The following is a 57,008-nucleotide window of genomic DNA, read 5'->3' as shown; positions in this document are numbered from 1 at the left end:
TTCTCCATGCGGCAGCCGAAGGAGCCGAGGAGCTTCAGCTGCTGCTGGAACAGCATCATCAGGTTCATTTCCGTCGAGACGCCCGAGGTGGAGCCGCAGGTGACAAGACGGCCGCCGCGCTTCAGGCAGAGCATCGACCCTGCCCAGGTGTCCTTGCCGACGTGTTCGAAGACGACGTCCACGCCCTTCTTCTTGCTGAGCTTGCGCACCACGCCCTCGAAGCGGTCGGTGCGGTAGTTGATGACATGGTCGGCACCGAGCGCCCTGGCCTTCTCGATCTTGTCGTCCGAGCCGACGGTCGTGATCACGGTGCAGCCTATCTTCTTGGCGAGCTGGATCGCCGCCGTGCCGATGCCTGAACCGCCGGCATGAACCAGAATGGTCTCGCCGGGTTCGAGCTTGGCATTGTCGAACAGCATGTGCTCGACGGTACCGAAGGTGACCGGAGCAACGGCCGCCGCCACGGCATCGACACCGGGCGGTGCGGGCACGAGCAGGCGCGCCGGCAGGTTCACCTTCTCCTGCGCGAAGCCGTCAAGATGGAAGCCGTGCACGCCGGAAACGTGTTCGCAGAGGTTGTCGCGGCCCTCTCGGCAGGGGCGGCAGAGACCGCAGGTTCGCGCGCCATAGATGGAGACCAGCTGGCCCGGAAGGACGTTTGCAACCCCAGGCCCGATCGCTTCCACCACTCCCGAGGCTTCGGCGCCGATGACGAGCGGCATCTTGCGCTTGGCGAATGCCATGCCACGCCAGCCCCACACGTCGATATGGTTGAGGGCAACCGCCTTGACACGCAACGTCACCTCGCCGGCGCCGGGTGCATCCGGTTCGGGGAGATCGGTGATCTCAAGCTTGCGGTCGTCAATCAGTTGCAAAGCGCGCATGGGAAAGTCCTTCGGAAGCGCAGCGGGCCCCCGCCCGGTGCGTAGCTGCAGGACCCGTCACGACCCTCACACATCCTGTAGGATGCGGGCGCGGCGGTACGTCCCTGTCTCGTTCAAATTTTTGTCGGGAACCGATTAAGCCGGTTCGAGCGACATGACAAGGCTGGCATTCTGGCCGCCGAAACCGAAGGAGTTCGAAAGCACGGCATTGACCTGCTTTTCCCGCTTCTTGTTCGGCACGACGTCGAGTGCGATCGACGGATCCGGATTGTTATAGTTGATCGTCGGCGGCAGTATCCCGGTCAGCATCGTCTGCAGCGAAAACACCGCCTCAACAGCACCCGCCGCCGTCAGCGTATGACCGATCATCGACTTGTTCGACGAAACCGGGATGCTCGCGAGCCCCTCGCCGAATACGGCAAACATCGAGCCATATTCCATCTTGTCATTCTCTGGCGTCGACGTGCCATGCGCGTTGATGTAGCCGATTGCGCCCTCGTCGATACCGGCATCGGCAAGAGCCGCGCGGATCGTCGCGATTGCCGGGGCTCCGTCGGGGGAAGACCGCGTGCGGTGGAAGGAGTCGGCCTTGTCGCCGGCACCGCGCATGATGCCCAGGATCTTTGCGCCGCGGGCGACAGCCGTCTCGAGCGATTCGAGCACCAGGGTCGCCGCACCTTCGGCGATGACGAAGCCGTCGCGATCCTTGCTGAAGGGCTTTGACGCCTTGGTCGGCGGGTCGTTCTGGGTCGAAAGGGCTGACAGGAGCGAGAAGCGGATCAGCGCTTCGGCGCTGAGCGAGCCGTCGGTCGCAACCGTCAGCGCCCGTGTGGTCCGGCCCTGGCGGATCGCCTCAACACCGAGCTGGATCGCCGTTACGCCGGAAGCGCATGCCGTCGAAAGCGTCACGGGCAGGCCTCGCGTGCCGAAGCGATCGGCAAGGCGCTCTGAGATGGCGCCAAAAAGAGAGGCCTCGTGAAATGCCGGATCCGGCCGCTGACGCATGGCCGCCAGGAAGCGCTCATAAGCGTCACCCGGGTGATCGGACGGCGGGGAGCGGTCGGCAAGGTCGAAGCGGGCGCTCCATTCAGGTTCGATCGGCGGGGCTGCGAGGAAGAGCGGCCCGTTGAAATCGCCGGACAGTCCCGCCTGGGCAAGTGCCTCGATCGTCGTCTCGCGTGCGAAGGCATAGGAGCGCTCGACGGCGTTCGGGACCGGGATGTCGATGAAATCGACCGTGCCGGCAATGCGGGTGGAAAGGCCGTCGGTGGGAAACCGGCTGATATTGTGAATGCCGGAGGTACCGGACGAAAGGGCGTTCCAATTGTCCTTGAGCCCCTGGCCTAGCGAAGTGATGATGCCCATGCCGGTGACGGCGACGATCGGGCGGCCGAGATGATCCTTGTAGGCGGATGTCGTCATCGAGTTTACTCCCTACGCTTCGGCGGAAAGAACGGCTACGCCCTCGCCGCGGACATGGCCGACCGTGGTGACGATCGCCTTGCTTGCCGCGGCCTTCATGGGCCTCTCGTGTGTCGGATCGAAAGCAGGCACCTTCGCCTCGCTCGCCAGGGCGAGTGCGGCGAAAGCAATGCCCAGGGGAAACTGGCTTTCGAGGCCATGGCCCGCGATGCCGCCGTAGCCGCGAATCGCGGCCGACGGAAACTTCTCATCGAGCAGTGCCTTCTCTCGTGACGCGAGCTCGAGGAAGCCGGTACTGCCGGAGAAGATAACGGTGCCTTCGGCCGGCGCATCGCCGGCAAGATCGAGAAGGCGCTCGAGACGCTTTTCAAGCCCGCCCTCTTCTCGCGAGCCGCGATCGCCCTCGACAGCATCAATGGCCGCATAGATGTGCGCGCCGCGCGCTTCTGCATGGGCGCGCGATTCGAGGACGAGAAATGCGCCAAGCGAGCCGCTGATCATGCCGCCGCCGTCTTCTGGCTTGCGCGACCAGAACGGGTGCCAATCACCAAGGGAATGGCCGTTGAGCGATTCGAACAAGAGGATCATGTCCGGCCGCTCGGCCGAGAAGGCGCCGCCGACCAGCGCATGGGTGGATTCGCCTGACTTGATGCGATGGAACGCCGTTTCGATGGCGGAGATGCCCGAGGCTTCTTCCCCCATGAAGGTGCGCGATGACCCGGTGACCTTGTGGACGATGGAGATATTACCGGCCAGCAGGTTCGAAAGCTGCGCCAGGAACAGCGTCGGCCGCAGTTCCGTCGTCAGCTTCTCGTTGAGGAGCAGCTCGCGATCGTTGCGCTTCAGCGCCTCGTCGACGATCAGTGTGTCGACGTTGATGTCGCGCTCGCCGCCGCCGGCGGCCACGATCATGTCCATGGTACCGCAGGCTTCCAGGTCGTCCTTGAAGCCCGCATCGTCAAGCGCGAGACCGGCGGTGAACACCCCGATGCGCTGCCAGTTTTCCATCTGCCGCTGATCGCCCCGCTTGGGAATCTGCTGCGACCAGTCGATCTCGGGCAGCGGGTGCACCGGGTAAGGCTTGAATTTTTCGGTCTCGATGATGGTTGCCGGTGCCTTGTCCGCCGTCAGCACGGCGACATGCGCCTCCTTGCCGACACCCTGACAGGTGACGATTCCAACACCGGTTATCACCACGTCGTTCTGAGACTTGCTCATCTGTCATCCTCTGAACTGTGCGACGCGCAAACTTAGGACGCACGGCGGCACAGCAACATTTCGCATGGGACGCACTGCCGTCCGGCAAACCCCTGCCGATCCTTCCCGGTTAGGCGCCGGCGGCGATTGCGTCAAGAAGCCCGACCTCTTCCGCCCTCTTCCTGACGATATCGGCGAGCGGTACCTCGTTGAAAGGCATCGTGCGCAGCTTGAGCTGCGCGTCGCACACCTTTTTGCCCGCAACGGCGATTCTTGCCTTCGTCACCGCAAATCCAGAGCCGTCGTGCTCCAGATGTGCCTCGATGTCGAGTACAGCTTCCGGCTCCACGAAGGTGCGCATTTTTGCGCCATCGACCGACATCAGGAACGGCATCGCGGCGAAATTCGTAACGGCAAGTACCAGCATGCCAGATGCCTGCGCCATCGTCTCGATGAGGAGCACGCCGGGCACCAGCGGCATTCCGGGAAAATGCCCCTCGAAAACCGGGCTCTTCGCAGGAACGATCGACTGCGCCTTGAGCACGCCGGCCCCGAGGTCCAGCGTCTCCACCCTGTCAATCATCTGGAAATATTCCAGCAGCATCGCTTTCTCCGGCGCGACCGGCCGCATTTCAACGTTGTTCCGGTCAGATAGGCCTATGCGGGAACGAAACCGCCCGGCCGCCATATTCCAGCGCGGCAGGGCGTTCGAAGAGAAACGGTATGGCTCAGCCCTTTGCGGCGCGCAACTCGTCGATCTTGGCACAGAGGTTTTTCAGCACGAAGTATTCTTCGGTCGAAACCTTGCCTTCGTTGACTTCCTGCGTCCATTGCTCGAGCGGGATCTTGATGCCGAATTCCTTGTCGATGGCGAAAACGATGTCAAGGAAGTCGAGGCTGTCGATGCCGAGATCGTCGATCGTGTGGCTTTCCGGCGTAATCGTCTCGCGATCGATTTCGCTCGTCTCAGCGATGATGTCGGCAACTTTGTCGAATGTAGCAGTCACGCCCATACCTCTTGAAATGATTATTCAATGCCCCTCATAGGCAAATCCATTCCAAAAGCCAATGGTTTCGGCCACGACGGCCGGCAATTTGCCGGACGACTGTTGCGCAAACAGCAATGGAACACAACCTCCGCGCCTTGGCGGCGGCCGGCTGCGCCATGCGATATATCAATACACTGTTGGCAATGCCTGCTATTGGCCGATCAGAGAAGGCAGAGGAAGAGAAGCAGCGCCGCAAGCGCAAGTGCCGTGCAGGCGGCGCGGAAGATCGAAATGGCGGACTCGATATCGCTCGCCATTGCAGTGTCACGGCCGGCGCCGTTGATCATCGGCTCGCTGACGAGAACGCCGGAATAGATCCGCGGTCCCGCGAGTTGGATGTCGAGCGCCCCGGCTATCGCCGCCTCAGGCCGCCCTGAGTTCGGCGAGCGATGCAATCCGCCATCGCGCAGGGCGACATCGATGGCGCGGATGGCCGCCGAAAGGCTGCTTCGAAGCAGTGCACCCACCGAAATCAGCAGGATGGAGAGGCGCGCCGCCGGCCAATTGGCGAGGTCGTCCAGCCGTGCGGATGCCCAGCCGAAGTCGACATAGGCCTCGGACTTGTGGCCGATCATGGAATCAGCGGTATTCAGCATCTTGTAGAGCAGAATCCCGGGAAGCCCGAAGACGGCATACCATAGCGCCGGTGCCACGACGCCGTCGGAGAAGTTCTCGGCAAGGCTCTCGATTGCGGCGCGGCAGACCCCTGGCTCGTCGAGCGTTTCCGGGTCGCGGCCGACGATCCTCGACACCGCCTCTCGTCCACCCGCGAGCCCATCCGTTCGCAAAGCGGCAGCGACCGTCCCGACATGATCGGCAAGGCTCTTCTGCGCCAGCAATACGGCAACACAGACGATTTCCGCAAGAATGCCGAGCGGTCCGAACAGGCCGAAGATGTATTCAAGGATCCAGCCCGCGGCGACGCTGAGGGAAAGGAGGGCCACGATGGAAAGCACGCCGTTTCGCCGCCGCACATGTCCCGGCAGGCCGCGACCGTTGAATCTCCTGTCGAACAGGGCGATCGCCTTGCCGAAGGCGACCACAGGATGTGGCAGGCGCGCCCATAGCCAGTCCGGATCGCCGACGATGCGGTCCAGCAAAAGCGCAAGGACGAGAATGAGCAGGTGTTCGTCAGCCATCATCTGCCAGGAGCTGCTAGTGCGTCGGCCAGTCGTCGGTCCGATTCGCCGCCCGGCGCAAGGCCAAAGCGCAGCCAATTCGGCGCATAGTCGAACTTGCGGACGAGGATGTGGTGCCGGCACAGATGTTCATGAATCGCTCCCGCCCGTCGGTCTTCGACGAGAGCAAAAAGTGCCGTGCCGCCTGCAACTCTGAGCCCTGCTCTCTCTAGGACAGCGGCAAGAGCGGCGCGGCGCTGAAGAATGCGTTCGCGCAGTTCGACCGTATCCCCAGCGAGCAACGAAGCCGCAAGCGAAAGCGCGGGACCGGAAACCGCCCAGGGACCAAGCCACTCCTCGAGGCGCTGGAGAATGTCCGGCCTTGCGATGACGAAGCCGAGCCGCAAACCGGCAAGGCCGAAGAACTTGCCGAAGGAGCGGAAGATGACCAGATTCGGCATCCGCGAAGCGAAAGGCGCAAGGCTGCGATCCGGCTCGGCATCGGCAAACGCCTCGTCAACAAGCAGCAGTCCGTTGCGCGCGACAAGCTCGGCATGCAGGTGCTCAAGCCTCTCTCTGGAAAGGATGCGGCCATCGGGATTGTTGGGGTTGACGGCGACGACGAGCCCGTGGCTCGGCCCCACGGCAGAGAGGTCGTCAACATGATCGACGGTAAAGCCCGCGGCCTGGAAGGCTCGTGAATATTCACCATAGGTCGGCGAAAGGATCGCGACGCGCCTGTCGGGCTCGACAAGCCGCGGTAGGAGCTGAATGACGGACTGGGTTCCCGGAACCGGCAGTGGCTGACGCTCGACGCTTCGATAGTAGGTGCGTGCCGCCTCGCGTGCGGCCTCCGCAAGGTAGGCGTCCGGCAGCCTGTGCCATGCCGACATGGCTATCTCAGGCAACGCGACGGGGTTCGGATTGATGCCTGTCGAAAGGTCGAGCCATTCGCCCGGCGTTCCGCCGTAGAGACGCGCCGCGGCAGTGATTCCGCCGCCATGCACGATCGCCGGACTCATGCTGCCTCCGAGGAGATATCGATGAGGTGCATGTAGGAGCCAGCCACCTTCCCTCGCCGCAAGCCCGCCTCTCCAAGATCGTTGCCGAGCGCATCCGTGACCTGGAACAGCCGCTCCACACCGGCTTCAGAGACGACGGTCGAATAGTGAAATTCATGCGCCGTCATCGGCTGGTCGAAGAAGGAGGCGTCAAGTGGAGTGATACGGCGATAACCGAGGTGGCGCTTGCGCCGTTCATAGCTCGTGACCACCGGCAGGAGCCCAAGCATCCTGTGTCGCTCGCCATCGGCATCCACCAACCCCTCGCCCAGAACCATATAGCCGCCGCATTCGCCATAAATGCGCGCTCCGCGTTCGACTGCGGCAGCCATGGCGCGCCGGAAGTTGCCTGCGTCGGCAATCCTGCCCGCATGGAGCTCCGGATATCCGCCGGGCAGATAGACGGCGTCCGCGCTTGCAGCGGGACCTTCGTCGCTCAGCGGCGAAAAGAAGGATATCTCGGCGCCGCGGCGACGCCAGCCGAGGAGCATGTGGTCGTAACAGAAGGCAAAGGCGATATCGCGAGCGACCGCGATGTGGCCGCCAAGCGGGGGCAGCCGGCCGATATTGGCGTCAGACGGCCTGTTCAGACCCTGCTGCGCCGCTCGCTGCAGGATGTCTAGATTCCACTCTCGCGAGACGGCGGACGCGGCGCGGTTGATGAAATCCTCGAGCGCCGCGTGCTCGCCGGCCTGCACCAGGCCAAGATGCCGCTCCGGCACCTCCAGGCTCTCGTCGGCACGCAGGACGGCGACGACGGGCATGCGGATGCGCTCGAGTGCCCCGCGCAACATGGTCTCGTGGCGCGCACTGCCCACCTTGTTGAGGATGACGCCGGCGATACGGACGTCCGCGCGGAAATTGGCATAGCCGCTGACAAGCGCGGCGATCGAATGCGACATGCGCGAGGCGTCGACGACAAACACCACCGAGAGCCCCAGCATGGCGGCAAGATCCGCCGGTGACCCGGTGCCGTCGGCGGCACCGTCGTAAAGGCCCATCATGGCCTCGACGACAAGCATCCGGTCTCCCATCCGGTGAAGGGCGGCGTTTGCGGAAATGAGCTCCGGACGCATCCCCCAGGCATCGAAATTCAGGCACGGAACGCCACTTGCGGCAGCATGAAAGGCCGGATCGATGTAATCAGGGCCAGCCTTGCCGGGAGCGACGGCAATATCCCGGTCGCGCAGTGCCCTGAGCAGTCCGAGCGTCACGGTCGTCTTGCCCGACCCGGAGGACGGTGCAGCTATCAGCAGGCCGCTCATGCCGTTACCTTGTTTGCCTTCCGGGCGAACGGGTCCGGCTGCAGTCTCCGCCCGGCCAATGCACCCAGCCAGTCGAGAGACGGCCGCAGCCTGATGACCTCGCCCACGACGACGATCGCCGGGGGCTCGAAGCGCGATTCCGCGACGGCGGCGGCCGCCTCGCCGAGGGTCGTTTCGAGCACCTTCTGCCCGTCGGTCGCCGCGTTGGAGACGAAAGCGACAGGCTCGTGAGGCGAACGTCCGGAAGCAATCAGCTTCGTGCTGATCTGCGCGATATGCTTCATTGCCATATACATGACGATGACAGGTGAGCCCTTCCCGATCGCCTCCCAGTTGATCGCATCCGGCACGACGCCCGAGGAATCGTGGCCCGTCAGAAACGTCACGGCATGGTTGATGTCCCGATGGGTGACGGGGATGCCGGCATAGGCAAGACCGCCGATGCCGGCCGTAATGCCGGGCACGATGCGGAACGGAATGTTGTATTCGACAAGCGTCAGCGCCTCTTCTCCGCCCCGTCCGAAGACGAAGGGATCGCCACCCTTCAGCCGCAGTACGCGCTGCCCTGCCCGAGCAAGCTCGACAAGGCGAAGGGAGATGTCGCGCTGCTTCGCCGACGGCTTGCCGCCACGCTTTCCGGCATATTCGAGCGCGGCGTCCTGTCGGGCGAGCTTGAGGCAGTCCTCGTTGACCAATGCGTCATAGACGACGATGTCCGCCTCGGCGAGGCCCTTGGCGGCGAGCAGCGTCAACAGGCCCGGATCACCCGGACCGGCCCCGACGAGCCAGACATTGCCCGGCTCCAGCACCGGCAGGTTCGAGAATGCAGTAGTGTTCATCCCTCTTGTCCTATGCCCGGGCGGGGTAAATTGCAATCTTGGAAGCCTCCTTGATGATAGTGGCGCTCGCGGGCCGAAACCCGCATATCCGCGAAGGATCGTTTCTTGCACGCGACAGTGCCGGAGGTTGTCAATCAAAGGCAAAGCAACATGTCGAGAGAGTGAGTTTATTTATTTAAGTATTTTACATAATAAATTGTTTTTATTCGAACATACAGCCATGAACGGGGCGACGCGGCAGCAACGGCCGCGTCGTGGATCCATCCATCAGGCCGAAAGCAGCGTCGAGCGAATGAGATCCAGCACCTTGACCGACTGTATCCCCGTGCAGACGATCTGGCTCGGATAGCCGTCCCAATCGCCGGGCGGAAATCGGCGGCCGTCCGGCTTCAGGATGGTCTGGCCGTCGGCGATGCCGCCGCAGACCACGCGCACTGCGCCCGACCGCGTCTCGAAGAGCTCCGGCGCCACTAGGTATACGCAGGCGCAGCTGTCGTGGACCATCATGGCCTCGTCGATGATATGGCCATAGAAGTCGATATAGGACTGCGAAAGCCGATCGAGCAGCTTGACCGGCGCATCGCCCGCAGCGGCCATTTCGGCAAGATAGCTGCGGGTCATGACCGTGACCGCCGTGACATCGAGCCCGACCACCACGACCTTCCAGGGTGCTGTTAGTACGATGTCGGCCGCTTCGGGGTCGCCATGGATGTTCGCCTCCGCCACCGGCGAAACATTGCCCGGCACATAGAAATTGCCGCCCATGATGATGACGCCCTTCACGAGGGAGGCGATCTCGGGATCATGGCGAAGGGCCAACGCCAGATTGGTCATTCGACCGACGGCTACAAGCGTCACCTCGCCCGGGTTCGCGCGTACCGTGTCGATGATGAACTGATGCGCCGGCCGCGAATCGAGCGGCAGGTCGATTGTTTCGGGGACATCGATGTCTCCCAGGCCATTGTGGCCGTGAACGACGGTGGGCCAAGGGCGATCCGGACGCGAAGGGTCGATGGTGACGCCTGCACCCTTTGCAACCGGTGCCGCTATGTCCCATTCGCGCTTGAGAAACAGTGCATTGCGCGTTGTTGTCTCGACAGAGGCGTTTCCGAACACGGTGGTGATGCCGAGGAGGTCGATCTCCGAATGCCGGTGCAGGAAGAGAAGCGCCATGGCATCGTCGACGCCGGGATCCGTGTCGTAAATGACTTTATGCATGATAATTCCTTGATGATCCTATCGACCGATTGACCCCAGGCGGGGCCGGTGCCGAAGCGGCCCACCATAAACTTCGGCTATTTTTCTGCAACATCCGGCGAGCCAATCCTGGCAATGGCCACCGTTGCCGATGCAGACTTGATCTTGCCGAGCACGAGTTCGCCAACCGGCCCGGCGACGGCAAGAGCGGCCGCTTCGGCGACACCATGACAGCCCACCCGGGCAAAGACACGCTCCGAGGGATTCAGGAGCCGCGGTGTCTCCTGCTCCAGCCTTGCCGCGTCGAATGTGGCGAGGGAAACGCCGAAGAGATCCGCGATCGCACGCACTGCCGGCTCGTTCAATCGACTGTCGATCGAAGCCAAAGCCGCAATGTCATGCGCGTCGATGCTTGCCAGTCTCATGGCCTGCCGGACGAGGAGGAGTGCCTCGTCGGGCTGCGTGCCGCGCTCGCAGCCCATGCCGAGCACAAACCTGCCCGGGCGGCTCTTCTGGGTGGCCACACTTGCAGACGCTAATTCCTTCATCGTGTGCAATTCGGGCTTTCTTTGATCGTAAGCGGTTCCATCAATGTGCTTGCGGCTATCAAATTTGCCGCACATGCAGCGGAGACGATTGCCTTGGCGAAGCCGGAATGCAAGAAGGCTCGCGATATATCAAGTCCCATCTCTCGAGTTCCTCCCTTGCCAGACCTCGCATTCCACTTGCTACTCCTGCTTTTCGCCGCCGCTTTCTTCGCTGGCTTCGTCGATTCCATCGCCGGCGGCGGCGGCCTCATCACGGTTCCGTCGATGCTTATCGTAGGCATTCCACCGCTGCAGACGCTCGGCACGAACAAGGTTCAGTCTGTCTTCGGGTCAGCCTCGGCGACGATCGCCTACGCGCGCAAGGGCCATGTCCGGTTGAAGGAGCAACTGCCCATGGCGCTGATGGCGGCGGTCGGCGGCTGCCTCGGGGCGGCGCTCGCGACGATCGTGCCGGGCGAACTGCTCCGCATCGTCATGCCCGTCCTGCTGATCGTCATCGCGCTCTACTTCGCCTTCAAGCCGAACCTCGATGATCTTGACCGGCATCGCCGCATGTCGCCCTTCCTCTTCGGGCTGACTGTGGTACCCCTGATCGGCTTCTACGATGGCGTCTTCGGTCCCGGGACCGGCTCTTTCCTCATGCTGTCCTTTGTCACGCTGGCGGGCTTCGGATTGCTCAAGGCCACCGCGCATACCAAGCTTCTGAATCTCGGCTCGAACATCGGAGCTCTGATCGTCTTCACATCCTATGGAGCGACGCTCTGGAAGATTGGTCTCCTCATGGGTGTTGGCCAATTCCTGGGTGCGCAGGCCGGCTCGCGTCTTGCGATGCGCAGCGGCGCGAAGATCATCAAACCGCTGCTGGTCGTCGTCTGCATCGCCTTTGCCATAAAGCTGCTCGCCGATCCGGCAAATCCCATCCATGTCTATATCTCGACATTGGTCGCGGGCATTCTATTACCTCAGGCGTAATTGATCGGACATTCCGCCTCCCGCAAGATCGCGCTGCCTGGAACGACCGGGCGATCGCAAGGAGATGACCCCGATGACCGACGCCAACATGAATGCAAAGCGCTACCTCGCCATCTGGAACGAGACCGATGCCGAGCACCGCCGCGGCCTTATCGCCGAATGCTGGACGGAAAACGCGACCTACATCGACCCGCTGATGCGTGGCGAGGGTCACGAGCAGATCAACGGCCTGGTGCAGGCCGTGCAGAACCGCTTTCCGGACTTTCGCTTCTCGCTGATCGGCGGGGCCGACGGCTTCGGCGACAATCTGCGCTTTTCCTGGGGGCTCGGCCCGGACGGCGGCGAGGCGGTGATCAAAGGCACGGATTTCGCCCTACTCGAAGGCGGGAGGCTGAAAGCCGTCCACGGCTTCATCGACCAGTTACCGGATGCTGCATGACGGCGCCCGCCCGCTCTCTCGGAGATCACCTGCGCATCTGGCGCCAGCGTCGGCACATGAGCCAGCTCGATCTGGCGCTGGAGGCCGAGATTTCGCAGCGCCATTTGAGCTTCATCGAGAGCGGGCGGTCGACCCCGAGCCGGGAGATGCTGCTGCACCTTGCCGAGCGGCTCGACGTGCCCCTGCGTGAACGCAATGGCCTTCTGCTTGCCGCCGGCTTCGCGCCGGTCTTCTCCGAACGACCGCTTTCCGACCCGGCGCTGGGGCCGGCCCGCAAAGCGATCGACATGGTGCTGAAGGGGCACGAACCTTTCCCGGCGCTTGCGATCGACCGGCACTGGACGCTCATTGCAGCAAACGCGGCACTACCACCGCTGCTTGAACTGGTCGAGGATGCTGTACTGCTTTCTCCACCCGTCAACGTATTGCGGCTCAGCCTTCATCCGAACGGGCTTGCAGGAAGCATCGCTAACCTGGCGGAATGGCGCGCTCATCTGCTCGACAGATTGCGCCACCAGATCGGGATTTCCGGTGACGACACGCTGGCAGGATTGCTGAACGAACTGCAGGCATATCCCTCGCCCGCCCCGGCTGTTCATGCGGTACAGGACTACGGCGGCATTGCCGTGCCGCTCAGGCTGCACACGAAGATCGGGATCTTGTCCTTCATATCTACGACGACCGTCTTCGGAACACCGATCGATGTCACGCTCTCCGAACTTGCCGTCGAATCCTTCTTTCCGGCGGACGATGAAACGGCCCGCATCCTGAGAGATATCGCGCGGTAACCGTCAGAACTCCAGGCTCGCCCTGATGCGGGAGCGGGTGGGGCTATTGATCAGTTGTGGCGCGATCAAAGGCTCCGCAAACTGTCCCAAAGTCTTAGACGCCGGTCGCGAATCTACGCTTTCTGGATGTGCCGTTATCCGTCGCTACCGATTTCGGTACCACCGAACCCAGCCTCTAGGCAATTCGTCCATATTATGCGCCGCATATGCCCATGTTACGGATTCCTTGCGTGCGACAAGAGGCTGTCTTCCTTCGAGGGACGCCGTCGCGGATGGCGGTGAAGCCGGCGTTGCGCGTACGGGTCATGGTTTGCGTTTTGGGGCAGGTCTATGGAGCATCGTCGCGAGATTGATGGACTGCGAGCGATTGCTGTCGTGCCTGTCGTCCTATCGCATGCAGGCTTCCCCATCTTCACAGGGGGCTTCGTCGGCGTCGACATCTTCTTTGTCATCTCGGGATTCCTCATAACGGGAATCATCATCGCGGAGCTCGACAAGGGCCGGTTCTCGCTGGCCCGTTTCTATGAACGCCGGGCGCGGCGTATCCTTCCTGCGCTTTTCGTCGTGATCCTCGCCTGCATCCCCTTCGCATGGCTGTGGATGCTGCCCGACATGATGGAGAACTTCGGGCAAAGCGTTGTTGCGACCATACTTTTCGCAAACAATCTCCTGCTTGCAAAAACGAGTGGCTATTGGGACCTCGAGGCGGAGTTCAAGCCCCTGCTGCATACGTGGAGCCTCGGGGTCGAGGAGCAGTACTACGTGCTCTTTCCGCTGCTCCTGGTCGGTCTTTGGCGTTGGGGGCGCAAGCCCACTCTCGTCGCCATCGGCGTGATCCTGGTTGCCAGCCTGATCATGTGCGAGATCGGCGGGCGCCTCTTTCCGCAGGCGAATTTCTATCTCACGACTTCGCGCGCCTGGGAGCTCCTCGTCGGGTCGATGTGCGCATTTGCAAGCTTCCGTCTAGAGCGGAAATACAACGAAGTGCTTGCGACGATCGGCATGCTCCTGATCGGCTTCTCAATATTCGTCTATGACAGCCACGTCCCCTTTCCATCACTCTATACGCTGGCGCCCGTCTTCGGCACGGCGTTGGTACTGCTTTTTGCAAGGGAGGGTACTGTCACCTGCCGTATCCTTTCGCTGTCACCGCTCGTCGGCATTGGGCTCATCAGCTACAGCGTCTATCTCTGGCACCAGCCGCTCTTCGCCTTTGCGCGAACCTACAGCCTGGATCCGCTTGGTCCGCTCGACATGCTTGGCCTTGTCGCGGCAACTTTCCTGCTCTCCTGGCTTACATGGAAATATGTCGAGACGCCTTTCCGCGATCGCTCCATCACGCCAATGCGCTTCCTCTCGACCGGGCTTGCCACGGCTGCAGCCCTCATGTTCGCGGTCGGTCTCGGCGCGCACCTGACACACGGCTTCCCGAGTCGCGTGTTCAATGGAGTAGACGAGCGCGAGATGTTCATTGCCTACAATTCCGGCGTCTTCCGCTTCAAGACAGACGATTTCCCCAAGAACGGAAAGAAGAACGTGCTCGTCATGGGCGACAGCACAGGGCGCGATTTCGTCAATGTCATCGAGGAGGCCGGACGGCAGCGCGACTACAACCTTATCTACCGCGACGACTATGTGTGCCCGGCACAATCTCCAGTCTCGCCCACGCTATCAAAGCTCTTCAGCGAAACGGACGTCTTTGTCCTGGTCTATATTGGCTCCAATTGTGCGGGCCAGTTGACGGCGGATATCGGCGCGGAGAACGCGAAGAAGCTGATCGTGATCGGGCCGAAACATTTCGGCTACAATCTCAACCCCTTCCTTCGAACGCCGCCCGATGAACGCGCGAGCGTGCGATCGAAAATCCTCCAGCCGATCCTCGACGAGAACAACCTCCAGCGCGCAACGCTTCCGCCTGGCGGCAAGTTTGTGGACCTGCTGCACCTGATCGGCAGGGACGGCACGACCATGCCGGTGTTCGACGAGAACGGCCTCTTCCTGTCGCAGGATCGGGTGCATCTGACGAAGCCGGGCGCTATCTATTTCGCAGAACGCATCTTCACCGACCCGGCTCTATCGGTCCTGCATTAGGAGCGGGACAGCAAGGTCGGGACGAGCCCTGCTCCATCAGAACTCGACGCCGGCCTGTCCCTTGATGCCTGATCGGAACGGATGCTTTATCAACTCCATCTCGGTCACGAGGTCTGCGATCTCGATCAATTCATCCTTGGCATTGCGGCCCGTCAGCACGACATGCGTCATAACCGGCTTTTCGGCCTTGAGGAACTCGATCACCTCGTTGACGTCGATATAGTCGTAGCGCAGCGCGATGTTGATCTCGTCGAGCAGGACCATCGAATTGCGCTCGTCGCGGATCAGCGCCTTCGCCGTCTCCCAGGCGGCGGTCGCCGCCGCTATGTCGCGGGCCCGGTCCTGCGTCTCCCAGGTGAAGCCTTCGCCCATCGTGTGGAACTGGCAGACATCCGAGAAATGCTTCTCGATGAGGTCACGCTCGCCCGTCCACATCGCGCCCTTGATGAACTGCACGACCGCGCAAGGCTTGCCATGGGCGATGTGGCGGAAAATCATGCCGAAGGCGGCCGAGGACTTGCCCTTGCCCTTTCCGGTATGGACGATGATCAGGCCCTTCTCACCCGTCTTCGTTGCCATGATCTTGTCGCGGGCGACTTTCTTCTTCGCCATCTTTTCGGAGTGGCGGGTTTCGTCGTCCCTGACCGGGTCGGTCGCCGCCTCTGTGGTTTCCTCGATCATCGTTTCTCCCCATGCATGATCTTGATGTTTGCGCCTTCGCCCTCGTGGGTCGACAGGTCGAAGCGCGCCGAGTTGCTCCGAGGCGACCAAAGCCGCCGGTCTATCGATTCCAAAAGCCGTTCCTTCATCTCGGCGAGCACTGCCGGATTTTTCTCGGCCATGAAATCCCGGACCTTGGGATCCGCCACAAAAGCCTGATACACCGCCTCGAAGTGATGACTGCGCACCGCCCCGGTCGTTGCGGCGAAGGCGAAGAGGTAGTCGACCGTCGCAGCGATCTCGACGGCACCCTTGTAACCGTGACGCATGACGCCCGCGATCCACTTCGGATTGACGACCCGGCCCCGCACCACGCGACCGATTTCCTCTTCGAGCGAGCGAATGATTGGCTTCTCCGGGCGCGAATGGTCGTTGTGGTAGATCGAAGGGCGGCTATTGCCGATATATTCGGCCGCGGCCGCCATGCCCCCTTCGAACTGGTAATATTCGTCGCTGTCGAGCAGGTCGTGCTCGCGATTGTCCTGGTTCTGGATCACCGCCTGGAGCGAACGGAGACGCTCCTCGAAGACGCTGCGTTCTGCGCGACCCTCCTCGCCCGCGCCATAGGCATAGCTGCCCCAGACGAGATAGGCCTCTGCGAGATCGGCGCGGCTTTCCCAGCCCTTCTCGTCGATCAGAGCCTGCAATCCGGCGCCGTAGGCACCCGGTTTCGAGCCGAAGATGCGATAGCCGGCTCGGCGCGTTGCCGTGGAAGCGTCAAGGCCAGCCGTCTCGAGCCGCCTCGCCTCGCCGCACATGCGCGCAGCGATCGGGTTGTCGTCCGCGTCCTCGTCGAGAGCGCCGACGGCACGGACTGCCCTGTCGAAAAGCGCAATCTGCTCGGGAAACGCATCGCGGAAAAAGCCGGAGATGCGCAGCGTGACATCGACGCGGGGTCGTCTGAGCAGTGCCGCCGGAACGATCTCGTAACCGGTCACGCGGCGCGAGGCCATATCCCAGAGCGGCTTGACGCCGATCAGGGCAAGGGCCTGCGCAATATCGTCACCGCCGGTGCGCATGTTGGACGTGCCCCACGCGGTGAGGCCGAACGAGACAGGCCATTCACCATGGTCCTGGACGTAGCGGCGGATCAGCAATTCGGCGGACTTCCGGCCGAGCTCGTAGGCCGCCGGTGTCGGCACGGCACGGCTATCGACGGAGTAGAAGTTGCGCCCGGTCGGCAGCACGTCGGGGCGGCCGCGGGTCGGCGCGCCGGACGGTCCCGGCTGCACGAACCTGCCGTCGAGACCCTTCATCAAGGCGTCGATCTCCGCGTCGCCGCATTGCAGGATCGAAGGCTTGAGCCGGGCCTCGATCTCGTCCAGTACCGAGAGCACGTTTGCCCAGGAGGCGGGGCACCGAACCGCGCCGGACACAAGGTTCGTCGCCAGCAGCTCGACCCGCTCGACCGAATCGCCCTGCGTGCGCCACGGATCAGGCGAGAGTTCCGCCAGGATCGTCGGCCGAGGCCCCGTCCACAGGGCAGCCATGTCGCAATCCAGGGGATCGAAGACGAGCTCCGCATCCTTTGCGATTGCCCGCTGCAGGCTCTGGTCTGCGCCCTCGCCCATGCCGCGCGGCACACGCGCCAGCGCAACGGTCAGGTCGGTCAGAAGTCGGCCCTCGGGCGACACACCGAAAATGTGCAGCCCGTCGCGGATCTGCATTTCCTTGAGGTCGCAAAGATAGGCGTCGAGCTTCTTCAGCGCCTCGTCCTCGCTCTCGTTCTTGGCGATGCCGGCGTCGGCATCGAGACCGATATCGACGACGAGATCGAGGATCTGCTTGCGCAGGAGCCGGATGCGGCGCGGATCCCCGCCGGAGGCCTCGTAGTACTCGTCGACCAGCGCTTCGAGATCCTTGAGCGGGCCGTAGCTTTCGGCCCTGGTCAGAGGCGGGGTCAGATGGTCGATGATGACGGCGCTCGCGCGCCGCTTTGCCTGCGTGCCCTCGCCCGGATCGTTGACTATGAAGGGATAGAGATGCGGAACCGGCCCGAGGATCGCTTCGGGATAGCACTCCTCCGAAAGAGCCAGCGCCTTGCCGGGCAGCCATTCCAGATTGCCATGCTTGCCCATGTGGATGACCGCATGGGCGCCGAATTCCGTCCGAAGGAAGGCATAGAAAGCCAGGTAGCCGTGTGGCGGCACAAGGTCCGGCGAGTGATAGCTGTCCTTCGGATCGACGTTGTAGCCGCGTGCCGGCTGGACGCCGACGAGCGTCTCGCCGAAACGGACGAGAGACAAGGCAAAGGCGCCCCCGCTGAAGCCGCGGTCGTCCTCCGGTGCGCCCCAGCGTGTCTTGATCTCGTCTTGAACCCTCTTGGGAAGCGATGCGAAGAAGGCATTGTAGGAATTGAGAGAAAGGGTCTCGCGGGTGACCCTGCCGAAAGAGCGGGCATTGGTAGGGCCCTCCACCAGATGCCGCATCAAAGCATCGCCATCAGCCGGAATGTCGGAGACGGCGTAACCCGCCGATTTCATCGCCCTGAGCACCTCGATCGTGCCGGCCGGCGTGTCGAGGCCGACGCCGTTGCCGAGCCGGCCATCACGATTCGGATAGTTGGCAAGCACCAGCGCGATGCGACGCGCATCAGCTGAGGTCTGCCGGAGCCGCGCCCAGTTGGCGGCGAGTTGCGCAGTAAAGCGCATGCGGCCCTCGTCGGGCTCGCTGCCGACGATGTTGGCTTCGACCCGGTCGTCATAGCGTGCCGCGGTCTTGAATGAGACGGCGCGTGCAAGCACACGTCCATCGACCTCCGGCAACGCGACGTTCATGCCGAGATCCCGTGCCGACAGACCTTGAGCCGATATCGACCACGCTTCCTTCGAAGAGGCCGACAGGATGGCTTGCAAGACCACAGGCTCTCCGGTTTCAAGCACTGTCGGCTCGCGGTCGGCGCCCGGCGCCGAAACGGCAAAGCCGGTCGTGTTGATCACGACCTCCGGCTTCAATTCGGTAAAGACGCTTTCAAGGATGGCTTTCGAAACCGGGTCCTTGAGGCTGTAGGCAAAGACCGGCAGCGCCCGCATGCCTTCGGCCGCAAGCGCCTCGATCACCGCTTCCACCGGCTTTGTCTCGCCGCTTTGCACGAGCGCGCGATAGAAGGCGATGGCGGCGACAGGCGCTTCAGGCTGTTGGGAGGCGAGGCCTCGCCACTCCTCCACGCCGATTGCACCGCGCCCCGGCCACCAGATCCCGGCTTTCATGAGAGGGACCGCCGGTGCAGGTTTCTCCGTACCCGCAAGCATGGCGGAGGCATAGGAGAGGAACGCCGCCGAATTCACGTCTCCCCCCTCGATCAGGTAGGACCACAGCGCATTGAGATCCTCCAGAGAGACATTGGAGAAGGGTGTCAGGCCTGGATCCGGCTTCGCGTCACCCGGAAGAACGGCGATCATCGCTCCTTGGCGGGCGGCACAGGCATGCAGCGCTTCCAGCGCATACTGGAAATAGCCGGCGCCGCCGAGGGCGCGCACGATGATGAGCTTAGCATGCCGAGCGGTCCGTTCGACATAGGTGTCTACGGACATCGGATGTCGGAGACTCATCAAGCTCGCAAGTCTCAGCGAATGCTTGCCCTCTCCGCGCCCGTGGGCCGAGGCGATCGCGGCGAGCTCCGTATCGGCCGCCGAAAGGAACAGGATATCGCCAGGCGACTGGCCGAGATCGACCGCCTCCTCGCCATCGCTTATCGTTCCCTTCTGGGCCAGGAGGAGGTGCATGATATCGCCTTAGACCAGTGCCTCGATGGCTTGGCGCACCTGCGCTTCGTCCATCTCGTGCAATCCGATGACCACAAGCCGCGTCTGCCGCGGCTCGCCCTGCGTCCAGGCCCGGTCGAAATACTGGTCGATGCGGGTTCCGACCGCCTGGATCTGCAGGCGCATTGGTTTGCCGGGAACATCCACGAAGCCCTTCAGCCGCAGAACGTCATGGGCGGCGATCACCTGCTTCAGGCCGTCGACAAAAGCCGAAGGGTCCGCAATGGGCCCAAGCTCTACGACAAAGCTGTCGAATTCGTCGTGATCGTGCGGCGTGCCGTCCTCGTGCTCCAGTTCGTGATGCGACTTGCGATTGGCTACCTCCGCTTCTGTTCCGACGCCGAGACCGAGCAGGATGGCGGTCGAAACCTCGCCGTTTCTTGCCTCGATCATCGTCGGCTTGCGGGCGATGCGGGAGGCCACCTCGTCGCGAACTCTCGCAAGCCCGTCCTCGTCGATCAGGTCTGTCTTGTTGAGAACGATCAGGTCGGCGCAGGTAAGCTGATCCTCGAAGAGTTCCTCGATCGGGCTCTCGTGATCGAGGGTTTCATCCTGCACGCGACGCGCATCGACCGCGTCATGGTCGTCCGCGAAACGGCCCGCGGCAACGGCTGCGCTGTCAACCACCGTTATCACGCCGTCAACCGTCACCTGGGTGCGAATGTCCGGCCAGTTGAAGGCGGCGACGAGCGGCTGCGGCAGCGCAAGGCCCGAAGTCTCGATGACGATGTGGTCGGGCCGCTGTTCGCGGTCCAGCAGCCGGGTCATGGTCGGGATGAAGTCGTCGGCGACGGTGCAGCAGATGCAGCCGTTGGTGAGCTCGATGATATCGTCCTCGGTGCAGTTCTCCGCGCCGCAGCCCTTCAGCACCTCGCCATCGACGCCGAGATCGCCGAACTCGTTGATGATGAGGGCGATCTTCTTCCCGCCGGCATTGGTGAGGAGGTTGCGGATCATCGTCGTCTTGCCCGCTCCCAGGAAGCCGGTGATGACAGTAGCGGGAATCTTCTGCTGGTTCATGCGATCAACCCTTCATTTTCAGCGGCAGTCCGGCCGCGACGAAATAGACTTCTGCCGCCGCAGCGGCGATCAATTGGTGGAGCCGGCCGGCATGGTCGCGGAAATCTCGCGCCATGCGGTTTTCCGGTACGATGCCGAGACCGACCTCGTTCGAGACGATAATTATCCGCGCCTTCGTGCGTGGCAGAAGCTCGGCAAGTGCGGCGAATTCCGCCGCCATGTCGCGTTCCGCCATCATCAGATTGGTAACCCAAAGCGTGAGGCAGTCGACGAGAATGCAGCGATCGGCTTGATCGGTCGCCCGAAGGCAACCCACGAGATCAAGCGGCACTTCATGGGTCGTCCAGGCGCCTCCGCGGTCCTCCCGGTGGCGGGCGATGCGATCGCGCATCTCCTCGTCCCAGGCACGGCCTGTCGCGACATAATGCCGTTCGAGGCCGGTCGCCGCGGCAAGCTCTTCTGAAAAGCGGGATTTGCCGGAACGCGCGCCACCCAGCACGAAGACGACGCCCGAATTGTTGTGCTCAGTCATGCACGGAACTCACGCGCCGAGACGCGAAGCGCGCGCTGATGCGAGCATTGCCGCACAATCCTGTGGCGGCAGGTAACCGAAAAATTTCACAGCCATGACAACCTCCGTGCTGGCAGCGGGATCACATCCCTAGTTGGTGGGCTTTTGCCCGGCACGCATGGCAGGTCTCCTGGCTCGCGGGTGCGGCGACACGATCAGGCTCCGCCCGAGGGCGGCGTACCTGATCGTGCGCCATCGGTTCTTCCTCGCCTTCCCGGACTCACCGGCATCGCGAAAGGGTGGACGATTCGTAGAAATGGAGGCGTCCGGCCCCGGCTGATCACGATGCCAATCCAGTGGCTTTTCCCCGCCCGTCTGCTGCTTGCCCGCCTGCACCATGCGGACTATCGGCAAGCATCATCCGAGCCAGGACGGAAGACCCTGACCGCTATACAGTCGCGGGGTCGGCTGCGATGAGGGCGCCCGACTTGGGTCCACCCCTTCACATTCCCTTTTCATCCCGGCCAGCGCATCGCTGTCCCGGAACCATCCGTTGCGACGATGATTAGGCCGATGCATCTGGCAAGTCAATCAACGGTCGGGAAAGCGCACAGCTGTGGCCCCGGGCCGTAAAATGCGCACCCATGCGGCTCTCCTGCTGCAAAGCTTTGACGATAGCGCCCCGGGGACTATAGATAGCCTTCACCACAACAAGCGCCGAACCCTCATTCTCCATGCTGCAGAAACTAGAATTCCGCCGCCTCGGTGCCCTTGCCGCCTTCCTTGACATCGGCAGGCTGAGGGCGCTTGCGAGACGAAGCGAGCTGGGGATGGCTTTCGCGGGCGCTGCGGTGGGCGTCTCGTCGGGCCTCGCGGTAACCGCGATGAGCGTGATATCGCGCAAGATGCACAGCCTGATCTTCGGAATCAGCGAGGCAGACCGGCTCAGCGGCGCCGAGATCGAGAGCAAGCTCCTCCTGCTTGCCGCGCCAGTCGCCGGCGGGATACTCCTCGGCATCATGCTCTTCTTCCTGGCTAGGACGCGCAAGAAGCCGATGGTCGACCCGATCGAGGCCAATGCCCTCCACGGCGGCCGGCTGTCGCTGACCGACAGCATCATCGTAGCGGTGCAGAACCTCGTCTCGAACGGCTTTGGCGCCTCGGTCGGCCTCGAGGCCGGATATACCCAAATCGCTGCGGGCATAGCCTCGAAATTCGGATACACGCTGAAGCTTCGCCGCTCCGACCTGCGCACGCTCGTTGGCTGTGGCGCCGCAGGAGCGATCGCCGCGGCCTTCAACGCGCCGTTGACCGGCTCTTTCTACGCTTTCGAGCTGATCATCGGCACCTACACGATCATGTCGCTGACGCCGGTCGTGGTCTCCGCCCTTGTCGCGACGATCGTTGCCCGCATGTTGGCCGGCAACGACATCATGATCGACGTAGGCACCGTCGGAAATGTCGCGCCGACGGACTACTTCCCTGCCCTTGTGCTCGGCGCGATCTGTGCCGGCGTCGGCATTCTCATCATGCAGGGCGTGACCTGGGTGGAGGAACTCGCCCGCAGGAGCTCGATTTCCCAGCCTTTCCGTCCTGCGCTCGGCGGCATCGTCGTTGGTCTCCTGGCGATGATATCGCCCCAGGTGCTCTCCGCCGGGCATGGCGCGCTGCACCTGAACCTTTCCCATGAGGTTGCGATTCCCGCTCTCATCGGCCTCTTCCTGATGAAGTCGTTCGCCTCCGCCGTCTCGATCGGCTCGGGCTTCAGGGGCGGCCTTTTCTTCGCTTCTCTTTTCATGGGTGTGCTCCTCGGCAAGCTCTTTGCCTATTGCACGCCCTATGTCTTCTCGGACGCGACGCTGACGCCTGTCATCTATGCCGTCGTCGGCATGAGTTCACTTGCGGTCGCGATCATCGGCGGGCCTCTGACGATGACGTTCCTTGCGCTGGAGATCACCGGCGACTTCCCGATCACGGCGCTGGTGCTCGCCGCCGTCATTACCTCCTCGCTCGTCGTCAGGACCACCTTCGGCTATTCCTTCGCCACGTGGCGCTTCCATTTGCGCGGGGAAAGCATTCGCAGCGCCCTCGACGTCGGCTGGATACGCAATCTCACGGTCGGCAGGCTCATGCGCTCCGACGTTCGCACGGCAAATGTCGGGATGGACATTGCAGAGTTCAGGAAGGATTTTCCCCTCGGCTCGACGCAGCGGGTCATCATCGTCGACGGGTCGGAAAAATATGTCGGCCTCGTCCTCGTCCCGGACGTCCATTCCGGCCTCGTGCACGAGAGCGGTGAGAGCGACAGCCTCGAAATCTACATTAGGCACAGGAACGACTTCCTGCAGGCACAGATGAACGCCAAGCAGGCGGCCGCCATCTTCGACAAGACCGAGAGCGAAGCGCTCGCGGTGGTCAACAACCTGATCGAACGCCGTGTCATCGGGTTGCTGACCGAGAGCCATACGCTGAGGCGCTATTCGGAAGAGCTCGACAGGCGGCGGCGCGAGATCTCGGGCGAGCTATGAGCGGCTAGCCTATCCGAGCAACCGGTTAAGCCAGTCGCGATCGAGCACGGTCTCGAGTTCGCCGGCAATCTCGTCGAGGGCCGTATCGACGCTTTGCCGGTAGCTCGTTCCTTCAGCCGAAATCCCAAAGCTGGCGAGAAGCTTGGAGCGATAGGCGTCGCTGGTGAAGAGGCCGTGGAGATAGGTTCCTATCACCATGCCGTCTGCCGAGATCGCTCCGTCGGGACGGCCGTCGATGATCGCTGATGGACGAGCGGTGTCGGGACCGGTCGTCACGCCCAGATGGATCTCGTAGCCGGAAAGCGCGACGTCGTGCTCGGTCGAGAGGGCGGTGCTGTTGCGCACGGTCTTTTCCGGTGCCATTTCCGTTTCGATGTCCAGGAGACCAAGACCCCGCTCCTGCAGCACGTTGCCTTCGATCCCTTGTGGATCCCGCACCGTCCGGCCGAGCATCTGATAACCGCCGCATATGCCGATGACGCGGCCGCCGCGGCGCGCGTGGGCGAGAACCTCCTGATCCCATCCTTGGGCTTTCAGATCCTGAAGATCGCCGATAGTCGATTTTGATCCCGGCAGGATGACGAGTGCCGCATCCGCCGGCAGCCTCTCGCCGGGGCGCACGAAGACCAGGTCCACATCCGGCTCCGCCCTGAGCGGATCAAGGTCGTCGAAATTGGCGATACGGGGAAGAACCGGCACCGCGATCCTGAGCGCGCCGGCCTTGCCGCGTGCCAAACGCTCCAGCACCACGGAATCTTCCGGCGGGAGGCGCCCGGCGGACTTCAGCCAAGGCACGACACCGAAGCACGGCCAGCCCGTGAAGCCTTGCACCGCCTTGATCCCGTCGTCGAAGAGGGTGACGTCGCCGCGGAACTTGTTGATCATGTAGCCGGCAATCATGGCGCGATCGGCTTCCGGCAGGATCGCGTGCGTACCGACCAGCGAGGCAATCACGCCGCCGCGGTCGATGTCGCCGATGAGGACGACGGGAACGCCCGCGCGTGTCGCAAAGCCCATATTGGCGATGTCGCCGGCTCGCAGGTTGATCTCGGCCGGCGAACCTGCGCCTTCGACGATGACGAGGTCGCTGTCCTTGCCGACCGCTGCGTAGCTCTCCATGACGAAGTCGAGAAGTTGCGGCTTCAGCCGCTGATAGTCTCGCCCCTTTGCCTGACCCCACACCCTGCCCTGCACGATGATCTGGCTTCCCGTCTCCGTCTGCGGCTTGAGGAGGACGGGATTCATGTGCACCGACGATGGAACGCGGGCGGCGAGCGACTGCAGCCATTGCGCGCGCCCGATCTCGCCGCCGTCGTCGGCGACCGCGGCGTTGTTCGACATGTTCTGCGGCTTGAATGGCCGAACGGAAAGGCCCTTGTTGGCAGCAAGGCGGCAAAGGCCGGCGACCAGTACCGTCTTTCCGACATCGGAGCCGGTGCCCTGGAGCATGATCGCCTTGTTCATTGCGCTGGTTCCTCCTCGTGAAAGGCCCGCTCGCATCGCCAGAGACCCTTGTTTTCCGGCCGATTGCCCAGGTTTTTCGTGACCTGAGCTGATGCTAAAATGCACCAAAAGAAGCGGTGGTCTGTTTGCGACATCTGATGGCGACTTCCTTCGTTGCGGACCCCGAGAAAGAGGATTATCTCCGCCGCAAAATCAAGGACGATAAGCCGCTTGGCCGGCGACGAGGAAACACCCATGCTCTATATCTTCAACAACAGGAATTCCATCCAGATCCTCTGGGGCTCGAAGGTCAGCAAGAACAAGGTGCAAAGCCGCGCCCAGCAACTCGATACCCGCTTCGGTCTGCTCGGATTCATCCGCACGTCAAACGTCGGCTGACAGTCCAGCGCAGGGTTCCCGCCGCCTGTTCGTCGAATGGGCGGCCTTTTCATGAAAGCGGATGGACGTCGGCTAGTTGGAAGCGCTGCCGCCATTCCTTAAACGCGAAAACCGCGCACGGCCAAAAATGACCGGCACGGTTTGCCGAAATACGCTGGCGCCTCTGCGGATACAACGCAGAACTCGCTTTCTCCGGGACGCAGAACCTGATCCGGAGAAGCAGCGGTTGTCCCCCGCCACGGCTCAACTGATAGCCGGACATTCTTACCGGAGTGTTATTGGGAAGGCTTGCGAGAACAAATTTTCCATTTTTCTTGAATTTTTTCGATATTTCCGGCATGGCCGCCCATCGCCGCGAACGGAACAGCCAACGTCTCTTTCAGGCGTGACTTTTCAACGCTTGTCGTTCCGCACTGCCGTGCAAGCGGCGCCTACGGCCATCGCTGCCCAAAATGCAGCCAGAAATGGCAGAAATTAGGCTAATTCAAGCAGTTATATAAGTGCCCGGAAACCGCTGCGTGGACAGGCTGCGGCGACAAGAGGTTGATTTCTCCGCCCGAATCCTTACGCTGAATTGACTGGCACCGCAAAAGGCGAGACTGCAACAGGGTTCTGCAGGACTCCACAAGAATTACGGGTACTGGGTATGGGGTGTCGGACAAGCGCGGGGAACGCAATTGACCGACAGAAAATTCACTGGGCTGAGAGGCTGGACGGACAGTTTGCCGTTCATCCGGATCTTTAACTGCAAGGATACTGGGAGATAAAGGACATGCAGAAGCTCATCGCTTCACTCTTCATCGCAGGGGGCATCTATGCCCTAGCCGGCGCGGCGCAAGCCGCGGAATGCGGTGACATCTCAATCGCCGAAATGAACTGGGCGTCGGCCGGTGTCGCCGCCCATGTCGACAAGATCATTCTGGAAAGCGGCTATGGCTGCACGGTGACGCTCGTCACGGGCGACACGCAGCCGACCTTCACCTCCATGGACGAAAAGGGTGAGCCGGACCTTGCACCCGAATTCTGGACCAACGCCGTTCGCACCGCCCTCGACAAGGCAGTTGCGAAAGGCCGCCTGATCGAAGCGGCGCCGCTGCTCAGCGACGGTGCGGTACAGGGCTGGTGGATTCCGAAGTTCCTGGCAGATGCCCATCCCGACATCAAGACGGTACAGGATGCGCTGAAGCATCCGGAACTGTTCCCCGCTCCGGAGGACCCGTCCAAGGGCGCCGTCTATAATTGCCCGTCGGGTTGGAATTGCCAGATTTCGACTGCCAACCTCTATAAGGCGCTCGGCGGCGAAAAGGCAGGATTCGATCTGGTTGACACCGGTTCGGGTGCAGGCCTTGATGGCTCGATTGCCAACGCCTTCGAAAAGAAGATCGGCTGGCTCGGCTACTATTGGGCTCCGACGGCTATTCTCGGCAAATACGAGATGTCGAAGCTTTCCTTCGGCGTACCGCTCGACAAGGCCGAATGGGACGCATGCACGGCAATCCCGGATTGCGCCAGCCCCAAGGTAAACGACTATCCGGAGACGGCCGTTTTCACGATCGTTACCAAGGGCTTTGCCGAAAAGGCTCCGGTTGCCATGGACTATGTCAAGACGCGCAAGTGGGACAATGCCACGGTCAACAAGGTGCTTGCCTGGATGACCGAGAACCAGGGCACGAACGAGGACGCAGCGAAGTATTTCCTGAAAACCTATCCGGACCTGTGGACCAAGTGGGTTGCACCTGACGTTGCGGAAAAGGTCAAGGGAACACTCTGACGGAATGCCTGGCGGCGGATCAATTTCCGCCGCCATTTAGTCCCGCCGCTGATGGCGGGCAGCCCGACGACGTGCCACGATGTCTTGGCGACATGGCACAAGGGCTATGGCGTCGCAAACGGCACGATGCGCGGCCGGCGATCGTCGTAAATGAATCCAGTGCGCCGGAACCCGTCCGGCCGCGCGCTCTCGGTCCCCGCCAGCAGGCCATCTGGGTTGACCGAAACCGTACAAAAAAGGGGAAAGCAGATGGCTCTGCAATGCACTTTTCTGCCGGATATACTGTGCAACTTTCCGGCAATCGACGATCAGATGATCCGCAATGCCCGCAAGACCATCGATGACGGCTTCAGGGCGCTCGTACGCAGCTATGTCGACCTGATCGATGCGATGGTCCAGCCGCTGCAGTGGTTTCTGAATTTCCTCGAGCGCCTTTTCGTGACCACACCATGGGTGATCGTGCTCCTGGTCATGCTCGCCGTCGTCTATCTTGCGAGCCGCAATCTCAAGATCGTCTTGGGCACCGCCATCTCGATGCTTCTCATCGGCTATGTCGGTCTTTGGAACGACACGATGATCACGCTTGCCATGGTCACGGTCTGTACCCTGATAGCGATCGTCATCGGCTTGCCAATCGGCATTCTCATGGCCCGTTCCGAGCGCCTCCAGTCGATCGTCAATCCGATTCTGGACGTGATGCAGACCATGCCGAGCTTCGTCTATCTCATTCCCGTCGTCGTCATCTTCGGGATCGGCAAGGTGCCGGGGTTGATCGCGGTCGTTATCTATGCGGTTCCGCCGATGATCCGTCTTACCAACCTCGGCATCCGCCTGGTCGACAAGGAAGTCCTCGAAGCGGCCGACGCCTTCGGTTCCTCGCACCGGCAAAAGCTGTTCAACGTGCAGATACCGCTCGCCCTTCCGACGATCATGGCGGGCATCAACCAGACGATCATGATGTCGCTCGCGATGGTCGTCGTCGCCTCCATGGTGGGCGTCGGCGGTCTCGGCAAGAATACGCTGCAGGCGATCAACAATCAGTTCTTCACCGTGGGGTTCCTCAACGGCTTCGCGCTGGTTGCGATCGCCATCATATTCGACCGCACGAGCCAGGCCTACGGCCGGCGGCTGCAGAAGCACTCGGAGGTCATCCATGGCTAGTCACGCGATCGATATCAAGAACCTCTACAAGATCTTCGGCCCTCGCGGACAAGACCATATCGACAAGGTCAAGGCGGGCATGAGCAAGGCCGAGCTCAACGAGACTTTTGGCCATGTTCTCGGGCTCCAGGACATCAATATCGCCATGCCTGCGGGTCAGATTACCGTCGTCATGGGCCTTTCCGGCTCGGGCAAGTCCACTCTGATCCGCCACATCAACCGGCTGATCGAACCGACGTCCGGCGAGGTCCTCTACGACGGCGTGGATGTCTGTCGGATGAACGAGGCCGAGCTTCGCGAATTCCGCCGCCACCGGACGGCAATGGTCTTCCAGAAGTTCGCGCTGCTGCCGCACCGCACGGTCATCGAGAATACGATCTACGGTCTGCAGATCCAGGGCGCCCCGCGTGCCGAAAGCGAGAAGAAGGGTCGCTACTGGATCGAGCGCGTCGGCCTCACGGGGTTCGAAAACCACTTCCCGAACCAGCTCTCCGGCGGCATGCAGCAGCGTGTCGGCCTCGCCCGGGCACTGACCAACGATGCCGACATCCTTTTGATGGACGAAGCCTATTCGGCGCTCGACCCGCTCATCCGCGTCGACATGCAGACCGTGCTCCTGGACCTCCAGAAGGAATTGAAGAAGACCGTCGTTTTCATCACCCATGATCTCGACGAGGCACTGCGGCTCGGTGACAAGATAGCCATCCTCCGGGACGGAAGCGTCGTCCAGCAGGGAAGCGGTCAGGACATCGTGCTCAAGCCGGCCGACGGCTACATTACGGCTTTCGTCAAGGAAGTGAACCGTGGCCGTGTGATTGAGGCGCAGACGGTGATGGGGCCACTGACGGGTGACGCCCACGGCCTGCCCATCAAGGGAACGGCGACCCTGGAGATCGCTGCGAAGCAAATGACCGAGGCTGGTCAGGCGACCGCGCTTGTCGTCGACGCCAACGGAAAGCCGATCGGCTCCCTTGACCTGCAGGCCATCATTTCCGCGATGGTCACGCCCACGACGCATTCAGCCGAGCAAATGGCGGCTGAATGACGCCTCTCTCGCCGATTGCAGCCTAAGTTGCAGGTGACTTTTTTCCTGTGTGACTTCGATTCCGGGCGTTTCAATCTTCTTCGTTCGGCATTGAAGTCATATAAGGATATCTTTATGAGTTTCTCACGATCATTGAGGAAACAGACATGGCACCTGCACGCAACCCCTTGACCGATCTTCTCGCCCGCAAGGGCGTTCTTCTGGCCGATGGAGCCACGGGCACCAATCTCTTCGCGGCGGGGCTCGAGGCGGGCGAGGCGCCGGAGATCTGGAACGAGGCGCACCCCGAGCGGATCACCAAGCTGCATCAGGATTTCGTCGATGCGGGTGCGGACATCATCCTAACCAACAGCTTTGGCGGCACCCGCCATCGCCTGAAACTGCATCACGCGCAGGATCGCGTCTTCGCCATCAACAAGGCGGCGGCCGAGATCGCACGCGCGGTCGCGGACAAGGCCGGACGCGAGGTGATCGTGGCAGGCTCCGTCGGCCCGACGGGCGAACTGCTGCTGCCGCTCGGCGCACTCTCCTACGAGGACGCTGTCGCTGCATTTGTGGAGCAGATGGAGGGCCTGAAGGCCGGCGGCGTGGATGTCGCCTGGATCGAGACGATGTCTTCGCCGGAGGAAATCCGGGCGGCCGCCGAGGCTGCCGTGAAGATCGGCCTGCCCTACACCTATACCGGCTCCTTCGACACGGCCGGCAAGACGATGATGGGTCTGGATCCCAAGGACATTCACGGCGTGGCCGCGGATATCGGTGCGGGGCCGGTCGCCGTCGGCGCCAATTGTGGCGTCGGGGCCTCCGACATCCTTTCGAGCCTCCTCGACATGACGAACGCCGATCCGAACGCGGTCGTCATCGTGAAGGGCAATTGCGGCATACCCGAATACCGCGGCGCCGAGATCTACTATTCCGGCACTCCGCCGCTGATGGCGGACTATGCACGTCTCGCCCGCGACGCCGGCGCAAAGATCATCGGCGGCTGCTGCGGCACCTCGTGCGACCATCTTGCGGCCATGCGCCAGGCCATCGACAGCTACACGCCCGGTCCGCGGCCGACGATCGAGACAATTGTCGAGCGGATCGGACCACTTCGCAACAAGACGGCCGCCGAAAGCGGGGCTGCACCTCCGCGCGAGCGTGGAAGGCGCCGTGGATGACGGCTGCTCCATTTCCCGATCGCGATACGGTCGCCGAGAAGCTTTCCAGCCTCGGCGATCAGGACAAGGCTTTCCTGCTTCTCATCATGGAAAATCCCGCTCAGGACGATAGCCTGGTCGAGGGCCTCCATCGTCATCTCGATGGCGCTGCCGCGACGCGCATCCTTAATACGCTGAAGCTCGAGAGGCTGGGCGAATGGCTTGGCACCGGTGCTCCGCCGCGCCTGCAGATAAGGCTGATGGAGGCGGCGCGTTCGAGCCAGCACCCTGCGTACACGGCCTTCAAGGCAGGTCTCATACGCTCCGGCGGGCTGGAACGGGCGTTCCCGAAATCCACAGTCTGAGCGGGCTCACTTGGCCACCGGCGCCACGACGGCGAAGATCGGACCGACTGGGAAGAGCCGGTCATGGCGATTGATCTCGGGCGCATAAAGGCTTGAGATCGAACCATCGAGAAACAGCGCATTGTCGCAGCCGAGAACGTCGCGGAAGAGCAGCGCGAAGTCATAAAACCGGATCGGATCTTCGGAAATTACCGCGTGGACGATGCCGTTCGCATCGACGCCGACACCGTTGCGGACGTTGAGGCTGTCGCTGTGCGGCAGGAAGCGCGGATGGATCTTGCCGTCTATGACGAGCATGGGGCCGGACTGGGTCGCAAAGCGCGGCTTTATCCCTGCATCGAGGTAGGCCCGGGTCTCCACTACGCCTGCCTTGCCCATGGCTAGATAGAAGACCCCGTTCGGAAGCAGGTGGAAATTGCCCCACCCCCTGCCGGTACTGATCTGCTGTTGCTCGACGCCACCCTCGACATAGAGACCGACAGCCGATAGGTCGGCGTGATACATGCCGGCATTCATCGCAAAGAGTATGTTTGTTCCGCCGGGCTCGATATCGTCGAGCATCGCCTGGAAGCTGCCATAGGGCTTTCCGGAGGCGTCGGCGTGATAGAGGCGCAACTCCTCGGCGGCCGGATCGAAACTGCAGACAATGTAATGGTGGCCGAGATGCGCGACGCGGCGGCAGTGATCGCCGGCAATGGCCGGATGGCCGGCAAGATACGAACCGAACATGGTGAGGAGCCCCAGCAGGAATCGCTTCATCGGTGTTCCCTTGGCCATTCCGCCTTCCGCCAATCTCACGCCCGTTCCGAATCAGACAACGACGTTGAATAGGGCAGAATGCCGGACTGCGCCACCTAGATCCACAGCGCTTCCATGTGAAAGCGCAGTTGCGCCGGAGGATAGCTATGGGCCGCACCCACCGGGCATGCGGCCCGGGCAAGGCAACCCGACTGCATGCAGCCTGCCTTGCCCTCTTCCGTCGGCAGATGGCTGCGACAGCGCGCGACCGAAAAGCCCAGTTCGGTCACCGCGTCAACCGGACAGGTGCGAAGGCAAGGCTTTTCAGCACATTCGTCGCACGGGTGCGGCGCATGAACGGCTGCTGGAGCGTGGTCAATTCGATCTTCAAAGCCGAGCGCGCCACGATAGCCGTGCCACAGGCCGTACTCGGAATGGATGAGTATTCCGAGGGGCGAGGCTATCAAGCCCTCTGCCATCGTCGCCCATTGCTGGAAAGGCTGCCATGGCGGCTCGGAGGGGAAATAGGCAGTGGCGCCGAGAGTTTCCGCAAGCGGTGCGATGAGTTCCTTCGACCAGTCGTCGAGCGGATCCGTCCGGTCCCGGTTCTCCGCGAGTTGACGCCAGTGGTCGAAACTCTGCCATATCGAGCCGCCGATATTGCCCAGCAACACGACGCTCGCGGCCGAGCCGCCTCCGTGCAGGGTGGGCCCACCGCCCCTCCCGCTGAAATCGGCTACGCCACGCGTAAAAATTCCGTGCGGTTCGAGAGCCGCACGGATTTCGGGTAGGACCGTCGTGGGGGCGGTCACGACTTAGCCCCCGGTTTGTAGTGCGGTCGCCAGACTTCCTTTTGAATCAGGTCGGCAACGCGCACTGCACCGCCTTGCTCCCTGGCGGCTTCGGGCTCGCTTCAGGTGAAGGCGTCGGGCATCGAGTCCTTGCGCTTCTGGATATAGGCAAGCAGAGCGTCGTCGATAGCCGGATCGAGAGCCGGTGCCTCGTAGTGTTCGAGCCAGGAGCGGCAAAGCGCGTTGGCACGCTGCTCGATGCGCTTCTCACCCTCGACCTCCCACTGCTCGTAAGAATTGTTGTCGGCAAGGGCCGAACGATAGAAGGCCGACTGGAAGTTGGCCTGTGTATGGGCGCAGCCGAGATAGTGGCTTCCCGGGCCGACCTCGCGGATGGCATCGAGCGCCTGACCGTTTTCCGAGAGGTCTATGCCTTCGGCCATCTTCTGCATCATGCCGAGCTGATCCTGGTCGATCATGAACTTCTCGTAGGAGCTGACGAGGCCGCCTTCGAGCCAGCCTGCGGCGTGGAGCACGAAGTTCGTCCCGGCAAGCAGCGTCATGTTGAGCGTGTTGGCCGATTCATGGGCGGCCTGGGCATCGGGCACCTTGGAGGCGCACAGTGATCCGCCGGTACGGAACGGCAGGCCGAGACGCCGCGCAAGCTGGGCCGCACCATAGGAGACCAGAGCCGGCTCGGGGGTACCGAAGGTCGGTGCACCGGACTGCATGGAAATCGAGGCGGCAAAGGTGCCGAAGAGCACCGGCGACCCCTTGCGTATAAGCTGGGTGAAGGAGGCGCCGGCGAGCACCTCCGCGAGAATCTGCGTCAGGGTGCCGGCAACGGTCACCGGGCTCATGGCACCGGAGAGGATGAATGGTGAAACCACCGACGCCTGATTGTGCCGGGCATAGACCTTCAGGGCGCCGAGCATCGTCTCGTCGAAGACCATCGGCGAGTTGGCGTTGATGAGGTTCAGCGTGACGCAATTGTTCTCGACGAATTCGTCGCCGAAGACCAGCTTTGCCATCGCCACCGTATCCTCGGCCCGCTCCGGAGCGGTCACCGAACCCATGAAAGGCTTGTCGGAATATTTGATGTGGCTGTAGACCATGTCGAGGTGGCGCTTGTTGACCGGAACATCGACTGGCTCGCAGACCGTGCCGCCGGACGAATGCATCGACGGCGCCATGTAGGAAAGCTTCACGAAATTGCGGAAGTCCTCGATCGTCGCGTAGCGGCGCTTGCCGTCGAGGTCGCGCACGAAAGGCGGTCCGTAGACGGGCGCAAAGACCGTCGCCTTGCCGCCGATATGGACGCTGCGCGCAGGGTTGCGGGCGTGCCAGGTGAATTCCTTCGGCGCGGTCTTGAGCAATTCCCGGCACAGCCCCTTGGGAAAGTGCACGCGCTGCCCCTTGATATCGGCACCCGCCTCCTTCCAGAGTGCAAGTGCTTCGGCATCGTCGCGAAACTCGATGCCGATCTCTTCGAGCACTGTGTCCGCGTTGCGTTCGATAAGGGAAAGCCCTTCTTCGTCGAGCACTTCATAGACGCCGATCTTGCGCGTGATGTAGGGAAGCGACGGGCCGGCGCCGCCACCGCTTCGCGAAGCACGACGCGCGGCCGCGCCCCGTCCCTCGCCTCTCGAGCGACGTCCGCCGCCATCGCCCGCGCCTGCTGTGTGTTCCGTCAAGTCGTCCATGATTGCTTCCTCATTCCTGGGCCGATGGCACTTCTTGTTGCATGCATGCTAGCCGATCCAACGACCGAAACGTTCCTTTATGCGCCAGTCAGTAGCAAAGGACAGACATTCGGGAGGTGCGACGGACGACCGTGCTGGTCGTTATTTATCCGGGCAACGTCGCATTCGAAAAGAGTTTTGTCATGGTTGAGGTTTAACTCTTGTTGAGGCAGTCTGCTCCAACCGCGTCATCAACGCATCGCACCAACGGGAACCCCATCATGTCGGACGACGAAATCATCCTTGCGGAACTCTCTGACGAAGAACTCGTGCAGCAGATGCATGACGACCTCTACGACGGACTGAAGGAAGAGATCGAAGAGGCCACGAATATCCTGCTGGAGCGCGGTTGGGCGCCCTACGACGTGCTGACTGAAGCCCTCGTTGAAGGCATGCGCATCGTCGGCATCGATTTCCGCGACGGCATCCTCTTCGTGCCGGAAGTGCTGCTTTCCGCCAATGCGATGAAGGCGGGCATGGCCATCCTTCGCCCGCTGCTGGCAGCGACCGGCGCGCCGAAGCAAGGCAAGCTGGTGATCGGCACCGTCAAGGGCGACATTCACGACATCGGCAAGAACCTCGTCGGCATGATGATGGAGGGCGCCGGTTTCGACGTCATCGATCTCGGAATCAACAATCCGGTCGAGAATTATCTGGAAGCGATCGAGCGCGAACAGCCCGATATCCTCGGCATGTCGGCGCTCCTGACAACGACCATGCCCTATATGAAGGTTGTCATCGACACGCTCAAGGAAAAGGGCATGCGCGACGACTATATCGTGCTTGTCGGCGGCGCACCGCTGAACGAGGAATTCGGCAAGGCGGTTGGTGCAGACGCCTATTGCCGCGATGCGGCGATCGCGGTGGAAACCGCCAAGGAGTTCATGAGGCGCAAGCACAACAGTCATGCGGCCAGCGCCTAAGGTCCGGCCGCAGACTCTATCGGACGCCCTTGCTAGTTAGCTGCTCGCGCGACGCTGCGGCCGGCGGCCTCGGTCGCATTGACGGTATTGGCCGCATCCCTGCCCACACCGCGAATGGTATTGGCGCAGGAGGCCAACATGAAAAGAGCGATGACGGCGGCACTTGCTTTCATCAGGGTCGATCGAGTCATGATCAGGAGTCCTTCGTGAAATGGGTTTTGACCGAAATGAGGCGGGAGTCCCCCTCCCGCATCCTGAACGCGCGAAACGGGAAAAAGTTCACGTAATTGCGTGCGGTGCAATCGCGCGCGAGATATTGGCGGTAAACCGTTTGAACGGCTTCGACCATATCGATCTTCACTGTCTGCCCGCCATCTATCATTCCTATCCACAGAAGATTGCTCCGGCCCTCGAGGAGGCGATTGCCGAGGCGCGCGCCGAGGGTTTCGAACGCATTTTCATCGGCTATGCGGATTGCGGGACCGGCGGCGCCATTGACGCGATCTGCAACCGGGAGGGCATCGCCCGGCTTTCCGGGCCGCACTGTTATTCCTTCTTTGCCGGGAACGAGGAATTCGCCGCGCGCGCTGACGAGGATTTTGACGCCTTCTTCCTGACCGACTTCCTTGCGCGCCAGTTCGACGCATTCGTCATTCAGCCGCTTGGCCTGGATCGTCACCCTGAGCTGAAGGAAATCTATTTCGGCAACTACCGGAAGCTCATCTATCTCTCGCAGGAAGAAGATCCGGCATTGCAGGAGAAGGCGAGGAATGCCGCCGGCTACCTCGGGCTCGACTATATCTATCGCTTCACCAGCTACGGCGACCTGGGCCGCGAACTGTCGGCCGTCTGATTACGACATGATTGTTAATGGCGGCCTCCGGTCGTCGCGAAATACGATGTCGCACGGCACTTCGTGCGCCAAAAGAATCCTTTGAAATTCCGGTGAAAATCGCCAGCTTCGCAGCAAACGACCGCAGGGCGGCTCAAATATGATCTGCCACAATCAGCCGCGTCGCTTTTTGGCGTGTGCCGCGTCGTGGCAAGCGCAGTCCCGGATGTTGCGGCGGTGCATTGTGCGGGCAAGAGGAGTGTATCGAATGGCGGATCGCATCATAGTCTACTGGCGGGATATTCCGGCGCAGGTCATCATTCGGCAGGGCCGAAAGACGGCAAAACGCGAGCTCAGCCTTCGCTTCACGGAGGCGATCGACATGTGCGCGATGCGTACAGGTGCAGCCGAGACCGACGACTATCTTGCCGAGTGGCGCAAGGCCGACCCGATGCCCGTATCCGACGATCTCGAGGCCGAAGCCGACAAGGCGGCCGCCGAGTTCGAAGCCGCCTATGACAGGGAACGTCTCGTCGCACTCGTCAAGGCCGGGGGACGCGAGAATGGCTGACGAAAAGCCGAAGCCGGGCAATGCCGCGCCCGCGGCGAAGGCCGCAAGCGGCGCCTATACGCCCGCCGACGTCTCACCCAATCGCCGTGCACGCCACAAATATACGGTTAGGCTCTGGGCCGTTCGCCACTCGCGCTTCCTCGAATGGTTCTATAGCCGCTTCGCCGACATGTTCCTCCTGTTGCATCCCCTGTGGAACGCGATCGGTTACGCTCGCGTCGAGCGCCCGGTCACCTTCGTCGAGCGCCATGTGAAGGGCTTTCTCTTCGACTGTCGAATGTGCGGCCAGTGCGCGCTTTCGTCGACCGGCATGTCCTGCCCGATGAACTGTCCCAAGCAGTTGCGCAACGGTCCGTGCGGCGGCGTTCGTGCCAATGGCAACTGCGAGGTGGAGCCGGATATGCCTTGTGTCTGGGTTCAGGCCTGGAATGGTTCCCGCAACATGGTGAAGGGCGATGCAATCATGAACGTGCAGAAGCCGGTGAACCAGTCGCTGCGGGAGACCTCCTCGTGGCTGCGCGTGACGGCGGAAGCGGCCGCGGCCCGCGCGCCCAAAAAGGAAGCCTGATATCCATGGCGCATATCGACGAAAATCCCCTTGGCGCCCACCTGCCGCTCGATCCCCTGCCCGGCCATTCATCCCACGGGCGGCTGGAACGTGTGCTCCGTCGCGGCGAATTCGCGGTGACTGCTGAACTGAACCCGCCGGACAGCGCCGATCCCGAGGACGTCTACGAGCGCGCTTCGATCTTCGACGGCTGGGTGGACGGCATCAACGCGGTCGACGCCTCCGGCGCCAATTGCCATATGTCGTCGGTCGGCATCTGCGCGCTGCTGACCCGCATGGGCTATGCACCGATCATGCAGATCGCCTGCCGGGACAAGAACCGTATAGCAATCCAGGGCGACGTGCTCGGCGCGGCCGCGATGGGCGTCTGCAACATCATGTGCCTGACCGGTGACGGCGTGCAGGCCGGCGACCAGCCGGGAGCGAAGCCGGTCTTCGACCTCGATTGCATGTCGCTGCTCGAAACCGTGCGCATCATGCGTGATAACGCGAAGTTCCTCTCCGGCCGAAAGCTGTCGACCCCGCCGAAGGTCTTCCTCGGTGCGGCGATCAATCCGTTTGCTCCGCCCTATGACTTCCGGCCTTATCGGCTTGCGAAGAAGATCGAGGCCGGTGCGCAATTCGTGCAGAGCCAATATTGCTATGACGTGCCGATGTTCCGCGAATACATGAAGAAGGTCCGCGACCTCGGCCTTCATGAACAATGCTTCATCCTTGTCGGTGTCGGCCCGCTTGCCTCCGCGCGCACGGCGCGCTGGATGCGCTCCAACGTGCCCGGCGTCCATATTCCGGACGCGGTCATCAAGCGCATCGAGGGAGCGCAGGACCAGAAGAAGGAAGGCAAGCAGCTCTGCATCGACATCATCAACGAGGTGAAGGAGATCGAGGGCGTTTCGGGCATCCATGTGATGGCCTACCGGCAGGAGGAATATGTAGCCGAGATGGTTCACGATTCAGGCGTTCTGGAGGGTCGAAAGCCCTGGAAGCGCGAGGCCAATCGTGATGATGAGCGTATCGTCGAGCGTCTGGAGCATCTTCGCGAAGGCAGGGAAGAAAATCAGCAGGAACTGGCCGAGATCGCCTCGCATCACACTCCGACGCATTGAAATTCCGGCAGGTGGCGGAGGAGCCGGCCTGCTTGTAACACCCATCGCGGCACGATAGACCAATCCGACCGCGCCCTTGACAGAGGATCACAAATGACGCGCACTATCGTTGCATCCGCTACCCGCGAAATCATCATCGGTTTCGACCAGCCCTTCTGCGTGATAGGCGAGCGCATCAACCCGACGGGCCGCAAGAAGCTTGCCGCCGAAATGGTCGTGGGCAATTTCGACACTGTCATCAAGGATGCTCTGGAGCAGGTGGCGGCCGGGGCGACCATGCTCGACGTCAATGCCGGCGTCACTTCCGTCAACCCGAATGAGACCGAGCCCGGGCTTCTCGTGCAGACGCTGGAGATCGTCCAGGGTCTTGTCGACGTGCCGCTGTCGATCGACAGCTCGGTCTCGGCCGCAATCGAGGCTGCGCTGAAGGTCGCCAAGGGGCGCCCGCTGGTCAATTCGGTCACCGGTGAGGAGGAGAAGCTGGAGGCCATCCTGCCGCTCGTCAAGAAATACGACGTGCCTGTTGTCGCCATCTCCAACGACGAGACCGGCATCTCAATGGATCCGGACGTCCGCTTCGCCGTTGCCAAGAAGATCGTCGAGCGCGCCATGGACTACGGCATCAAGCCGCACGACGTCGTCGTCGATCCTTTGGTCATGCCGATCGGCGCACTAGGTGATGCCGGTCGTCAGGTCTTCGCGCTCCTGCGCCGCCTGCGTGACGAGCTGAAGGTCAACACGACCTGCGGCCTCTCCAACATTTCCTTCGGCCTGCCGCACCGTCATGGCATCAATGCCGGCTTCATTCCCATGGTCATCGGCGCCGGAATGACGTCGGCGATCATGAACCCCTGCCGTCCGCAGGAAATGGAGGCCGTGCGCGCCGCCAACGTGCTGAATGGTACGGATGCGAACTGCACCAACTGGATCATGACCTACCGCGATTACAAGCCGGCCGAAGGCGGATCGGCCGCGGCTGCAGCCCCCGCCCCGGCTGCCGGCGGTGGTCGGCGTGGCGGACGTGCGGCGCGTGCCGGCGTGGGAGCGAGGACGGAATGAGGGCACCAATCAGGCCGGGCCTCGCCCGCGATCTTGCCAGCCTCTGGTTTCAGGCGCCCATGGTCATTGCCATGCGCAGCCAGGCGATGGGTATCGCCATGATGACCGGCAATACGAAAAACATGGCGGAATTCAATCGCATGGTGACGGAAAAGGCTGCGGCCGCCGTGGAGAGCGCGATGGCCGTCAATGCGGCTGTTGCCGGGCAGGCTATGACGGCAGCGGCGGCGATCGCGACCGGGCGCAAGCCGAAGTCCTCGGCAAAGGCGGCAGAGAAGATCGCCCATGCGGCGGTGAAACCATATAGCAAGCGGGTCCGATCCAACACGCGCCGCCTGTCGAAGAAGAAAGTCTGACCGTTGGCAGATGCTATCAACCCTCTCGTCCTGTTCATGCCATCTGGCAAGCGCGGCCGCTTTCCACCGGGAACGCCCGTGCTGGAGGCGGCGCGGCAGCTTGGCGTCTATGTCGAGAGCGTATGCGGCGGGCGGGCGACGTGCGGCCGGTGCCAGGTCTCGGTGCAGGAAGGCAATTTCGCCAAGCACAAGATCGTCTCCTCCAACGACCATCTCTCGTCGATCGGTCCGAAGGAGCAGCGCTATGCCTCGATACGCGAGCTGCCGGAGGGGCGCAGACTGTCGTGCTCGGCCCACATACTGGGCGATCTCGTCATCGATGTGCCGCAGGACACAGTCATCAATGCTCAGGTGGTCCGCAAGGATTCCGACGGACGTGTGATCGAGCGCGATGCGGCCGTCCACATGTGCTATGTCGAGGTCGAGGAGCCGGACATGCACAAGCCGCTCGGCGATCTCGACCGGCTGAAGGCGGCGATCGCCACGGACTGGAAATACGAAAATCTCGAGGTGGACTTCCACCTTAACCCCCGGGTGCAATCCGTCCTGCGCAAGGGCGACTGGAAGGTCACGGCCGCGATCCACAAGGACGAGGGAAGCGACCGTCCACGCCTCGTTGCGCTTTACCCCGGCCTGAAGAACGAGGCCTACGGCATCGCCTGCGATATCGGCTCGACGACGATCGCCATGCATCTTTCCTCCCTTCTCTCCGGCCGCACGGTCGCGTCGGCTGGCGCGTCCAACCCGCAGATCCGCTTCGGCGAGGACCTGATGAGCCGCGTTTCGTACGTGATGATGAACCCGGATGGTCGTGAGGGCATGACCAACGCGGTCCGCGAAGCGCTGAACGGCCTGATCGACAAGGTTTGCGCCGATGGCGGCGTGTCCCGCGAGGATATTCTCGAAGCGGTCTTCGTCGGCAATCCGATCATGCATCATCTCTTCCTGGGCATCGACCCGACCGAGCTCGGAGGCGCTCCGTTTGCACTCGCCGTCTCGGGTGCCGTTCACCTGAAGGCGTCGGAGATCGGCCTGCCGATGAATGCCGGCACCCGCGTCTATGTGCTTCCATGTATCGCCGGCCATGTCGGCGCAGATGCTGCCGCCGCGACGCTCAGCGAGGGGCCGCACCGGCAGGACGAGATGATGCTACTTGTCGACATCGGTACGAATGCCGAGATCGTGCTCGGCAACCGGCACCGGGTCGTCGCCGCCTCGTCGCCGACGGGCCCCGCGTTCGAGGGAGCAGAAATATCCTCGGGACAGCGCGCGGCGCCCGGCGCCATCGAGCGCGTACGCATCGATCCCGTGACACTCGAGCCCCGCTTCCGCGTGATCGGCATCGAGCCCTGGTCGGATGAGCCTGGCTTTGCCGAGGCCGCGGAAAAGGTTGGCGTCACCGGCATCTGCGGTTCCGGCATCATCGAGGTGATCGCCGAAATGTACCTTGCGGGCATCATCTCGGAGGACGGCGTTGTCGACGGTTCGCTTGCGGCGCGCTCGCCGCGAATCCTCCAGAACGGCCGGACCTTCTCCTACCTGATACAGCAAGGCGAGCCGCGCATCACCATCACGCAGAACGACGTGCGCGCCATCCAACTCGCCAAGGCCGCGCTTTACGCGGGCGTCAAGCTGCTGATGGACAAGCAGGGTATCGATCATGTCGATCGGATCGGCCTCGCTGGCGCCTTCGGTACTTTCATCGATCCGAAATACGCCATGGTTCTCGGCCTGATACCGGACTGCCCGCTCGACAAGGTGAAGTCGGTCGGCAATGCGGCCGGCACGGGTGCGCGGATGGCGCTGCTGAACCGTGGCTACCGGCGCGAGATCGAGGAAACAGTCAGAAAAATCGAGAAGATAGAGACGGCTCTTGAAGCGAAGTTTCAAGAGCACTTCGTCTATGCCATGGCCCTGCCGAACAAGGTCGATGCCTTTCCCGAACTTGCAAAGGTCGTCACGCTGCCTGAGCGCAAGATGTCGGCAGAAGGCTCGGGCGATGAGGGCACCGGCAGGAGACGTAGGCGAAACCGCGAGTGATCCGGGACGATCTGGGCCGCATCACGCGGCCCTCGCGAGCTCCGTGAAAGCGTGGCGGATGGTATCCGCTACCGCGCGAACCGGCCCCGCCGCATGCGGGCTTACCATCAGGCGGATATCGAATGATGTAAGTTCCGGAAGGCCTTCCTTTGCTCCCAGGATCACCATGTCTTCCGTAACGTAGGAGCGCGGGAACGGCGCAATCGCAAGGTCCGACACGACGGCGGCGCGTTGCGCCATCGTGTGAGCGCTGAGATAGGCGACGCGATAGGGACGCTTGGCCCTCTCGAGCTGCGCGATCGCGTCCATGCGCCAGATGCAGCCCTCCTCCCATATGGAAATCGGCAGTGGATCCCGCAGATGCGCGGTCCCGCATTTTGCACCGGCCCAGACGAGCCGCTCCGTATAGATCACCTCGCCGCCGCTCGGGAACGGCCGGGTTGCGCAATTGATCAGCGCCAGGTCGAGCCTCTGCTCCTCCATGCGCCGGCGCAGCGCCAGGCTCATATCGACCGTGACGTCGATCATGATGCCCGGATAGCTTTCCGCGAACCCCCGCAGGATGCTCGGCAGGAGCCGCTCGCCAATATCGTCAGGGGCACCGAGCCGCACGACACCACTGAGCTCCGGCATGATGAACCTGGACACGGCCTCGTTGGAGAGAGCCAGCATCCGCCGCGCATAGGAAAGCAGGATCTCACCGTGCTGCGTCAGCGTCACGGAACGTGCATCCCGCAGGAACAGCGTGGAGCCAAGCTGGTCCTCCAGCTTCTTGATCTGCATGGAAACGGCTGACGGCGTGCGGAAGACGGCCTCTGCGGCCGTCGAGAAATTTCCGGTCTCGGCAATCGCGACAAAGGTTCTGAGAACTTCGTTGTCCAGAAGCGGGATGGGACGGCGCAAGGGTGCATTCATCGTCGGATCCTTCAATAAAACTGAATTTAAGAACCATATCATTTCGTTTGTCTGAATGTCAACGAAGCACCATATTAGGTGCATCGAAAGCGAGGGCTGAAAAGGAGCCCGAAATGGTACATGAAACCTTCCGCGACGTATTCCGTAGTTTCCTTGTCTATCGTGCCCGCGAAGTACTGCGGACGACAAGACGTCGGACAGTACGGGAAATGACACGTCTGCCCGAGCATCTACTCGATGACGTGGACGCACGCAGTCTGCCGGCCGAGCCGGGATCGCCGCTTTCCCTGGGCCCGCATACGCGCTGGTAATCCATCAGCGCTTGTTATGGCAAATATCAAACCTATTCGCTTGATTGATATGTCGGCTACGCCCATATCTACACACAGGGGTGAATCTCGCCCCTACCAAAGGAACCGAAACATGACCACGATCAGCTACAGACAGACTGGAAAGGCGCACGGCTCCCACTTCTTCGGCGCGTCCTCCTACGCCCACATCTCCGACTTCGCCCACAAGCTTGCCGCGCGTTGGCACCGTTGGCAGACGGCTCGGGAGATTGAGTCCATGCCGTTCGATATCCGCAAGGACATTGGCTGGCCTGCCGCCGACATCAACGACGAGCCTAAGGCAATGCAATGATTGCGACATCGCCAACATTTCGGCGGCGGTACTCGTCCGTGAGACGTTCCGCCGCCGAAGTTTCGCTTGGCACTGAATATTTCCTTTTTATTTCATAGCCCTGCCGGGTGCGAGCGCAAACCGCCGGTTTCCTGGGCGCAGATATGGCAACAATGTGCTGGCGAATCTGCCATGTCGCTAAAATAATAGTTCCCCGACGCTAACTTCCATGCAAATGTCGTATTTGGACTATCGAGTTGACGGTTTCCCGGCGAGGAATATGGGACATCGTCGCGGAACATGGATTTGCGCTCATGAACAAGATGCAGACTAAGAAACGTTCGCTGGTTTTCTTCCTTGTTCCGCACTTTACGATATTGCCCTTCTCCGCCGCGATCGAAACGCTCCGTATAGCGAACCGTATGCTCGGCTATCCTGCCTATACATGGCGTCTCGCTTCCGCCGACGGGCAGAAGGTGTATTCGTCGAGCGGCATCGGCATTGAATGCAACTCTTCTCTGGCCGACGAGCGGCGCCACCTCAGCGGAGAGAATCGTCCGAGCATGGCGCTGGTCTGTTCCGGCATCTACGTCGAGGAATTCCATAACAAATCGGTCAACGCATGGCTGCGCGAGGCCTACAATCGCGGCGTTGCCGTGGGGAGCCTCTGTACGGGCGCGCATGTGCTCGCCCAGGCCGGCTTGCTCAACGGCAAGCGCTGTGCAATCCACTGGGAGAACCTGCCGGGCTTTGCCGAAGCCTTCCCGCAGGCTGAGGTCTATGCCGATCTCTACGAGGTGGACAGCAATATCTACACCTGCGCCGGCGGCACGGCGTCCTTGGACATGATGTTGAACCTGATCGGCCAGGATTTCGGCGAGAACCTCGTCAACCGCGTCTGCGAGCAGGCCCTGACAGACCGCGTCCGAAGCCCACACGATCGCCAGCGCCTCCCCCTGCGCGCACGCCTCGGTGTCCAGAACTCCAAGGTGCTCTCCATCATCGAACTCATGGAAAGCAACCTTGCCGAGCCCTTGTCGCTGCTGGATATCGCTGACGATGCCGGGCTTTCGCGCAGGCAAATCGAGCGGCTGTTCCGCCAGGAAATGGGCCGCTCTCCGGCACGCTACTATCTTGAAATCCGGCTCGATCGCGCCCGGCACCTACTGGTGCAGTCCTCCATGCCCGTAGTGGAGGTGGCCGTCGCCTGCGGTTTTGTCTCCGCCTCGCATTTCTCGAAGTGTTATCGCGAACTCTACAACCGCTCGCCACAGCAGGAGCGTGCCGAGCGGAAGCTCACCATGTCGACGGCTCGCACGGGCGTCGTCATCTGACGGCAAAGGCCCGAATGGGAAACAACGGAGGCGGCGCTTACTGCGCCGCCTCTTCTGTCATTCTGGCGTCTGAATAGACCTGGTTGCGGCCCTTGTGCTTGGCCATGTAGAGGAACTGGTCTGCGGCATGCAGATAGTTCTCGAAGGTCTCGTGGTCGGTGATTTCGGCGACGCCGATGGACACGGTTACCGATAGCTCTTCATCGTCCGCCGTCACCTTCACGCGCGAGAGGTCGGAGCGGATCTCGTCGCAGAGCTTCGTTGCCGCTTCCGAGTCCATCGCGCTGAAGAGAACCGCGAACTCCTCGCCGCCCAGACGCGACAGCAGGTTCTCGCTGCCCTCGAAGATCTTGTAGAGCCGATCCGCGACAGCCTTGAGCACGCGGTCGCCGATCTCATGGCCATAGGTGTCGTTGAGGCGCTTGAAGTGGTCGATGTCGAGGATCGCGATGGCGCTCGGCTTGCCGTTGCGCAGGCAGTCGCTGACGATCCTCGGCCCCTGGTCGTAGAAATGCCGGCGGTTGTAGAGACCCGTCAGGTAGTCGCAGGCCGCCGCGGCGCGCAACTGCTTCATCTGCATCAGTGTTTCGACATTGTTAGCGATGCGGCATTGCAGTTCTTCGGCCACGAAGGGCCGGTAGACGAAGTCGCTGGCGCCAGCCTTCAGGAAGCGCGCCGAGAGCATCCGGTCAGACGAGGACGAAACGCCGATGACGCGCATCCTGTCGGACCCGAAGCGCTGGCGGATGCGACGCGTCAGCTCGTAGCCGTCCATATCCGGCATATGGTGGTCCGTGACGATGAGCTCGATATCGCCGAACGTTTCGAGTGCTTGCAACGCTTCCAGCCCGGTTCCTGCCTGTGCCACCATGAATTGCTGTGCTGTCAGGAGCTCGATCAGCACCTGCCGCGCCGACGGGAGATCGTCCACGACGAGGACGCGCATCTTGCGGTTGGAGATCGACCGGCGCACCGCGGATACCAGCGCGTCCAACGCGAACTCGTTGCCCTTCACCACATAGTCGACGACGTTGCGCTCGAGGATCCGGTTGCGCACTGCCATGTCGAAGGAGGCGGTGAACACGATCGTCGGAATGTTGTGCTCGATCGTATGGTCCAGCGCCTCGCCATAAGGCGAGTCGGGCAGATTGAGATCGACCACCGCCATGGTGAAGGCGTGGCCGGGCTTCGCCAGTTCCTCCCGCAGCGCCCTCAGCGACGCGCAATGCGTGACGTTGAGGCCAAGCTCGGTTTGGAACCGGTGCGAGAGCACCGAGGAAAACATCCTCGAGTCTTCGACGAGAAGGATGTTCTGGCTTCCCAGGCGATGACCGTAGTCATCGCGGATCAACGCTGCGCCTGGTGTCATGGCTCAAAGCGCCCTTGGCGGCCGAATGCGGCACCACCTTGCACCGTGGGCCCTTCCCGCCTCGTCGCGATTTGGAAGTGCGTCACGCAACGGCGCGTTCCTTCCCAAGCGACTTGATCTGCAGCAGCGTGTCGAGGTTCTGGTTGACGCGGCAGTAGAATTCCTCGTCGATGAACGGGCGCAGGATGAAGTCGTTGCCACCGGCTTTGAGAAACCGGGCGGAGAGCAGGCGATCGACGGAAGACGAAACGCCGATGATACGCAGCTCATGCGAGCCGACGGTGGCGCGGATGCGCCGGGTCAGTTCGAAGCCGTCGATATCGGGCATATTGTAGTCGGTAATCATCAGGCTGATGTCGCGATGCTCCGCCAGGAGTTCGAGCGCCTTTGCTCCATTCTCGGCGACGCTGACGCGGAAGTTATAGCGCTTGAGTCGGCTCGTCAGCAGCGCCCTCGCCGTCGGGCTGTCGTCAACGATCAGGACGTGGTGGCGGTGATTTGTGAGAAAGCGGCAAACCGATTCGGCCAGCAGATCGACGGCAAAGACATTGTCCTTGACGATATAGTCGACGACTTCCTTGGCGAGCAGTTCGTCGCGAGTTTTCTGCTGAAAGGTCCCGGTGAAGACGATCGTCGGGATACTGAGATCCACAAGATATTCCAATGCCTCGCCGCGCTCGGCACCCGGCAGATTTATGTTCGAGATCGCAAGTCGAATAGGCTCGATGGATCTCTCATAGGCCATTTGCAGCTCTTCGAAGGTTCGGCAGACTTCGACGTCGACGTCGACCAGTTCCTTCAGCTTGCTGCTAATCATCGAAGTAAAAACGTTGGTATCCTCGGCAAGTATAATGCGCGCATCGGCAAAAGACCCCCCGGAATACGGCATTCCTGAAATTCCTAAGAAAGCCATGGCAAAACCTTTTGAAAAAGAACTGCTTCCCCGAGTGTCCTAATACCGGAAAGCCTTTGAGTATTTGTTAATCCATGCTTCACGCCGGGCACAAAAAAAGCGGCCGACGGCCGCCTTCCTTTTCATCGAGGTAAAGTCCTCTTAGGCACGCAGGGCGTTGTTCTCGGCGTCGTAGGGGCTCTCGCCGACTACCGTTGCATTATAGGTCGTTCCGAGAATCTTGATCTTCAGCTTCGTACCTTCCTTTGCATAGGCCGGCTTCAGCATGGCAAGCGCCAGCGACTTTCCGATTCGGAAGCCGTATGTGCCGTTGGTGGCACGTCCGACCAGTTCGCCAGCCTCGTTGTAGATTGCCTCGGAACCGCGGGCATCGACATCATTGCCTGTCTCGACGACGAGCGTGGCGAAGTTCCACTTCAGCCCTTTTTCCTTGTACGCGAGGAGCCCTTCCCGGCCGAGGAACGGCTTCTCCGGCTTGATGAAGCGGTCAAGCGCCGATTCATAGGCGTTGTATTCGATCGACATTTCGCGCGGGATCAGGCGATAGGATTTCTCCACCGACATGGCTAGCATCGCGCGGATGCCGAAAGGCTTGATACCGAACTCTGCACCGGCTTCCATCAACTGGTCGAAGATATAGTTCTGCATCTCGATGGGGTGATGCAGCTCCCAGCCGAGCTCCCCGACGAAATTGACGCGCAGCGCATGCGCGGAGGCGACACCGACGGAGATCTCCTTGCCCGAAAGCCAGGGGAAGTCCTTGTTCTCGAGACTGGTGCGGGTGAGCTTCTTCAGCACGTCCCGCGACTTCGGACCGGCGAGGACCAGCACGCCGAGCCTCTGAGTGATCTGCTGCAGCCGCACCGAGCCGTCGGTCGGTGCAAGCCGGCGCAGATAGTCGTGGTCGTGCGCCTCATAGGCGCCGGCCGACACGAGGTAGAAGCGACCCGGCGCCCATTCGTAGACGGTGAATTCGGCGCGCACTCCGCCTTCTTTCGTCAGCATGTGGCAGAGCGCGATGCGGCCGCGCTTCTTCGGGATCGCGTTGGCAAAGATGCTCTCAAGCCATTCGCGCGCGCCTGGACCGGAAACCTCCATCTTGGCGAAGGCGGACATGTCGAGCACGCCGACCTTCTTCTGCACGTTCAGGACCTCGTTGCCGACATGCTCGAAATAGTTTGATCGGCGGAAGGACCATTTCTCGACGATCCGGCCATCCTCCAGCGGTGAAGCATAGTTGTGGTTGGTGAGGACATCGACGCCGACGCCGAGCTGATCCTTCGGCAGATCGTAGCCTTCCGGCGCAAACCAGTTGGCGCGCTCCCAGCCATAGACGGAGCCGAACACGGCGCCGTGCTGCTTCAGGCGATCATAGACGGGTGTGGTCTTCAGCGGACGGGCGGCGGCGCGCTCCTCATCCGGGTAGTGCATCGTGAAGACGTTGGCATAGGCCTCCTCGTTCTTCGCAATGAGGTAGCCTTCGGTTGCGTAGGGACCGAACCGGCGCGGATCGACGCCCATCATGTCCACGGTGGGCTCGCCATCGACGATCCATTCGGCCAGCTGCCAGCCGGCGCCGCCGGCGGCGGTGATGCCAAAGGAATGGCCCTCGTTGAGCCAGAAATTCTTCAGCCCCGGCGCCGGGCCAACGATCGGGTTGCCGTCCGGTGTATACGCGATGGCGCCGTTGTAAACCTTCTTGATGCCGACCTCGCCAAAGGCAGGCACGCGGGTGATCGCTGTCTCGATATGCGGCATCAGGCGGTCGAGGTCTTCCTGGAAGAGCTCGTACTCGCTGTCGTCGGACGGACCGTTGACGTAGCAGACGGGTGCGCCGTGCTCGTAGGGGCCGAGCAGGAGCCCGCCATTTTCCTCACGCATGTACCAGGCACTGTCAGCTTCGCGCAGGACACCCATTTCCGGTAGACCCTTGGCCTTCCGCTCGACGATCGCCGGATGCGGCTCCGTGACGATGTACTGGTGCTCGACGGGAATGACGGGAATATTGATGCCGACCATTTCACCGGTCTTGCGAGCAAAGTTGCCGGTACAGCTGACGATATGTTCGGCGGTGATTTGGCCTTTGTCCGTCGTGATCTTCCAAAGCCCGTCCGATTGCTGCTCGATAGCAGTCACCGTCGTATTGCGATAAATCGTAGCGCCGCGGTCGCGCGCACCCTTCGCCAAGGCCTGCGTCAGGTCGGCGGGCTGGATATAGCCGTCGTCGGGATGCTGGATCGCACCGAGCAAACCGTCGGTCTCGCAGAGCGGCCAGATCTCCTTGACCTGTTCAGGCGTCAGGATGTTGACCTTTACGCCGATCGTCTCGGCGATGCCGGCATAGTACATGAACTCGTCCCAGCGATCCTTGGTGCGCGCAAGGCGGATGTTGGAGACTTGGCTGAAACCGACATTCATCCCGGTTTCCTGCTGCAGTTCCTGGTAGAACCTGACCGAGTATTTGTGAATCTGGCCGACCGAGTAACTCATGTTGAAAAGCGGCAGCAGGCCGGCGGCATGCCAGGTCGAACCGGAGGTCAGCTCCTTGCGTTCGATCAGGACGGAATCGTTCCAGCCCTTTCTGGCCAGATGATACAGCGTCGAAACGCCAACGACGCCACCTCCGATAACCACGGCCCGCGCATGTGTTTTCATGGAAAGATCACCCTCTTCTCGACGGAGTTGTCCGGCCCGGCCGGAAAAATCATCACTGCGACGGACTATGCAATTCCGGCCAATCCGCCAAACGCCTGATTACGACATGGGGCAAGCTTGCCGCGACGGCGGTGCGATAGACAAGTCTGAAAATGATCGAGGCCCAGCTTTCGCCTTCGGGTGCCTCAAGACGGTGTCTGAAAACGTGGGGATTGGGCGCCGGCCGCATTTCTCGCGGCCGTCGCATTGCCGGCGCCAAGTGACGCTTCGGACCTTATTTCTTGACGCTCGCGTCCGAGACTTTGCTACGCAACGGGCGGACCCGATCGTCGTCGGCCTTCGCCTCAGGCTCCTCGGCGTTGTCCGCCCGGGCTGCAGGCTTGCCTGACCCGAGGGCAGCGGCGGCGGCATCGGCCTGCCGATGGATGGTGAGGTCGCTTTGCGGCAACGGGATATCTATCCCCTCCTCCTGGAAGCGCCGCAGGATCGCCATCCGCAGGTTGTTTCGCACCGTCAGGCCGTCGCCCATGTCGGCAAGGAAGAAGCGCAGCTCGAAGTCCAGCGAATAGGTCCCGAAGCGCAGGAATTCGACGTGGGGGTCCGGATTTCGAAGAACGAGCGGCACGTCGTTCACCAGCTCCAGCAGGATGTCGATGACCTTCTGCGGGTTTGTATGGTAGGCAACAGAGACGGGGATCTCCGACCGGCCCATCTTGTTGCGATGAGTCCAGTTGCCGACGGAGGCATTTATGAGCTCGGAATTCGGCACGATGATCGACTGCTTGCGGAAGGTCTCGATTTCGGTGGCCCGCACCGAGATCCTCTTCACGATGCCTTCGGCCGTGCCGGAGATGATGTGGTCACCGACCTTGAAGGGGCGTTCGACGAGCAGGATGAGACCCGAAACGAAGTTCGAGACGATGTTCTGCAACCCGAAACCGATACCGACTGAGAGCGCGCTTGCGACGAGCGCCAGGCTTGAAAGATCGATCCCGGCTGCCGAGACGGCAAAGATTGCTGCGACGCCGACGCCAAGATAGCCAATGCCCGTCTTGACGGAGTTGCGCACACCGAGGTCGACGTGGCTGCGGGCCATGACGGTGCCGTCCAGCCAGCGCTGCAGCCAGCGCGTCGCAAGATAGCCGCCGGCAAAGAGGAGGATGCCAGTAAAGATGCCGAGGAGCGAGATACTGATGCCGCCGAGCCTCACCTCGGTGAAGAGGCGATAGGCGATCAACTGCAGGTCCTGGACGTGGAATCCCCAGAGCAGCAGGATGAGTGGCACACCGGTCAAGAGTGCCACGGCATAGATGCAGAGACCGGCCACCAGCCCCGCCTGGTCGACAGCGACAGGTCCGAGCTTCAGCCGTTTGCGCAGGAAGCCGCCGAGAAGACTTTCTCCGAAATCCTCCTGCCGCGAAACCGCCTTGCCGGAAAGAAGGCCGATATACATCGTAACGGCTATAGCGCCGGTGATGATGAGCTGCGTTGCCACGAAGCGCGCAAGACCGACATAGCCCGAAAGCGCCGTGATGATCAGACCGGCGCCGAGGACGCGCAGGATGATGGCCATGCCGCGCGGCCAGCGCCTGCCCGGCGAATCGGGATTTCCGTCGCGGGCCAGCATCGGCTTGCCAAAGGATGCTGCGATGAGAATGAGGCCGATGATGAGGGCCGCGATGAGGCTCTTGACGACTGTCAGCACGAGCGGCGAGCCCATGGCCTCGCTAATGCTTCCGAAGAAGTAATCCAGCGCATTGACGATTGCCATCGCAACCAGGCACGCGCCGATTGACCGCGCACCCAGGTTGGAGAGCTTCACGAGACGCCAATGCGGCTCGCGCGGTGCGAAAACCGCGTTCGTGAAACGGCCGACAAAATAGATCAGCCCGATCGCCCCGAAGAGTGCACCGATTATCGGCGCGATATCCGGCCTCAGAACATTGAAGCTCTGGAGGAAGAAATAGGAAGTGACCAGCAGCGCCGCGAGCGCCATCGTCCGAATGACCGTCGACCAGAAGGCGATCGAAAGTCGGCTGATATAGGACGGTTCTTCGATGGCCTCGTCGCGCCGGAGATAGGAGCCGAACAACCGGTAGCTGACGGAGAGGAGAATGAGTGCGGATGCACACGAAAGAAAAATAGCAGCGAAAAGCGGAAAACGTTTGAACTTCCAAACGAAAGTCAGCCAGCTCGCGAGCGCATCCTTGAATTCCGTTACTTCGACGGCAAACGTGCTCGCCGCCTCGCCGAGCACCGAGAAGGATACATCAGAGCGCCTGAGCAGCGTATCGGCGAAAAGCTGCCGCCGCATCTGGGCAATCTGGTTCGTTAGTTTGCCGACCGCACCCGTGAGATTCTCCACGTCGCCCGTGACGACATTGATCTGGGCGCGCTCAGCGGTCAGCGCATTGCGTTCCTTGGTAACGATGTCCGCCTCAGGAGGCTGTCCGTCTTTCGGCGGCTCGCCCAACTCCGCGAGCCTGTTTTTGATCTGCTCCAGCCGCGGTGCGAAATTCGCGGATATGCCACCGAGGGACCGACCGAGTTCGTCGGCGCTCGCGGCAAACTTGACCAACGCGTCGTCATCGTCTGCGCTGTTCTGCACGTTCTCTTGAAGCGCGGCAAAGGTCGACTTCGCCTTCTCAAGGTCCTTCGTGGCCTGATCGAGCGCGCTATTGGCGAGCGGTGCCTGATCGGTCTGCGCTGGCTGCTGCGCCTGCGCAAAGGCCACACTGCCCTGCAGTTGCCCGCCGGCGGCGAACAGCGCGAGCGTAACAATCGTCCGAAGTAGAAGGAGGTTCAGCCGCAAAATGCCCCCGCTGGATTCGCATCGTCGATATTAGCTCTGTGCTTTTATCGCAAAGAAAGGCGACAGAAAGGCGGGCGACCTGAAGTCTGGGTCAAAATCCGGAGCCCGGCCTTGAAATATACTCAAGCTCCTCCGCCGTAGATAGCCGCCCGAGGATCGCATTGCGGTGGGGAAATCGCCCGTACCGGGCAATAACATCCCTGTGGCGCTCGGCGAAATCGAGATACTCTTCATCGCCCAACGCCCCGAACAATTCGACCGACCTTTCCTGCTCGGCGATATCCTCGGAATGCTCGAACGGCATGTAGAAGAATGCCCGGCAATGCTGCGGTACCGCAAGATCGGCGCCTTGTTCAAGAGCAGCCTTCGCCTCCCGCAGGGCCAAGCCGTCAGTGGCGAATGCAAGCGGTGTGCCTCGATATATGTTGCGCGGGAACTGGTCGAAGAGGATGACCGCGGAAAGCATGCTCTCCGGGCTCCGGCGCCATGCCTCGGGGACGGCACCAGCGAGTATGCGGTGCGTATCCTGGAAACGCCTACCAATCTCCCGGTCGAGTTCTGCAGAGGAGCGAAACCAGTCCTCGCGCGAGCAGACTTGGAACCAGAAGGAAAAGACCTCTTCCGGCCCACAGATAGGCTTGTTCTCCCGCATATGTCCCCCTGTGGCGGCTCTCCGCCAACCCGATCAATCCAGCGCGAAGGTGAAGACGGCGCGTGTTCCCTGATGATCGGCATCATAGTTGATTTCCGATTTCAAGCTGCCTGCCATCGCGGTCAATATCTTGCCACCCAGGCCGGTCCCCTTTGGGGGCTTGGCGTGATCGAAACCGATGCCGTCATCTTCGACAGAGACGCGCATCTGGTCCTGTCCGACGGGTTCCAGTATGACGCGCACTTCGCCTGTCTGGCCCTCCGGATAGGCGTACTTGAATGCGTTCGTCACGAGTTCGCTGACGATCAGGCCGAGCGTGATGACCTTGTCGGTCGCAATAGTGAACGGCACCGATTTCAAGTTGATACGATGCGGCCGCTTTTCGTCGCGCATCGAGATCTCCAGTTCGCCCAGGAGGCTGCCGAGATACTCGTCGACCTGGACCGTACCCACACGGCGGTTCGTATAGAGGCGGCGATGGACAGCCGCGATCGCATTGATGCGCATCTGCGTTTCCTGAAGGGCATCGATGGCGACCTGGTCGGTCATGATCGAGGCCTGCATGCGAACCAGCGCTGCGGCGAGCCCGAGACTGTTTGCAATCCGGTGATTGACCTCCGCAAGCAACAGTTCGGCGTGGTCCCTCTGTTGGCGTATCACCTCCTGCGATTGCGCGGTCTCGCGTCGGAAACGCGCCCTCTCCAGCCCCTGCTCCAGCGCTGCCACGAGCAGGTCGAGCTCATCGCTGGAGGCGCCCTTCAGGATGTAGTCGTCCGCGCCAGCCTTGAGCGCAGCGACCGCAATCGATGTGTCGCCCGAGGCGGTTGCGTAGATCACCGGCGGATGGTCGCCCATCTCGATGATCCGCGGCAGGATATCCAGCCCCGTCTCCCCGCTGAAGAAGTGATCAAGGACGATGACGTCCACGCCACCCTGAGCAAGGCGCTCAAGCCCGATTGCTCCATCGGGGGCAAGCTCGACCAAATAGCCTCGCCGCTCGAGCCCCTTGCGCATGAGCACCCCGAGAGCCGGATCATCATCGATATAGAGAACGCGGATCGGGCGATCCGCGACGCGGCTGGGCTCGCTCATTCGGCCTCCGGAATTTTCATGACTGCGACGAACATGCCGAGCTGCTGGATTGCCTGCACGAACTTATCATATTGCATGGGCTTGCTGACATAGACGTTGGCGCCGAGATCGTAGCAGCGCGCGATCTCGCGCGGGTCATCCGTGGTCGTCAAGACGATCACCATGATGCGACGCGTGTGGATGTTGGCCTTCATCCGCTCCAGAACAGCCAGTCCGCTCATATCAGGCAGATTGAGGTCGAGGAGGACGAGGATCTGCTGTCCGCGGCAGGCTTCCCCCGCGCCGTCCGCACCGAGAAGATATGCAAGCGCATCGCTGCCTGTCTCGAAGGGAACAATCTCGTTGGTGACCCCGGCCCGCCTGATGTTCTTCTCGATCAGACGCGCGTGGCCGACATCGTCCTCGATCATCACGATCTTCACCGCTGCCGCCGCATCGCTCATACTACTTCTTCCCGTTTGAACTGCGACAGGTCGGCGGCGATCGCGATCTGAAAAGCCGTCCCCTCACCCAACACCGAGTGAACCTCGACATCGCCGCCTAGGCGCCGCGCAAGCGTCCGCACATGCGCGAGGCCTACACCATCGCCTGACCTGTCCTGCCGCCCCGAGCGCCGGAAGAGTTCGAAAATCCGCTCCAGGTCTTCCTCGGCAATGCCTCTGCCGTTGTCCTTGATTTCGAGAACGACGCGCCCGCCATTGCGCCAGCCGCGAACCGATATCTCTCCCTCTCGGGCCGGGTCCATGTATTTCACCGCATTGTCCAACAGGTTGCTGATAATCTGTTGCAGTGCAAGCCGGTCGGACAGAACCTCGGGCAGCGGCTCGCCGATTTTGACGGAAATGCCGGTCTCGTCCAGACCATGCTTCAGCGTCGCGAGGGCATCGTCAACGACGCTTCGTATTCGCACCGGCTGGGACAAAAGCTCTCGCTTCCCGGCGCGCGCGACGAGCAATATCTGGTTGATGAGATTGTCCATGCGTTGCGTCGAGGAGCGGATAAAGCCCAGAGCCTCCGGAATGTCCGACTCCACCGCCTCCGTCGCCGCTCTGCGGTCCGTGCTCGCCGCACTATCCTCGGTTCTCCGAAGATATTCCTTGAAGATGTTGCCGGCTCGCTCGAGTTCCTCGGTAAAGCCCACGATATTGACAAGCGGTGCTCGCAGGTCGTGGCCGACGATATAGGCATAGCTCTGCAATTCGTTGTTGGCCTGCTGGAGGCTGCGCGTTCGCTCCGTCACCCTCTCTTCCAGCGTCTCGTTCGCGAATGCGAGCTCGCGTCGGGCCTTGTCGATCTCGCGCGTCCGGTCGAGGCTGAGCTTGATTGCGCCGGCCGAGAGGAGCACGAGCAGCGCAGCGCTGAAGGAAATGAACGTGGAGAGCCAGGTGGTCGATGCCCGCAATGCCGAAACATGTCTCGCCGATTCCGATATTCCGCGCTGCTGTATGTCATCGACGATTTGTCGAATGCGGTCCATGTAGTTGATGCCAAGGTTGCTTCTCACCAGCTCGGTCGCGCCGGTCGTATCGCCTTGCTTCTGAAGCGCGATCGTCCGAGTCATCTCGTCGAGCTTCTTGGTCAGCAGTTCCTCGAGCTCGTCGATCGTCGTCTTCTGAACGCCGATATCGACAAGGGCTGGCGCCATCGACTTCGCCTCGGATGAAATGGTGCTGACCGACTCCTCGAAGGGTTTGAGATAGCGCTCCTCGCCCGTGATCAGATAGCCGCGCTGGCCCGTCTCGGCATCTTGCACGGCACTCAGCAGCTTGAGGACGCGCAGATTGAGCCGGCTGGCGCGAACGGCGGCTTCCGATTCGCGAGCGGCCTGCGTGGTGAAATAGAGGGCGCCAAGCACGATACCGAGCAAGATGATGGCGCCGGCCGTAAGAATGAAAGGAACAGACCTGAAAAGCGACCGATGACCACGACTCATAGCGGCAATAAAATCCATGCTGCCGGCCGCCGCCCTCCGACGCGCCGATTAAGATGCCCGCGATCTTCGCAATTTGCGCAAACCCCGCCAGAGTCACCAACGCATGAAGAGGCAGCAGGTTCCGGTGGGAGACGATTTTTTAGCCGCGCGATCGTTCAGAGCGGGGCGCGTGACCGGAAACCTCGGCGCCCGCTTGGGCAGGAAGCTGCAGGAAACGGATGGCGGATATCGCACCGATCGCACCGATGACGAAGAAAGCCGCGCGGAAGTCGGTAAGAGCTGCGAGCTCGTCGCCCCGCACGAGGCGCGTGACATTGAGAACCGCGGCCGCCACGGCAACGCCAAGCAGCATCGAAATCTGCTGCAGCATGCTGGAGAGAGTAGAGGCCGAGCTTCGCTGGGCAGCGTGAATATCGGCGAATGCCAGCGTGTTGAGCGCCGTGAATTGCATCGAGCGTGAAAGGCCGGCGACGAAGAGAAGAGCGAACGTGATCACCTCGGGCGTTTGTGGTGAAAGCAGCCCGCAGGCGGCGATCGCGAGCGCCGATATCAGCCCGTTAAGGACCAGTACGACGCGAAACCCGAACATGCGCAGGAGGGGCGTCGTGACCGTCTTCATGCCGAGATTGCCGGCGAAGTAGACAAGAAGATAGGTGCCAGCGGTGATTGCATTGGCGCCGAACGCGACCTGGAAGAGCAGCGGCAGCAGGAATGGCGTTGCATTGATGGAGATGCGGTTTGCCGTTCCGGCCGAGAGGGTCGACATGGAAAAGGTCTGGATTCTGAAGGCGGAAAGATCGAGCAGCGGATGCTCGGCCGTGAGGAAATGGCGAGTGGCGAGGACGGCAAAAACCACGCCTGCCAAACAAAGCAGGATTGCGGCGACGAGCCAGGAGCTCGCCTGCACGAACATTTCGAGCCCGGCAAGCAGCAGGGTCATTCCGGCCGCCGAGAGCAGGAAGCCGCGGACGTCCAGGCTTGCAGTGCTATCCTCCCGTTGGATCGGCACGAAGCGGAGAACGAGTCCCATGCCTATGATGCCGATCGGAATGTTGATCAGAAAGTTCCAGTGCCAGGTGAGATAGGTTGTAATGAAGCTGCCGAGGATCGGGCCGACCACGGGGGCGGTGAGTGCCGGCCATGTGATGAGCGCGATTGCATGGACGAGCTCTGATTTGCGGGCGTTCTTGAGGACGATGATGCGCCCGACCGGCGTCATGAGCGCGCCGCCGATACCCTGCACGGCG

Annotated in this window: 52 protein-coding genes and 1 riboswitch (2 of these 53 cut by a window edge); of the genes, 21 read left to right on the top strand and 31 right to left on the bottom strand. The window is 61.8% G+C overall.

Annotation, left to right across the window (positions count from 1 at the left end; all coding sequences use genetic code 11):
* The 11 genes from EV286_RS09205 to EV286_RS09155 form a co-directional block, all read right to left on the bottom strand.
* Positions 1 to 884: the 5' portion of a zinc-binding dehydrogenase gene (locus EV286_RS09205; RefSeq protein ID WP_132956718.1), read on the bottom strand. The gene continues 145 nt to the left of window position 1, outside the view; only the first 884 of its 1,029 coding nucleotides appear in the window; it begins with the start codon at positions 882 to 884; its stop codon lies beyond the left edge, outside the window.
* 135 nt (positions 885 to 1,019) lie between these two features.
* A complete protein-coding gene (locus tag EV286_RS09200; RefSeq protein WP_132956717.1) occupies positions 1,020 to 2,306 on the bottom strand; it encodes a beta-ketoacyl-ACP synthase in 1,287 nt (428 codons plus the stop codon).
* 12 nt (positions 2,307 to 2,318) lie between these two features.
* Entirely contained in the window at positions 2,319 to 3,524 is a 1,206-nt protein-coding gene (locus EV286_RS09195; RefSeq protein WP_132956716.1) for a beta-ketoacyl-ACP synthase, read from the bottom strand.
* Positions 3,525 to 3,633: 109 nt separating this feature from the next.
* Positions 3,634 to 4,107 (bottom strand): 3-hydroxyacyl-ACP dehydratase FabZ family protein, encoded by a 474-nt coding sequence (locus tag EV286_RS09190; RefSeq protein WP_132956715.1) that lies wholly within the window; start codon positions 4,105 to 4,107, stop codon positions 3,634 to 3,636.
* 124 nt (positions 4,108 to 4,231) lie between these two features.
* Positions 4,232 to 4,516, bottom strand: coding sequence for an acyl carrier protein (locus tag EV286_RS09185; protein ID WP_003495848.1), 285 nt, complete (start codon positions 4,514 to 4,516; stop codon positions 4,232 to 4,234).
* Positions 4,517 to 4,713: 197 nt separating this feature from the next.
* Positions 4,714 to 5,694, bottom strand: coding sequence for an adenosylcobinamide-phosphate synthase CbiB (cbiB, locus tag EV286_RS09180; protein ID WP_132956714.1), 981 nt, complete (start codon positions 5,692 to 5,694; stop codon positions 4,714 to 4,716).
* Positions 5,691 to 6,692, bottom strand: coding sequence for a threonine-phosphate decarboxylase CobD (gene cobD / locus EV286_RS09175; RefSeq protein WP_132956713.1), 1,002 nt, complete (start codon positions 6,690 to 6,692; stop codon positions 5,691 to 5,693). The genes cbiB and cobD overlap by 4 nt, the downstream gene beginning before the upstream one ends.
* Positions 6,689 to 7,996: a cobyrinate a,c-diamide synthase gene (locus tag EV286_RS09170; RefSeq protein ID WP_132956712.1), complete on the bottom strand. Its 1,308-nt coding sequence runs from the start codon at positions 7,994 to 7,996 to the stop codon at positions 6,689 to 6,691. Before EV286_RS09170 ends, cobD begins: the two co-directional genes overlap by 4 nt.
* On the bottom strand, positions 7,993 to 8,835 hold the full coding sequence (gene cobA / locus EV286_RS09165) for a uroporphyrinogen-III C-methyltransferase (protein ID WP_132956711.1): 843 nt from the start codon (positions 8,833 to 8,835) through the stop codon (positions 7,993 to 7,995). Before cobA ends, EV286_RS09170 begins: the two co-directional genes overlap by 4 nt.
* A gap of 267 nt (positions 8,836 to 9,102) precedes the next feature.
* Positions 9,103 to 10,053, bottom strand: a complete 951-nt coding sequence (locus EV286_RS09160; protein WP_132956710.1) for a nucleoside hydrolase — start codon at positions 10,051 to 10,053, stop codon at positions 9,103 to 9,105.
* 77 nt (positions 10,054 to 10,130) lie between these two features.
* Positions 10,131 to 10,580 (bottom strand): cobalamin biosynthesis protein, encoded by a 450-nt coding sequence (locus tag EV286_RS09155; RefSeq protein ID WP_132956709.1) that lies wholly within the window; start codon positions 10,578 to 10,580, stop codon positions 10,131 to 10,133.
* 156 nt (positions 10,581 to 10,736) lie between these two features.
* Between EV286_RS09155 and EV286_RS09150 the strand changes: the two genes are divergently transcribed.
* The 4 genes from EV286_RS09150 (at position 10,737) to EV286_RS09135 (ending at position 14,870) form a co-directional block, all read left to right on the top strand.
* The gene (locus tag EV286_RS09150) at positions 10,737 to 11,552 is read left to right on the top strand and encodes a TSUP family transporter (RefSeq protein ID WP_132956708.1); all 816 of its coding nucleotides are present in this window, start codon (positions 10,737 to 10,739) and stop codon (positions 11,550 to 11,552) included.
* Positions 11,553 to 11,625: 73 nt separating this feature from the next.
* Positions 11,626 to 11,991 carry a nuclear transport factor 2 family protein gene (locus EV286_RS09145; protein ID WP_132956707.1) on the top strand — a complete coding sequence of 122 codons (366 nt, stop codon included), beginning with the start codon at positions 11,626 to 11,628 and terminating at the stop codon, positions 11,989 to 11,991.
* A complete protein-coding gene (locus EV286_RS09140; protein ID WP_132956706.1) occupies positions 11,988 to 12,779 on the top strand; it encodes a helix-turn-helix transcriptional regulator in 792 nt (263 codons plus the stop codon). Before EV286_RS09145 ends, EV286_RS09140 begins: the two co-directional genes overlap by 4 nt.
* Positions 12,780 to 13,109: 330 nt before the next feature.
* Positions 13,110 to 14,870: an acyltransferase family protein gene (locus EV286_RS09135; RefSeq protein ID WP_132956705.1), complete on the top strand. Its 1,761-nt coding sequence runs from the start codon at positions 13,110 to 13,112 to the stop codon at positions 14,868 to 14,870.
* Positions 14,871 to 14,906: 36 nt separating this feature from the next.
* On the opposite strand, the gene cobO is transcribed toward EV286_RS09135, so the two are convergent.
* From cobO to cobU, 4 genes are read right to left on the bottom strand one after another with little or no spacing between them, the layout of a single operon-like run.
* Positions 14,907 to 15,551: a cob(I)yrinic acid a,c-diamide adenosyltransferase gene (cobO, locus tag EV286_RS09130; RefSeq protein WP_132956704.1), complete on the bottom strand. Its 645-nt coding sequence runs from the start codon at positions 15,549 to 15,551 to the stop codon at positions 14,907 to 14,909.
* Positions 15,548 to 19,315, bottom strand: coding sequence for a cobaltochelatase subunit CobN (gene cobN / locus EV286_RS09125; RefSeq protein WP_132956703.1), 3,768 nt, complete (start codon positions 19,313 to 19,315; stop codon positions 15,548 to 15,550). The genes cobO and cobN overlap by 4 nt, the downstream gene beginning before the upstream one ends.
* 9 nt (positions 19,316 to 19,324) lie before the next feature.
* A complete protein-coding gene (cobW, locus tag EV286_RS09120; RefSeq protein ID WP_132956702.1) occupies positions 19,325 to 20,374 on the bottom strand; it encodes a cobalamin biosynthesis protein CobW in 1,050 nt (349 codons plus the stop codon).
* Positions 20,375 to 20,378: 4 nt separating this feature from the next.
* Entirely contained in the window at positions 20,379 to 20,906 is a 528-nt protein-coding gene (gene cobU, locus EV286_RS09115) for a bifunctional adenosylcobinamide kinase/adenosylcobinamide-phosphate guanylyltransferase (RefSeq protein WP_132956701.1), read from the bottom strand.
* Between the two features lie 141 nt (positions 20,907 to 21,047).
* A riboswitch (cobalamin riboswitch) is annotated at positions 21,048 to 21,451 on the bottom strand.
* A 168-nt stretch (positions 21,452 to 21,619) separates the two neighbouring features.
* On the opposite strand from cobU, the gene EV286_RS09110 reads away from it, so the two are divergent.
* Positions 21,620 to 23,413 (top strand): chloride channel protein, encoded by a 1,794-nt coding sequence (locus EV286_RS09110; protein ID WP_132956700.1) that lies wholly within the window; start codon positions 21,620 to 21,622, stop codon positions 23,411 to 23,413.
* A 9-nt stretch (positions 23,414 to 23,422) separates the two neighbouring features.
* Here the strand turns inward: EV286_RS09110 and EV286_RS09105 are convergent, their stop codons facing one another.
* Together EV286_RS09105 and EV286_RS09100 are read right to left on the bottom strand one after the other, a co-directional pair.
* Positions 23,423 to 24,877 carry a cobyric acid synthase gene (locus EV286_RS09105; protein ID WP_132956699.1) on the bottom strand — a complete coding sequence of 485 codons (1,455 nt, stop codon included), beginning with the start codon at positions 24,875 to 24,877 and terminating at the stop codon, positions 23,423 to 23,425.
* Positions 24,874 to 25,113 carry a hypothetical protein gene (locus EV286_RS09100; RefSeq protein ID WP_132956698.1) on the bottom strand — a complete coding sequence of 80 codons (240 nt, stop codon included), beginning with the start codon at positions 25,111 to 25,113 and terminating at the stop codon, positions 24,874 to 24,876. The genes EV286_RS09105 and EV286_RS09100 overlap by 4 nt, the downstream gene beginning before the upstream one ends.
* Between EV286_RS09100 and EV286_RS31900 the strand changes: the two genes are divergently transcribed.
* The 6 genes from EV286_RS31900 (at position 25,112) to EV286_RS09075 (ending at position 30,739) form a co-directional block, all read left to right on the top strand.
* Positions 25,112 to 25,255 (top strand): hypothetical protein, encoded by a 144-nt coding sequence (locus EV286_RS31900; RefSeq protein WP_165932811.1) that lies wholly within the window; start codon positions 25,112 to 25,114, stop codon positions 25,253 to 25,255. The genes EV286_RS09100 and EV286_RS31900 overlap by 2 nt on opposite strands.
* Positions 25,256 to 26,027: 772 nt before the next feature.
* Complete coding sequence (locus tag EV286_RS09095) at positions 26,028 to 27,026, top strand: ABC transporter substrate-binding protein (RefSeq protein ID WP_132956697.1); 999 nt, start codon at positions 26,028 to 26,030, stop codon at positions 27,024 to 27,026.
* Positions 27,027 to 27,275: 249 nt separating this feature from the next.
* A complete protein-coding gene (locus EV286_RS09090; protein ID WP_132956696.1) occupies positions 27,276 to 28,187 on the top strand; it encodes a proline/glycine betaine ABC transporter permease in 912 nt (303 codons plus the stop codon).
* Positions 28,180 to 29,232 (top strand): glycine betaine/L-proline ABC transporter ATP-binding protein, encoded by a 1,053-nt coding sequence (locus EV286_RS09085; RefSeq protein ID WP_132956695.1) that lies wholly within the window; start codon positions 28,180 to 28,182, stop codon positions 29,230 to 29,232. Before EV286_RS09090 ends, EV286_RS09085 begins: the two co-directional genes overlap by 8 nt.
* Before the next feature lie 146 nt (positions 29,233 to 29,378).
* Positions 29,379 to 30,395, top strand: coding sequence for a betaine--homocysteine S-methyltransferase (gene bmt, locus EV286_RS09080; protein ID WP_132956694.1), 1,017 nt, complete (start codon positions 29,379 to 29,381; stop codon positions 30,393 to 30,395).
* Positions 30,392 to 30,739 carry a hypothetical protein gene (locus EV286_RS09075; protein ID WP_132956693.1) on the top strand — a complete coding sequence of 116 codons (348 nt, stop codon included), beginning with the start codon at positions 30,392 to 30,394 and terminating at the stop codon, positions 30,737 to 30,739. Before bmt ends, EV286_RS09075 begins: the two co-directional genes overlap by 4 nt.
* A gap of 6 nt (positions 30,740 to 30,745) precedes the next feature.
* Here EV286_RS09075 and EV286_RS09070 read toward each other — a convergent pair whose 3' ends face one another.
* From EV286_RS09070 to EV286_RS09060, 3 genes are all read right to left on the bottom strand, one after another.
* Positions 30,746 to 31,468, bottom strand: a complete 723-nt coding sequence (locus tag EV286_RS09070; protein WP_132956896.1) for a phosphodiester glycosidase family protein — start codon at positions 31,466 to 31,468, stop codon at positions 30,746 to 30,748.
* Between the two features lie 125 nt (positions 31,469 to 31,593).
* Positions 31,594 to 32,289: a 4Fe-4S dicluster domain-containing protein gene (locus EV286_RS09065; RefSeq protein ID WP_132956692.1), complete on the bottom strand. Its 696-nt coding sequence runs from the start codon at positions 32,287 to 32,289 to the stop codon at positions 31,594 to 31,596.
* Between the two features lie 101 nt (positions 32,290 to 32,390).
* Positions 32,391 to 33,971: a trimethylamine methyltransferase family protein gene (locus EV286_RS09060; protein WP_132956691.1), complete on the bottom strand. Its 1,581-nt coding sequence runs from the start codon at positions 33,969 to 33,971 to the stop codon at positions 32,391 to 32,393.
* A gap of 260 nt (positions 33,972 to 34,231) precedes the next feature.
* On the opposite strand from EV286_RS09060, the gene EV286_RS09055 reads away from it, so the two are divergent.
* Entirely contained in the window at positions 34,232 to 34,933 is a 702-nt protein-coding gene (locus EV286_RS09055; protein ID WP_132956690.1) for a B12-binding domain-containing protein, read from the top strand.
* 32 nt (positions 34,934 to 34,965) lie between these two features.
* Here the strand turns inward: EV286_RS09055 and EV286_RS09050 are convergent, their stop codons facing one another.
* Positions 34,966 to 35,124, bottom strand: coding sequence for an entericidin (locus EV286_RS09050; protein ID WP_132956689.1), 159 nt, complete (start codon positions 35,122 to 35,124; stop codon positions 34,966 to 34,968).
* Between the two features lie 20 nt (positions 35,125 to 35,144).
* Here EV286_RS09050 and EV286_RS09045 point away from each other — a divergent pair, with 20 nt between their 5' ends.
* From EV286_RS09045 to EV286_RS09015, 7 genes are all read left to right on the top strand, one after another.
* Positions 35,145 to 35,786, top strand: coding sequence for a DUF1638 domain-containing protein (locus tag EV286_RS09045; RefSeq protein WP_132956688.1), 642 nt, complete (start codon positions 35,145 to 35,147; stop codon positions 35,784 to 35,786).
* Between the two features lie 247 nt (positions 35,787 to 36,033).
* Entirely contained in the window at positions 36,034 to 36,336 is a 303-nt protein-coding gene (locus EV286_RS09040; RefSeq protein WP_132956687.1) for a virulence factor, read from the top strand.
* Entirely contained in the window at positions 36,329 to 36,904 is a 576-nt protein-coding gene (locus tag EV286_RS09035; RefSeq protein ID WP_132956686.1) for a methylenetetrahydrofolate reductase C-terminal domain-containing protein, read from the top strand. Before EV286_RS09040 ends, EV286_RS09035 begins: the two co-directional genes overlap by 8 nt.
* 5 nt (positions 36,905 to 36,909) lie before the next feature.
* Positions 36,910 to 38,010 (top strand): methylenetetrahydrofolate reductase, encoded by a 1,101-nt coding sequence (locus tag EV286_RS09030; protein WP_132956685.1) that lies wholly within the window; start codon positions 36,910 to 36,912, stop codon positions 38,008 to 38,010.
* 93 nt (positions 38,011 to 38,103) lie between these two features.
* Complete coding sequence (locus EV286_RS09025) at positions 38,104 to 39,069, top strand: methyltetrahydrofolate cobalamin methyltransferase (protein ID WP_132956684.1); 966 nt, start codon at positions 38,104 to 38,106, stop codon at positions 39,067 to 39,069.
* Entirely contained in the window at positions 39,066 to 39,425 is a 360-nt protein-coding gene (locus EV286_RS09020; protein ID WP_132956683.1) for a hypothetical protein, read from the top strand. The genes EV286_RS09025 and EV286_RS09020 overlap by 4 nt, the downstream gene beginning before the upstream one ends.
* 36 nt (positions 39,426 to 39,461) lie before the next feature.
* Complete coding sequence (locus EV286_RS09015; protein WP_132956895.1) at positions 39,462 to 41,465, top strand: ASKHA domain-containing protein; 2,004 nt, start codon at positions 39,462 to 39,464, stop codon at positions 41,463 to 41,465.
* 21 nt (positions 41,466 to 41,486) lie between these two features.
* Here EV286_RS09015 and EV286_RS09010 read toward each other — a convergent pair whose 3' ends face one another.
* Complete coding sequence (locus EV286_RS09010) at positions 41,487 to 42,380, bottom strand: LysR family transcriptional regulator (protein ID WP_132956682.1); 894 nt, start codon at positions 42,378 to 42,380, stop codon at positions 41,487 to 41,489.
* A gap of 423 nt (positions 42,381 to 42,803) precedes the next feature.
* On the opposite strand from EV286_RS09010, the gene EV286_RS09005 reads away from it, so the two are divergent.
* The gene (locus EV286_RS09005; RefSeq protein ID WP_132956681.1) at positions 42,804 to 43,022 is read left to right on the top strand and encodes a hypothetical protein; all 219 of its coding nucleotides are present in this window, start codon (positions 42,804 to 42,806) and stop codon (positions 43,020 to 43,022) included.
* Positions 43,023 to 43,315: 293 nt separating this feature from the next.
* The gene (locus EV286_RS09000; RefSeq protein ID WP_132956680.1) at positions 43,316 to 44,335 is read left to right on the top strand and encodes a GlxA family transcriptional regulator; all 1,020 of its coding nucleotides are present in this window, start codon (positions 43,316 to 43,318) and stop codon (positions 44,333 to 44,335) included.
* Between the two features lie 37 nt (positions 44,336 to 44,372).
* On the opposite strand, the gene EV286_RS08995 is transcribed toward EV286_RS09000, so the two are convergent.
* The 9 genes from EV286_RS08995 to EV286_RS08955 form a co-directional block, all read right to left on the bottom strand.
* Positions 44,373 to 45,704: a diguanylate cyclase gene (locus EV286_RS08995; protein ID WP_132956679.1), complete on the bottom strand. Its 1,332-nt coding sequence runs from the start codon at positions 45,702 to 45,704 to the stop codon at positions 44,373 to 44,375.
* Between the two features lie 82 nt (positions 45,705 to 45,786).
* Complete coding sequence (locus EV286_RS08990) at positions 45,787 to 46,617, bottom strand: response regulator (RefSeq protein WP_132956678.1); 831 nt, start codon at positions 46,615 to 46,617, stop codon at positions 45,787 to 45,789.
* Positions 46,618 to 46,758: 141 nt separating this feature from the next.
* Positions 46,759 to 49,272: an FAD-dependent oxidoreductase gene (locus EV286_RS08985; RefSeq protein ID WP_132956677.1), complete on the bottom strand. Its 2,514-nt coding sequence runs from the start codon at positions 49,270 to 49,272 to the stop codon at positions 46,759 to 46,761.
* A 274-nt stretch (positions 49,273 to 49,546) separates the two neighbouring features.
* Positions 49,547 to 52,084 (bottom strand): mechanosensitive ion channel family protein, encoded by a 2,538-nt coding sequence (locus tag EV286_RS08980; RefSeq protein ID WP_132956676.1) that lies wholly within the window; start codon positions 52,082 to 52,084, stop codon positions 49,547 to 49,549.
* Between the two features lie 91 nt (positions 52,085 to 52,175).
* Positions 52,176 to 52,736 carry a DUF924 family protein gene (locus EV286_RS08975; RefSeq protein ID WP_132956675.1) on the bottom strand — a complete coding sequence of 187 codons (561 nt, stop codon included), beginning with the start codon at positions 52,734 to 52,736 and terminating at the stop codon, positions 52,176 to 52,178.
* 33 nt (positions 52,737 to 52,769) lie between these two features.
* Positions 52,770 to 53,828 (bottom strand): response regulator, encoded by a 1,059-nt coding sequence (locus tag EV286_RS08970; protein WP_132956674.1) that lies wholly within the window; start codon positions 53,826 to 53,828, stop codon positions 52,770 to 52,772.
* On the bottom strand, positions 53,825 to 54,271 hold the full coding sequence (locus EV286_RS08965) for a response regulator (RefSeq protein ID WP_132956673.1): 447 nt from the start codon (positions 54,269 to 54,271) through the stop codon (positions 53,825 to 53,827). Before EV286_RS08965 ends, EV286_RS08970 begins: the two co-directional genes overlap by 4 nt.
* The gene (locus EV286_RS08960) at positions 54,268 to 55,761 is read right to left on the bottom strand and encodes a CHASE3 domain-containing protein (protein ID WP_165932810.1); all 1,494 of its coding nucleotides are present in this window, start codon (positions 55,759 to 55,761) and stop codon (positions 54,268 to 54,270) included. The genes EV286_RS08965 and EV286_RS08960 overlap by 4 nt, the downstream gene beginning before the upstream one ends.
* A 139-nt stretch (positions 55,762 to 55,900) precedes the next feature.
* Positions 55,901 to 57,008 carry the 3' portion of an MFS transporter gene (locus tag EV286_RS08955; protein ID WP_132956671.1) on the bottom strand. 347 nt of this gene lie beyond the right edge of the window, so only the last 1,108 of its 1,455 coding nucleotides appear in the window; its start codon lies beyond the right edge, outside the window; it ends in the stop codon at positions 55,901 to 55,903.

The organism is Rhizobium sp. BK251 (assembly GCF_004345245.1).
GTDB lineage: Bacteria > Pseudomonadota > Alphaproteobacteria > Rhizobiales > Rhizobiaceae > Rhizobium.
This window is presented reverse-complemented; position numbering and strand designations above follow the sequence as displayed.

Bases quoted from the DNA above. Each gene is read 5' to 3' on its own strand.
- EV286_RS31900 (WP_165932811.1), top strand. From the start codon at position 25,112: ATGCTCTATATCTTCAACAACAGGAATTCCATCCAGATCCTCTGGGGC.
- EV286_RS09020 (WP_132956683.1), top strand. From the start codon at position 39,066: ATGAGGGCACCAATCAGGCCGGGCCTCGCCCGCGATCTTGCCAGCCTC.
- EV286_RS09170 (WP_132956712.1), bottom strand. From the start codon at position 7,996: ATGAGCGGCCTGCTGATAGCTGCACCGTCCTCCGGGTCGGGCAAGACG.
- EV286_RS09035 (WP_132956686.1), top strand. From the start codon at position 36,329: ATGGCTGACGAAAAGCCGAAGCCGGGCAATGCCGCGCCCGCGGCGAAG.
- EV286_RS09055 (WP_132956690.1), top strand. From the start codon at position 34,232: ATGTCGGACGACGAAATCATCCTTGCGGAACTCTCTGACGAAGAACTC.
- EV286_RS08990 (WP_132956678.1), bottom strand. From the start codon at position 46,617: ATGGCTTTCTTAGGAATTTCAGGAATGCCGTATTCCGGGGGGTCTTTT.
- EV286_RS09090 (WP_132956696.1), top strand. From the start codon at position 27,276: ATGGCTCTGCAATGCACTTTTCTGCCGGATATACTGTGCAACTTTCCG.
- EV286_RS09000 (WP_132956680.1), top strand. From the start codon at position 43,316: ATGAACAAGATGCAGACTAAGAAACGTTCGCTGGTTTTCTTCCTTGTT.
- EV286_RS09060 (WP_132956691.1), bottom strand. From the start codon at position 33,971: ATGGACGACTTGACGGAACACACAGCAGGCGCGGGCGATGGCGGCGGA.
- EV286_RS09155 (WP_132956709.1), bottom strand. From the start codon at position 10,580: ATGAAGGAATTAGCGTCTGCAAGTGTGGCCACCCAGAAGAGCCGCCCG.
- EV286_RS09160 (WP_132956710.1), bottom strand. From the start codon at position 10,053: ATGCATAAAGTCATTTACGACACGGATCCCGGCGTCGACGATGCCATG.
- EV286_RS08995 (WP_132956679.1), bottom strand. From the start codon at position 45,704: ATGACACCAGGCGCAGCGTTGATCCGCGATGACTACGGTCATCGCCTG.
- EV286_RS09075 (WP_132956693.1), top strand. From the start codon at position 30,392: ATGACGGCTGCTCCATTTCCCGATCGCGATACGGTCGCCGAGAAGCTT.
- EV286_RS09085 (WP_132956695.1), top strand. From the start codon at position 28,180: ATGGCTAGTCACGCGATCGATATCAAGAACCTCTACAAGATCTTCGGC.
- cobD (WP_132956713.1), bottom strand. From the start codon at position 6,692: ATGAGTCCGGCGATCGTGCATGGCGGCGGAATCACTGCCGCGGCGCGT.
- EV286_RS09135 (WP_132956705.1), top strand. From the start codon at position 13,110: ATGGAGCATCGTCGCGAGATTGATGGACTGCGAGCGATTGCTGTCGTG.
- cobA (WP_132956711.1), bottom strand. From the start codon at position 8,835: ATGAACACTACTGCATTCTCGAACCTGCCGGTGCTGGAGCCGGGCAAT.
- EV286_RS08965 (WP_132956673.1), bottom strand. From the start codon at position 54,271: ATGAGCGATGCGGCGGCAGCGGTGAAGATCGTGATGATCGAGGACGAT.
- EV286_RS09050 (WP_132956689.1), bottom strand. From the start codon at position 35,124: ATGACTCGATCGACCCTGATGAAAGCAAGTGCCGCCGTCATCGCTCTT.
- bmt (WP_132956694.1), top strand. From the start codon at position 29,379: ATGGCACCTGCACGCAACCCCTTGACCGATCTTCTCGCCCGCAAGGGC.
- EV286_RS09190 (WP_132956715.1), bottom strand. From the start codon at position 4,107: ATGCTGCTGGAATATTTCCAGATGATTGACAGGGTGGAGACGCTGGAC.
- EV286_RS09095 (WP_132956697.1), top strand. From the start codon at position 26,028: ATGCAGAAGCTCATCGCTTCACTCTTCATCGCAGGGGGCATCTATGCC.
- EV286_RS09015 (WP_132956895.1), top strand. From the start codon at position 39,462: ATGCCATCTGGCAAGCGCGGCCGCTTTCCACCGGGAACGCCCGTGCTG.
- EV286_RS09185 (WP_003495848.1), bottom strand. From the start codon at position 4,516: ATGGGCGTGACTGCTACATTCGACAAAGTTGCCGACATCATCGCTGAG.
- cobU (WP_132956701.1), bottom strand. From the start codon at position 20,906: ATGACTGAGCACAACAATTCGGGCGTCGTCTTCGTGCTGGGTGGCGCG.
- EV286_RS08985 (WP_132956677.1), bottom strand. From the start codon at position 49,272: ATGAAAACACATGCGCGGGCCGTGGTTATCGGAGGTGGCGTCGTTGGC.
- cobW (WP_132956702.1), bottom strand. From the start codon at position 20,374: ATGAACCAGCAGAAGATTCCCGCTACTGTCATCACCGGCTTCCTGGGA.
- EV286_RS08970 (WP_132956674.1), bottom strand. From the start codon at position 53,828: ATGAGCGAGCCCAGCCGCGTCGCGGATCGCCCGATCCGCGTTCTCTAT.
- EV286_RS09045 (WP_132956688.1), top strand. From the start codon at position 35,145: ATGGGTTTTGACCGAAATGAGGCGGGAGTCCCCCTCCCGCATCCTGAA.
- EV286_RS09140 (WP_132956706.1), top strand. From the start codon at position 11,988: ATGACGGCGCCCGCCCGCTCTCTCGGAGATCACCTGCGCATCTGGCGC.
- EV286_RS09040 (WP_132956687.1), top strand. From the start codon at position 36,034: ATGGCGGATCGCATCATAGTCTACTGGCGGGATATTCCGGCGCAGGTC.
- EV286_RS09005 (WP_132956681.1), top strand. From the start codon at position 42,804: ATGACCACGATCAGCTACAGACAGACTGGAAAGGCGCACGGCTCCCAC.
- EV286_RS09200 (WP_132956717.1), bottom strand. From the start codon at position 2,306: ATGACGACATCCGCCTACAAGGATCATCTCGGCCGCCCGATCGTCGCC.
- cobO (WP_132956704.1), bottom strand. From the start codon at position 15,551: ATGATCGAGGAAACCACAGAGGCGGCGACCGACCCGGTCAGGGACGAC.
- EV286_RS09100 (WP_132956698.1), bottom strand. From the start codon at position 25,113: ATGGGTGTTTCCTCGTCGCCGGCCAAGCGGCTTATCGTCCTTGATTTT.
- cbiB (WP_132956714.1), bottom strand. From the start codon at position 5,694: ATGATGGCTGACGAACACCTGCTCATTCTCGTCCTTGCGCTTTTGCTG.
- EV286_RS09105 (WP_132956699.1), bottom strand. From the start codon at position 24,877: ATGAACAAGGCGATCATGCTCCAGGGCACCGGCTCCGATGTCGGAAAG.
- EV286_RS08975 (WP_132956675.1), bottom strand. From the start codon at position 52,736: ATGCGGGAGAACAAGCCTATCTGTGGGCCGGAAGAGGTCTTTTCCTTC.
- EV286_RS09030 (WP_132956685.1), top strand. From the start codon at position 36,910: ATGGCGCATATCGACGAAAATCCCCTTGGCGCCCACCTGCCGCTCGAT.
- EV286_RS09110 (WP_132956700.1), top strand. From the start codon at position 21,620: ATGCTGCAGAAACTAGAATTCCGCCGCCTCGGTGCCCTTGCCGCCTTC.
- EV286_RS09070 (WP_132956896.1), bottom strand. From the start codon at position 31,468: ATGTTCGGTTCGTATCTTGCCGGCCATCCGGCCATTGCCGGCGATCAC.
- EV286_RS09010 (WP_132956682.1), bottom strand. From the start codon at position 42,380: ATGAATGCACCCTTGCGCCGTCCCATCCCGCTTCTGGACAACGAAGTT.
- cobN (WP_132956703.1), bottom strand. From the start codon at position 19,315: ATGCACCTCCTCCTGGCCCAGAAGGGAACGATAAGCGATGGCGAGGAG.
- EV286_RS09145 (WP_132956707.1), top strand. From the start codon at position 11,626: ATGACCGACGCCAACATGAATGCAAAGCGCTACCTCGCCATCTGGAAC.
- EV286_RS08960 (WP_165932810.1), bottom strand. From the start codon at position 55,761: ATGAGTCGTGGTCATCGGTCGCTTTTCAGGTCTGTTCCTTTCATTCTT.
- EV286_RS09025 (WP_132956684.1), top strand. From the start codon at position 38,104: ATGACGCGCACTATCGTTGCATCCGCTACCCGCGAAATCATCATCGGT.
- EV286_RS09195 (WP_132956716.1), bottom strand. From the start codon at position 3,524: ATGAGCAAGTCTCAGAACGACGTGGTGATAACCGGTGTTGGAATCGTC.